Annotated in this window: 50 protein-coding genes and 1 pseudogene (1 of these 51 running past the window's edge); 16 read left to right on the top strand and 35 right to left on the bottom strand. The window is 30.0% G+C overall.

The window, feature by feature from the left end; genetic code table 11:
• The 3 genes from B5X81_RS24315 to B5X81_RS24305 all read right to left on the bottom strand — a co-directional run.
• On the bottom strand, positions 1-1,198 hold the 5' portion of the coding sequence (locus B5X81_RS24315) for a S41 family peptidase (protein ID WP_170917594.1). The gene continues 218 nt to the left of window position 1, outside the view; the window shows 1,198 of its 1,416 coding nt (coding positions 1-1,198); its start codon is at positions 1,196-1,198; the stop codon falls past the left edge of the window.
• Between the two features lie 65 nt (positions 1,199-1,263).
• Positions 1,264-1,818: a helix-turn-helix domain-containing protein gene (locus B5X81_RS24310; protein ID WP_170917593.1), complete on the bottom strand. Its 555-nt coding sequence runs from the start codon at positions 1,816-1,818 to the stop codon at positions 1,264-1,266.
• 221 nt (positions 1,819-2,039) lie between these two features.
• Positions 2,040-2,717: a hypothetical protein gene (locus B5X81_RS24305; RefSeq protein WP_079495624.1), complete on the bottom strand. Its 678-nt coding sequence runs from the start codon at positions 2,715-2,717 to the stop codon at positions 2,040-2,042.
• Between the two features lie 549 nt (positions 2,718-3,266).
• On the opposite strand from B5X81_RS24305, the gene B5X81_RS24300 reads away from it, so the two are divergent.
• Both B5X81_RS24300 and B5X81_RS24295 read left to right on the top strand, forming a co-directional pair.
• Complete coding sequence (locus B5X81_RS24300; RefSeq protein ID WP_330397448.1) at positions 3,267-4,010, top strand: ABC transporter ATP-binding protein; 744 nt, start codon at positions 3,267-3,269, stop codon at positions 4,008-4,010.
• Positions 4,003-5,649, top strand: a complete 1,647-nt coding sequence (locus B5X81_RS24295; RefSeq protein ID WP_079495622.1) for a putative ABC transporter permease subunit — start codon at positions 4,003-4,005, stop codon at positions 5,647-5,649. Before B5X81_RS24300 ends, B5X81_RS24295 begins: the two co-directional genes overlap by 8 nt.
• Positions 5,650-5,852: 203 nt before the next feature.
• On the opposite strand, the gene B5X81_RS24290 is transcribed toward B5X81_RS24295, so the two are convergent.
• The 19 genes from B5X81_RS24290 to B5X81_RS24200 form a co-directional block, all read right to left on the bottom strand.
• The gene (locus B5X81_RS24290; RefSeq protein ID WP_079495621.1) at positions 5,853-6,602 is read right to left on the bottom strand and encodes a sulfite exporter TauE/SafE family protein; all 750 of its coding nucleotides are present in this window, start codon (positions 6,600-6,602) and stop codon (positions 5,853-5,855) included.
• Between the two features lie 172 nt (positions 6,603-6,774).
• Positions 6,775-8,694, bottom strand: coding sequence for a BglG family transcription antiterminator (locus B5X81_RS24285; protein ID WP_170917592.1), 1,920 nt, complete (start codon positions 8,692-8,694; stop codon positions 6,775-6,777).
• A gap of 68 nt (positions 8,695-8,762) precedes the next feature.
• Positions 8,763-9,581: a PTS system mannose/fructose/sorbose family transporter subunit IID gene (locus B5X81_RS24280; RefSeq protein ID WP_170917591.1), complete on the bottom strand. Its 819-nt coding sequence runs from the start codon at positions 9,579-9,581 to the stop codon at positions 8,763-8,765.
• Complete coding sequence (locus B5X81_RS24275) at positions 9,574-10,359, bottom strand: PTS mannose/fructose/sorbose/N-acetylgalactosamine transporter subunit IIC (RefSeq protein WP_079495619.1); 786 nt, start codon at positions 10,357-10,359, stop codon at positions 9,574-9,576. The genes B5X81_RS24280 and B5X81_RS24275 overlap by 8 nt, the downstream gene beginning before the upstream one ends.
• Before the next feature lie 18 nt (positions 10,360-10,377).
• Positions 10,378-10,863: a PTS sugar transporter subunit IIB gene (locus tag B5X81_RS24270; protein WP_079495618.1), complete on the bottom strand. Its 486-nt coding sequence runs from the start codon at positions 10,861-10,863 to the stop codon at positions 10,378-10,380.
• Between the two features lie 14 nt (positions 10,864-10,877).
• Complete coding sequence (locus B5X81_RS24265; protein ID WP_079495617.1) at positions 10,878-11,297, bottom strand: PTS sugar transporter subunit IIA; 420 nt, start codon at positions 11,295-11,297, stop codon at positions 10,878-10,880.
• A gap of 222 nt (positions 11,298-11,519) precedes the next feature.
• The gene (locus tag B5X81_RS24260) at positions 11,520-12,587 is read right to left on the bottom strand and encodes an SIS domain-containing protein (RefSeq protein WP_170917590.1); all 1,068 of its coding nucleotides are present in this window, start codon (positions 12,585-12,587) and stop codon (positions 11,520-11,522) included.
• A 186-nt stretch (positions 12,588-12,773) separates the two neighbouring features.
• Positions 12,774-13,106 carry a DUF1292 domain-containing protein gene (locus B5X81_RS24255; RefSeq protein WP_208985131.1) on the bottom strand — a complete coding sequence of 111 codons (333 nt, stop codon included), beginning with the start codon at positions 13,104-13,106 and terminating at the stop codon, positions 12,774-12,776.
• Between the two features lie 347 nt (positions 13,107-13,453).
• Positions 13,454-13,765 carry a hypothetical protein gene (locus B5X81_RS24250; protein ID WP_079495614.1) on the bottom strand — a complete coding sequence of 104 codons (312 nt, stop codon included), beginning with the start codon at positions 13,763-13,765 and terminating at the stop codon, positions 13,454-13,456.
• Entirely contained in the window at positions 13,756-13,965 is a 210-nt protein-coding gene (locus B5X81_RS24245; protein ID WP_079495613.1) for a hypothetical protein, read from the bottom strand. The genes B5X81_RS24250 and B5X81_RS24245 overlap by 10 nt, the downstream gene beginning before the upstream one ends.
• Positions 13,966-14,122: 157 nt before the next feature.
• A complete protein-coding gene (locus B5X81_RS24240) occupies positions 14,123-15,577 on the bottom strand; it encodes a HAMP domain-containing sensor histidine kinase (RefSeq protein WP_079495612.1) in 1,455 nt (484 codons plus the stop codon).
• Positions 15,577-16,263 (bottom strand): response regulator transcription factor, encoded by a 687-nt coding sequence (locus B5X81_RS24235; protein ID WP_079495611.1) that lies wholly within the window; start codon positions 16,261-16,263, stop codon positions 15,577-15,579. Before B5X81_RS24235 ends, B5X81_RS24240 begins: the two co-directional genes overlap by 1 nt.
• Positions 16,264-16,304: 41 nt before the next feature.
• Entirely contained in the window at positions 16,305-17,483 is a 1,179-nt protein-coding gene (locus B5X81_RS24230; RefSeq protein ID WP_079495610.1) for a hypothetical protein, read from the bottom strand.
• Between the two features lie 229 nt (positions 17,484-17,712).
• Positions 17,713-18,969, bottom strand: coding sequence for a TRAP transporter large permease (locus tag B5X81_RS24225; protein WP_079495609.1), 1,257 nt, complete (start codon positions 18,967-18,969; stop codon positions 17,713-17,715).
• A 17-nt stretch (positions 18,970-18,986) separates the two neighbouring features.
• The gene (locus tag B5X81_RS24220) at positions 18,987-19,472 is read right to left on the bottom strand and encodes a TRAP transporter small permease (RefSeq protein ID WP_079495608.1); all 486 of its coding nucleotides are present in this window, start codon (positions 19,470-19,472) and stop codon (positions 18,987-18,989) included.
• Positions 19,473-19,675: 203 nt separating this feature from the next.
• Complete coding sequence (locus B5X81_RS24215) at positions 19,676-20,719, bottom strand: TRAP transporter substrate-binding protein (RefSeq protein ID WP_208985130.1); 1,044 nt, start codon at positions 20,717-20,719, stop codon at positions 19,676-19,678.
• Entirely contained in the window at positions 20,706-22,736 is a 2,031-nt protein-coding gene (locus B5X81_RS24210) for an FAD-dependent oxidoreductase (protein WP_079495607.1), read from the bottom strand. Before B5X81_RS24210 ends, B5X81_RS24215 begins: the two co-directional genes overlap by 14 nt.
• Positions 22,736-23,491: a 3-ketoacyl-ACP reductase gene (locus B5X81_RS24205; RefSeq protein ID WP_079495606.1), complete on the bottom strand. Its 756-nt coding sequence runs from the start codon at positions 23,489-23,491 to the stop codon at positions 22,736-22,738. Before B5X81_RS24205 ends, B5X81_RS24210 begins: the two co-directional genes overlap by 1 nt.
• Positions 23,469-24,854: an oxidoreductase gene (locus B5X81_RS24200; RefSeq protein WP_244282237.1), complete on the bottom strand. Its 1,386-nt coding sequence runs from the start codon at positions 24,852-24,854 to the stop codon at positions 23,469-23,471. The genes B5X81_RS24205 and B5X81_RS24200 overlap by 23 nt, the downstream gene beginning before the upstream one ends.
• 141 nt (positions 24,855-24,995) lie before the next feature.
• On the opposite strand from B5X81_RS24200, the gene B5X81_RS24195 reads away from it, so the two are divergent.
• Positions 24,996-25,829: an AraC family transcriptional regulator gene (locus B5X81_RS24195; RefSeq protein ID WP_079495605.1), complete on the top strand. Its 834-nt coding sequence runs from the start codon at positions 24,996-24,998 to the stop codon at positions 25,827-25,829.
• Between the two features lie 155 nt (positions 25,830-25,984).
• The gene (locus B5X81_RS24190; RefSeq protein ID WP_079495604.1) at positions 25,985-27,355 is read left to right on the top strand and encodes a DUF3298 and DUF4163 domain-containing protein; all 1,371 of its coding nucleotides are present in this window, start codon (positions 25,985-25,987) and stop codon (positions 27,353-27,355) included.
• A gap of 159 nt (positions 27,356-27,514) precedes the next feature.
• On the opposite strand, the gene B5X81_RS24185 is transcribed toward B5X81_RS24190, so the two are convergent.
• Positions 27,515-28,273, bottom strand: coding sequence for a methyltransferase domain-containing protein (locus B5X81_RS24185; RefSeq protein WP_079495603.1), 759 nt, complete (start codon positions 28,271-28,273; stop codon positions 27,515-27,517).
• Positions 28,274-28,527: 254 nt separating this feature from the next.
• Here B5X81_RS24185 and B5X81_RS24180 point away from each other — a divergent pair, with 254 nt between their 5' ends.
• The 3 genes from B5X81_RS24180 to B5X81_RS24170 all read left to right on the top strand — a co-directional run bounded on the left by B5X81_RS24180 (position 28,528) and on the right by B5X81_RS24170 (position 32,775).
• Positions 28,528-30,174 (top strand): vanadium-dependent haloperoxidase, encoded by a 1,647-nt coding sequence (locus tag B5X81_RS24180; RefSeq protein WP_244282236.1) that lies wholly within the window; start codon positions 28,528-28,530, stop codon positions 30,172-30,174.
• Between the two features lie 355 nt (positions 30,175-30,529).
• On the top strand, positions 30,530-30,892 hold the full coding sequence (locus B5X81_RS24175) for a BlaI/MecI/CopY family transcriptional regulator (RefSeq protein ID WP_170917589.1): 363 nt from the start codon (positions 30,530-30,532) through the stop codon (positions 30,890-30,892).
• The gene (locus B5X81_RS24170; RefSeq protein WP_170917588.1) at positions 30,892-32,775 is read left to right on the top strand and encodes a M56 family metallopeptidase; all 1,884 of its coding nucleotides are present in this window, start codon (positions 30,892-30,894) and stop codon (positions 32,773-32,775) included. Before B5X81_RS24175 ends, B5X81_RS24170 begins: the two co-directional genes overlap by 1 nt.
• Before the next feature lie 63 nt (positions 32,776-32,838).
• Here B5X81_RS24170 and B5X81_RS24165 read toward each other — a convergent pair whose 3' ends face one another.
• Entirely contained in the window at positions 32,839-33,585 is a 747-nt protein-coding gene (locus B5X81_RS24165; RefSeq protein ID WP_170917587.1) for an alpha/beta fold hydrolase, read from the bottom strand.
• Between the two features lie 176 nt (positions 33,586-33,761).
• On the bottom strand, positions 33,762-34,829 hold the full coding sequence (rsgA, locus tag B5X81_RS24160; protein WP_079495633.1) for a ribosome small subunit-dependent GTPase A: 1,068 nt from the start codon (positions 34,827-34,829) through the stop codon (positions 33,762-33,764).
• Between the two features lie 396 nt (positions 34,830-35,225).
• On the opposite strand from rsgA, the gene B5X81_RS24155 reads away from it, so the two are divergent.
• Positions 35,226-37,286 carry a transcriptional regulator gene (locus tag B5X81_RS24155; RefSeq protein ID WP_079495599.1) on the top strand — a complete coding sequence of 687 codons (2,061 nt, stop codon included), beginning with the start codon at positions 35,226-35,228 and terminating at the stop codon, positions 37,284-37,286.
• 280 nt (positions 37,287-37,566) lie between these two features.
• Here the strand turns inward: B5X81_RS24155 and B5X81_RS24150 are convergent, their stop codons facing one another.
• From B5X81_RS24150 to B5X81_RS24130, 5 genes are all read right to left on the bottom strand, one after another.
• The gene (locus B5X81_RS24150; protein WP_079495598.1) at positions 37,567-38,136 is read right to left on the bottom strand and encodes a DUF1062 domain-containing protein; all 570 of its coding nucleotides are present in this window, start codon (positions 38,134-38,136) and stop codon (positions 37,567-37,569) included.
• Between the two features lie 205 nt (positions 38,137-38,341).
• Positions 38,342-38,617, bottom strand: coding sequence for a CD3324 family protein (locus tag B5X81_RS24145; protein ID WP_079495597.1), 276 nt, complete (start codon positions 38,615-38,617; stop codon positions 38,342-38,344).
• Positions 38,618-39,249: 632 nt separating this feature from the next.
• On the bottom strand, positions 39,250-40,563 hold the full coding sequence (brnQ, locus tag B5X81_RS24140; RefSeq protein WP_079495596.1) for a branched-chain amino acid transport system II carrier protein: 1,314 nt from the start codon (positions 40,561-40,563) through the stop codon (positions 39,250-39,252).
• A 290-nt stretch (positions 40,564-40,853) separates the two neighbouring features.
• Positions 40,854-42,194, bottom strand: coding sequence for a sigma-54-dependent transcriptional regulator (locus B5X81_RS24135; RefSeq protein ID WP_079495595.1), 1,341 nt, complete (start codon positions 42,192-42,194; stop codon positions 40,854-40,856).
• Positions 42,194-44,215 carry a transporter substrate-binding domain-containing protein gene (locus B5X81_RS24130; RefSeq protein WP_079495594.1) on the bottom strand — a complete coding sequence of 674 codons (2,022 nt, stop codon included), beginning with the start codon at positions 44,213-44,215 and terminating at the stop codon, positions 42,194-42,196. The genes B5X81_RS24135 and B5X81_RS24130 overlap by 1 nt, the downstream gene beginning before the upstream one ends.
• 624 nt (positions 44,216-44,839) lie before the next feature.
• On the opposite strand from B5X81_RS24130, the gene B5X81_RS24125 reads away from it, so the two are divergent.
• Positions 44,840-45,379 carry an RNA polymerase sigma factor gene (locus B5X81_RS24125; RefSeq protein WP_079495593.1) on the top strand — a complete coding sequence of 180 codons (540 nt, stop codon included), beginning with the start codon at positions 44,840-44,842 and terminating at the stop codon, positions 45,377-45,379.
• Positions 45,366-46,565: a hypothetical protein gene (locus B5X81_RS24120; protein ID WP_079495592.1), complete on the top strand. Its 1,200-nt coding sequence runs from the start codon at positions 45,366-45,368 to the stop codon at positions 46,563-46,565. The genes B5X81_RS24125 and B5X81_RS24120 overlap by 14 nt, the downstream gene beginning before the upstream one ends.
• A 207-nt stretch (positions 46,566-46,772) precedes the next feature.
• Here B5X81_RS24120 and B5X81_RS24115 read toward each other — a convergent pair whose 3' ends face one another.
• On the bottom strand, positions 46,773-47,750 hold the full coding sequence (locus tag B5X81_RS24115; RefSeq protein WP_079495591.1) for a GNAT family N-acetyltransferase: 978 nt from the start codon (positions 47,748-47,750) through the stop codon (positions 46,773-46,775).
• A gap of 440 nt (positions 47,751-48,190) precedes the next feature.
• On the opposite strand from B5X81_RS24115, the pseudogene B5X81_RS28865 reads away from it, so the two are divergent.
• From B5X81_RS28865 to B5X81_RS24100, 5 genes and pseudogenes are all read left to right on the top strand, one after another.
• A pseudogene (locus B5X81_RS28865) lies at positions 48,191-48,442 on the top strand (DUF6431 domain-containing protein); the annotation flags it as partial.
• A 135-nt stretch (positions 48,443-48,577) separates the two neighbouring features.
• Positions 48,578-48,760 (top strand): hypothetical protein, encoded by a 183-nt coding sequence (locus B5X81_RS27960; protein WP_139380460.1) that lies wholly within the window; start codon positions 48,578-48,580, stop codon positions 48,758-48,760.
• Between the two features lie 211 nt (positions 48,761-48,971).
• Complete coding sequence (locus B5X81_RS24110; protein ID WP_079495590.1) at positions 48,972-50,231, top strand: DDE-type integrase/transposase/recombinase; 1,260 nt, start codon at positions 48,972-48,974, stop codon at positions 50,229-50,231.
• 18 nt (positions 50,232-50,249) lie between these two features.
• Positions 50,250-51,056, top strand: coding sequence for an ExeA family protein (locus B5X81_RS24105; protein ID WP_079495589.1), 807 nt, complete (start codon positions 50,250-50,252; stop codon positions 51,054-51,056).
• Between the two features lie 21 nt (positions 51,057-51,077).
• Positions 51,078-51,299: a DUF5348 domain-containing protein gene (locus B5X81_RS24100; protein WP_079495588.1), complete on the top strand. Its 222-nt coding sequence runs from the start codon at positions 51,078-51,080 to the stop codon at positions 51,297-51,299.
• Positions 51,300-51,460: 161 nt separating this feature from the next.
• Here B5X81_RS24100 and abc-f read toward each other — a convergent pair whose 3' ends face one another.
• Together abc-f and B5X81_RS24090 are read right to left on the bottom strand one after the other, a co-directional pair.
• Complete coding sequence (gene abc-f, locus B5X81_RS24095; RefSeq protein WP_079495587.1) at positions 51,461-53,188, bottom strand: ribosomal protection-like ABC-F family protein; 1,728 nt, start codon at positions 53,186-53,188, stop codon at positions 51,461-51,463.
• Between the two features lie 618 nt (positions 53,189-53,806).
• Positions 53,807-54,391 (bottom strand): TetR/AcrR family transcriptional regulator, encoded by a 585-nt coding sequence (locus tag B5X81_RS24090; protein ID WP_079495586.1) that lies wholly within the window; start codon positions 54,389-54,391, stop codon positions 53,807-53,809.
• A 225-nt stretch (positions 54,392-54,616) separates the two neighbouring features.
• On the opposite strand from B5X81_RS24090, the gene B5X81_RS24085 reads away from it, so the two are divergent.
• Complete coding sequence (locus tag B5X81_RS24085) at positions 54,617-56,002, top strand: NAD(P)H-dependent oxidoreductase (protein WP_079495585.1); 1,386 nt, start codon at positions 54,617-54,619, stop codon at positions 56,000-56,002.
• Positions 56,003-56,284: 282 nt separating this feature from the next.
• Here B5X81_RS24085 and B5X81_RS27955 read toward each other — a convergent pair whose 3' ends face one another.
• Positions 56,285-56,470: an MFS transporter gene (locus B5X81_RS27955; protein ID WP_139380459.1), complete on the bottom strand. Its 186-nt coding sequence runs from the start codon at positions 56,468-56,470 to the stop codon at positions 56,285-56,287.
• A gap of 174 nt (positions 56,471-56,644) precedes the next feature.
• Positions 56,645-57,352 (bottom strand): B3/B4 domain-containing protein, encoded by a 708-nt coding sequence (locus B5X81_RS24080; RefSeq protein ID WP_079495584.1) that lies wholly within the window; start codon positions 57,350-57,352, stop codon positions 56,645-56,647.
• Positions 57,353-57,671: the final 319 nt, after the last annotated feature.

The raw sequence follows: 57,671 nt of genomic DNA, 5'->3' as shown, positions 1-57,671 counted from the left end.
TCAAATATCCTATATTGTAATCTTTAACTATTGAAGAAAGCATAGTAGCAGCGGAAAAAGTATTATTTCCAATTAAGAAATATGTATCTCCATCAAAAACAGGTTTTTCTGTAAAACTTCTTGAAGCCTGAATTTTATATGCTTCATAATTTTGTCCAATATTCTTTCTTAATTCTTTTATTTGTTCTTCATTCATCCAATGATTTTTTTCGTAATGATCTACTATTTCTTCGGTTATCTTGAAAGCATATTTTCCTATTCTTTTATATTTACCATCATATATGTATTCTATAAATAAATCTCCTAAAGTAGCATCTCCACCACCATTTTTTCTTAAATCTACTACTAGTTCCTTTATATTTTTATTATTAATATCTTCAAAGGTACTATCTAAGAACCCTTTAAAACTGTCAAAATCAGTATTAAAAGAATTAATCTCTATTAAAGCAATATTTTCATCTATAACCTTATATTCATACATTTTACTTTGAGTATCATTTTTTTTGTTTTCTAGGAAGCTTATACACTCACTATTACTTATACCTTTTAAATTTAACTTAACTTTATTATTATTAAAATCCATTAGTTCTAAAGTATAGTTATCATTTAAGTCATTATTCAAATAGTATAATGCCTTAAAATTTTTAGAAATACATGTATTTCTATATGCCTCTTGTTTTCCAAAAACATAATTTTTTACTTCACTATATATTTCTTTTCCGGCCTTTGAATTTATTGATAGAACTTCACAACCTTTATATTTATCAAAATTTTCTTCAGTCAAAATATTATCAATAAATAGCTTTTCTTCACTCACATTAATTTGTATAGGAATTAAATTTGCACTCAACTGTAATTTCTCTATATATGAATCAGGTAAGGAAATTCTAGTATGACCATCATTAAGCATTGATATGATTGGAACAATTCTTTTATAAAATTCTAAGTCACTAACTGAATTATCCATATTATTCATCATACTTTCAAGCTTTTCTTTTATCTCTTCTTTATTAGAATCAAAATATAGATTAAAGTGTATTTTTTCTAGCTTATTAAATAAAAATTCAACATCTTCTTTTATTTCCTTTTTAGAAAATGAATTTTCCTCTATATCCACAGCATATGCACATATAGAGCTAGCTGCAAACATGCTTATAATTAAAGTAAATAAAACAGTTTTCAAAGAAAATTTTCTCATTTTAAATATCCTCCTTTTAAATATCCTCATAGCAGTGTCTTCTAGTTTGTTTTTTTAAAATTAATTTACTCTGGATAATATATAACCATACTAGCCCTTGTTAAACCACCTCCCGAATTATGATATGAATGGGGCCTATCCGCTCTAAATCTTATTGACTCTCCTTTTTTTACTGTATACTCTTCATTTTCTACTCTAATTGTAATCTCTCCATCAAAAACAATAATAAATTCGTGGGTTTCCTGTCCATGGGGCTCAGCGCTTAAATATCCACCTTTTTCTATCTCTATCCCATACACTTCAAATCTCCTTCCATCCTCATATGGAAAAAATGGATATGCTTTATACTTTCCATTATCCTCGGTCAAGGTTTCTATATCTTCTTTTGTTACTATAACTGTATCTGATTGGGGCTGATTTATAAGAGAAGCAAATGACACTTTAAGCCCGTTTGCTATTTTCCATAAGGTAGTAATTGTTGGATTCGACTCTCCTCTTTCAATTTGTCCTAGCATGCTTTTACTAACTCCCGTCATTTGTGCCACCTTATCAAGACTCACTTTTTTATCTTCACGAATACGTTTTAAATTCATTGATATAACCAAATTTAAATTTTTCAAAAAACCACATCCCCTTACTAATTGTTATATCGCCCATAATATATCATAAATTATACTGTGCTTTTAAATGTACTTTTCATATATTATAGCATACATTGAATTTAATATCCTTTCTCTTCATTAAATCAATATGACTTAAAAAATATCCACAAAAAAGAGCTATCTTAACAATCAAAAGATAGCTCTTTAGATAATACTATTTCATCAAAATCACTACATAATTATTTTTCACTTCTATTTTTCCTTAAAATCTTACGCATCTCATTTCCTTGCTTTTCTGATATTATATTGTCTTCAATCATCTTATTTATTACGCTTTTTTTGTTTTTCCTATTTTCCTTAAAGTATAACCGTTTTTCTTCCCTTGTCATATCTTCAAACTTATTAAATTTTTCAGCTTTATATTTATCTATATATTCTTGGATTTCTTTAGATTTTGTTTCTGTAATTATATTTTTGTTTACCAACTCTTCTAATGCTTGGTTAAATTTTTGCTTTCTAAAACCTTTTATCCTATCCTTCATAGCATTAGCTTCTTTGTCTGTAATTACTTTTTTTTCATTTAAAATATTTATTATACTGTATATCCTATGCCCTTTGTATTTCTTATTTGCTCCTTTACAGCAAGAACCCCTTTTTTCTTGGTTATACTCTTTATTAAATTGTTCATTTATTTCTCTTGATCTTTCCTTAGTTATCTCTTTTTCCTTTACTAAATCTTCAAGTATCCCTTCAAATTTCTTTTGAACAAAATTATCTTTATTACACTTGTTCAAAACTATTTTTTTATAATTATCCTTATCTACTTCATTTGCAAATGCTGTAATTCCCATAGATAATAAAATACTCACAACAACAAAAGCTACAACAGGCTTTTTACATATACTGTTTTTCATCATATTAAACTTTCATCTCCCTTTTAAGTTTTGTTGTTGCATATATAGTATGTGCAAAATTTATGATTATTTTGTGATGGAAATATGACTAAATATTTAATTTAAAGCCATGTTATAATATATAATTTTTAGTTAATTTTAACTTTTTAAAAAAGAAATCCTCCTTACCAAATTGGATATAGAGGATTTCTTTTTTTGATTGTTTCATTACAAACAATCAATCTTTATATATTTTAGGGGGGAATAATTCTATAATATAAATCTTTCCACTTTTTCATTATGTTTTTCTATAGTGAAACAAATTTGAAATAAAATAATGAAAGATTATGGATTTTTTATTTCAAATTTAGTAAATCCTAAAGTCGTTTATCTTTAACTTGCATTTAAAGTATACTGCTAATATATATACAAGCTATATATTAGTTGTAAAGAAGTTGTAAAACTTATAAAATTTAAGTTCAATATATTTTTTTTATAGAATGTTTTTGCTATAATTATAAAAGTATATGTATAGGTTATACTAAATTAAACAGTAAAAACTCCTAGTATATTATGAAAGGAATGTGCCCTATGATAGAAATTTCAAATGTTACAAAAAGCTACAATGGAAAAACCAATGCAGTAGACAATATAAATCTAACAATAAAAGATGGAGAAATATTTGGTTTTTTGGGACATAATGGGGCTGGTAAAACAACAACTATAAAAATGATAACGGGAATACTAAATCAGGATGAGGGAACTATACTTTTAAATGGAATAGATATAAAAAAGGAACCTTTAAAAGCAAAAAAACAATTTGGATTTGTTCCCGATAGTCCAGATATGTTTTTAAAACTAAAGGGAATTGAGTATTTAAATTTTATGGCTAATATATATGAAGTTCCAAAAGAAATAAGAAAAGAAAGAATAGAAACTTTAAGCAATAGATTCAATATAGCTGATGCACTTGGAGATAAAATTCAAACCTATTCCCATGGTATGCGACAAAAAATAGTTATAATTGGAGTACTTATACATGATCCATCTATATGGATATTAGACGAGCCTTTAAGTGGATTAGATCCTAAATCATCTTTTATATTAAAGGAAATGATGAGAGAGCATGCAAATGCTGGAAATACTGTATTCTTCTCTACCCATGTTCTAGAAGTAGCAGAAAAGCTTTGTGATAGAATTGCCATAATAAAAAAAGGAAAAATTTTATTCTGCGGAAGCTTAGATGAACTAAAAAATAAGATAAAAGAAAATGATTCCTTGGAAAAAATATTCTTGGAGATGACCGAAAATGAATAAAATCTATCTATTAGCAAAAACTTTCTTGAAAAATAGACGTAAAGAAAAGTATAAAAGGAATAATAAAATATCTTCCTGGTTATCAAAACTACTTTTATTTGGATTTCTTATATTTTTAGGTATTCCTTTAATCGGTTTTATTTCTGAAACATATGATTTTTTGGCCAGTATAAACCAGCAAGGGCTTTTAGTTAATATAGCATTTTCTATAGCAACAGTTGTAATCTTTGTCTTTGGTATATCATTTGTTTTAACGACCTTCTATTTCACAAAGGATATAGATATATTACTTCCTCTCCCCTTAAAACCCTATGAAATAGTAAGTGCAAAATTTATTACGGTTTTAATATATGAATATTTAACAGAGCTGTTAGTTTTAGGTCCTCTGCTGGTAGTCTATGGCTATAAAGGTTCTTTAGGCTTAGGCTATTGGACTATTAGCATTGTAATATTTTTAATATTACCAATAATCCCTTTAGTATTAGCATCGGTGCTAAATATGATAATAATGAGATTTACTAATCTAGGTAAGCATAAGGATACACTTAAAACTATTGCAGCAGTCTTTTCTCTCATAATAGGTATAGGAGTAAATATATTATATAGAAGTAATAAGGTAAGTAAAGAAAAAATGATAGAAATGCTTACCAGCGGGGATAATTCTTTAGTCGGAATTGTAAGTACAATATTTCCTACCACTAATTGGGCAACCTACTCTTTAATAGGAAAATCAATCAGTGAAATAGCCTTAAATTTAATTTTATTTGTTTTAGCAAGCGCATTATCTATAGCAATATTTATATTTGCAGCGCAAAAACTTTATTTTAAAGGTGTAATTGGAGGTTCTGAATCCTTTGCCAAAAGAAAAAAATTGGATAAAAGACAAATTGAAAAGAGTACAAAACAAAGTTCAAAATTTAAAGTTTATACATTAAAGGAAATGAAAATATTATTTAGAACTCCAGTTTTTTTAATCAGTTGTGTTATATCAAATCTTATTTATCCAATATTGTTAGCAATTGGAATATTCACAAATATTGACTCCTATTTTTCAATGGCAACCATAAGGGGATTTTTTGCAAACAAGGAATTTGTAGGTATAGTTATAGCCATGAGTTTTGCTATTGCATTTTTTATAGGAGGCAGTAATAGAGTAGCGAGTACAGCTATCTCAAGAGAAGGTCAAAATATGTATATAAATAAATATATTCCCATGAGCTATAAGGAACAAATTTTCAGTAAACTTTTTTCAGCTATTATCATAGACATGATTAATATTTTATTAATTATATTAATACTTATTTTCATGGTGAAAATTCCATTAGTCATGGCTGTATTTATACTTATAGCAAGTCTGCTAGCTAATACTATAAGCAGTAGTATTGGTATAATAATTGATATCAATAATCCCAATCTTAGCTGGGATAATGAGCAAAAAGCTGTAAAACAAAATCGTAACACTTTTGCAAGTGGAATAATTTCTTTAGTTATGAGTGGACTAATTACATTCTTCACCATAAGGTTTAAACCAGACTTAACCATAGCATCTATATCTATAGGTGCGATTTCGTTGTTTATTATCACATCATTATTCTATTATATATCTACAAAAGGACAAAAAGCATATTCTAAAATATGATAATTATAGAAAAAACAAAAGGTAATATCAGGGATTTTAATATTTCATTTGAGTAATTTTAATAAACTTGTTTTTTCCTTCGAGTTTATATAAAAAAACGAGTTTATTACATAAACAAAAAGGAAATATTAAAATCCCTTAAATTCCATCTACCATTTTTGTATTTGGATTTATATTTTTAAAAAACTGCACACAAATTCTCATTAAACAAACATGAATATCCCAGAAATCAATAAAGCACCGTATACAATTTTATTAAAGGAGCTTCCATCTATTCTCTTATGTGCCATATTGCCAAGAACCATACCTACTATTAAAAAAGGAATCATCCAAATAGTAAGATTTATAACTTCTTTAGTCATTATTCCTATCATAAAATTCTTTATTATCACAACGCTATTTAACGTAATCCATAATGCACTTAATGTTACCCTGAAATTACTTTTATTAGGCAGAGCTTTTGTGGCATAAATTATAATAAAAGGCCCTCCTGAACTAAAAGCCCCATGTATAACTCCTCCACAAAACAAGCAGAAATTCAATAGCCATTTTCCTACTTTACTCCCATGATTAGGAGAAACATTATCTTTTTCAGGCATAAAACTTATAATTAATCCTCTTATTGAAACAATTAGCATGAAAATACCTAATAATATTTTAAGGGGCGTTTCAGGCAAAACATCAAAAATCCTCATTCCTATTGGAAGTCCCAAAATAACAAAACCCAATATCTTCAGATATTCTTTAAATATGATTGACTTCCAATCAATTATTATTATATAAAGAGCCAAAAGCCACCCTATAACAGTCAGTACTGGAACAGTTATTTTGACCCCTGTAATTGCTATACAAAAGGGCAAAGCTAAAACAGTACATCCAAATCCAGTTATTGCTTCTAAAAAATGGGCTATAATAATAACTAAACCAAATAATAATATCTCTATTATACTCATATATTATAACTCCTTCATTATTGAAAATTTGTCTTTATACATTACAATATATAGTTCAGCATAGTCTTATGGAATTTATCTGCAGCTTATAATATATTTTTTACAAATTACAATTTATAGCAAATAGAAAATACTTTTACATTCATCGCCTCTAATATGAAAATATTAATTTTTAATACTCGAGAATGTCCTTCATAAATGATTCATAGTCTTTTTTATCTATTAAATCTTTAATTTTTTCCTTATCAGAAGCAAATTTAGAAAAAAGGTCGCACAATATAAAAAGATCCTTATCGCCGTCTTTCTTTGTTTTTATTAAGAAAAAAACCTCAACTATACTTTTTTCCCATAGTATAGGCTTTTCTAAAACAACAATAAGACATACTTCTTTATGGCATACTTTGTAAAGATCCTGAAGATTTACAACCCTGTTTCCTATTTCATGGGATACAAAGGGCATTTTACTAAGCTCCTTTCTTTTAGCTACTTTCAGTTCAATAAGCTTAGTATATATTTGCTTAAGTATTTCTTTTCTTGAATTTCCCTTTATACCGGTTATTAAATAATCTTTACAGAAATATTTATCAATATCTAAAGAATATAATTCTCTTCTCCTAAGGTACTCCTGAACCTTTTCAATATAAGCCCCTTCTTCTATAGATACTTTATGCTTAAATAGCTCTGATTGTATATTGCTGGTAGACACTAGAACATCTATTTCTGAACTTTTTTCTTCAGCTTCTTTTACCGTATTAAAAGTTATAATCGATGTTTCATTAAAATTAAAGTTCTCCCTCAGTTCATTCTGATACATTATAGATTCTGCCCTTCCCCTGGAGCTGATGAAACCTATTTTAAAGGGCTTCTTTTTCTTTAAATTAAAAAGTGCCATATTAAAATAAAATAATAAATACCCAAATTCATCTAGTGGAATGCTTACTTTATAATAGTTCTCTATAACATCAACGGCTGAAACAGTAACCTTGGTTGCATAAAGATATTTTCTTAGATTCTCATGTATTACTGGGTTTCTTACTATAAGATTATTTCTTATTCTTTTTATCATTTGAGGTATGTGAAGCTTTAAGTACTTTCTTAAGGTTTTATCCCTAGATATATCTATGTCAAAATTATTATAAATTTCTTTAAATACTTCATCCAATACAATTTCTACATCTATATAATTAGTAATCTCTTCTTCCTTGCTTACTATTCTCTTGCTGTCTATATTCATATAAATATATGCTATTTCTTTTCTACTGAATTTAGATTCTAGCAATTCTTCAAGTTCTTTTATATATATGGTTAATATTCTATACAAGGGTTTTTTAGATATTCTCTGCTCAACATCCTTTGAAACTTCTATCTCATGACCTTTTCTATTTCTAATTGATGCAATAAATATGTGTATTGAGATATTCTTTATTGAAAAATCTGAAATAAGTATATTACTTTTTAAGGATACTTCCCTTACAGTATTTTCTATTTTTTGAATTTTTTCTACGCTCAGTTCCAAATCTTCCATATCTCTATTCATATATTGGTTTATAAACATCATTTCATTATGGAATATATATTCAGATATACAAAGTCTCTTATTAAGCTCTGGTCCCATTACAGTTATACCATAATAAGGCTTCGATATTATCTTTAATTCATACTTATTAAGAAGCCTTTTCACTTCTTTTATATCTTGATCTAAAGTGGATATACTTACATACAGTTCTTTAGAAAGATCTTCAAGTTTTAAATAATCATCCTCTGTGAGTATCTTTCTAAGAATATAAAATACTCTTTCATAATTATTTTTATGTAATTTATCCATAAATTTAATTTTATTTGATGAATTTAATTCTTCTAAATAATTTAAAAAATCCTTATCTCTAATTATGATTCTATAGCCTTTTCTGCTACTGCTTACTATTTCTAAAAGTTCTTTTCTAAATTTTCCTCGTATTCCCTTTATTTCATATTTAATAGTTCTTACGGATACATTAAGTATTAATGAAAGCTCTAGTGATGTCAGTGTTCCTTTTTTATAAAGGCTGTTAATTATAATTATCTGACGTCTTGTAAGATCATATTTATCCATAAAATCCTCCTGTAAATAGTGCTGCATTCCAAGTTGAATACAGCACCATTATATCACAGAATTCTTTTTTACATTATACCTAAAAAAGCTCCAATAACCCCTACAGCAATAGTTATTAAAAGTAAAGCTGTTGATTTTCGTCCCTTCTTAAGAAGCCAAAACATAAATAATGTATAAAGCAGAGGAAGCATCAGAGGAAAAATTTGATCCAAATACTGTTGCAATTGAAAATTCGTTCCCCCTATATCAAAGGAAAGCCCCGTTTGAAACTTTACCATAGATGCACTCATTGCTCCTATTACCATAAGCCCTACAACCGTTGCTCCTTTAGATATCTTATTCATTATCCCTGAGTCACTGGCAGTGCTTAATAGGTTTGTCCCTAATTTATAGCCAAATACTCCACCATAATACCTAACAAGTAAATGTGGTATATTGAAAAGCAGCAAGAACAAAATTGGTCCTAAAAGATTTCCTTCATTTGCAAGTGAAAGTCCTATCCCTACTGCTATTACCCTTAAAGTTCCCCAAAAAAGTGAATCTCCAATTCCTGCCAATGGACCCATTAGTCCTACTTTAACACTATTTATAGTTCCAACGTCAAAATTTTTATCTTTACTTGCCTGTTCCTCCATGGCTGTTGCAACTCCTGTTATTGATGTAACTATATGAGGAGTTGTATTAAATATAGCAAGATGCCTTACAAGAGCTTCGGCTCGATCTTTCTTTGTCTTATAAAATCTTTTTATTGCAGGCCACATACCTATGGCAAAACCAAGACTTTGCTGACGTTCATAATTATATGAAGCTTCAAGTAAAAAAGAACTTAAGAAAATTTCCCTATAAAGCTTTTTCTCTTCTTTTGTAGCTTTAGCTTTTTTAATCATCAAACAATCCCTCCATATCATCATCTATTGCATTAGAAGCCTTTAATCCGCCTGGGCCTTTATCCATCTCATAAGTTATAATAAATGCTAGTACTAAACCCATAATAGTGATTGCAAGTATAGGAAGATTCATATATGAAACAAAAATAAATCCTAGTAAAAAGTATAATATATTTTTCATATCCATCATTGGTTGTAAAAGTAGTGCAAATCCTACTGCCGGCAATAAACCTCCTGCAGCCTTAAGGCCGCTCATGATTACAGCTGGTATACTATTAACAAATGCTTCCACAGCAGTAGAACCAAATAGTATAGCTGTAAAACCTACTACAAAATACATAAGAGATTGAAGAAGTAATCCTCCTATATTAAGGGTAACAAGTCCTTTTATATTTGCATTTTCTGCTAATTTTACTGCAAAATCCATAAACCAGCTTCTTACAATAAATACGATTACTTTAAGTGATTGGGCAAGTATTGCTATTGGCAGTGCCAATGCTAGAGCCACCTCTGACCCTTCACCTGTTGAAATTGCAAAGGCTGTACCTAATCCTGCACCAACTAATACATCCGGTGGAACGGCACCTCCTATTTGAATTGCCCCCATAAATATAAGTTCTAATGATGCACCTATCATTACTCCAGTTTTAACATCCCCTAGCACTATTCCTATTACCGAAGATACTACTATAGGTCTTATTACCATAGGTGTTCCAAGGATTTTTTCTAAAAACCAGAGCATACCTAGTACTAATCCAACTAAAAATGCTATCTGCATATATATTTCCTCCTTTCCCTAAAATTTTACTTTGTTTCTTAATGGTTCGTAGGCTTTTTTGTTTTCTGAAGGCACCTGCCTTACTTCTATCTCTATTCCCATTTCTTTTATCTTATCTAAATACTCTATATCTTCTTCTGATACAAATACTGCCGGTGAAAAAGAAACCTTATCATCCTTTTTCTGCATGCCACCTACATTTAAAGAAGGTCTTTCATCTATTAAGTTTAAAACATTATAGGCGTCCTTTGGTTTTGAAACTATTACAAATACCTTCATCCTATTTAATTTCGGATTTTTTAAAAGCTTTGCAGCATCTTCAATAGACCTTACAGCAAGGCGAACTCCTTCTGGAGTTGAAATCTTCATAGCTGTTCTTCTCACATTATCCTTTGATGCGCCATCATTAGCTATAACTATAGCATCATAGGAAAGAGCAGATTTCCAGCTATATGCCACTTGTCCATGGAGCAGTCTGTCATCTATTCTCATTTTTACAATCACTTTTTATACCTCCTCTAAAAATCAAAATCGTCTTCTACATCTTCCTTTAATGTATCATTCACAAAGATTATTTGTTTCCTTGTTTCCTCAACTATACTTCTAAGTTTTTCATCTGTTACATCTTCTTCCTGAAGCATTAGCACCTCAAGGAGAATTGAAAGGTTTAAACCTGTTATCAGCTTTACCTTTTTCATATCTACATTAGATAAAGTCTTTTGGTTTACACTACCACCAAACATATCTGAAACTATTATAAGCTTGTCCTTATCTAAATCCACAGTTCGAATAAATGAATTCAGTTCTTCTTCAAATGGTGTATCTTTTGTATATGCATTTATAGTATATAAATTGTCCTGTTTACCCATTATTATTTCCACTGAATTTTTTATTCCTTCAGGAAACCTGCCATGGCCTACTAATAATACCTTTAGCATCTCTTATTTCACCTCCCAGCACAATATACTTATAAAATGAATTTTATTAAGATTGATTTCTATAGATATGTGACTTAGAAACTAAAAAAAGGATTCTCAGCGGTTACTGGAGTTAGTTAAATTTCTTAATCACATATCTATAGTTATGCTATATTAAACTCAAAATAAATTTTGCTGAAATATCTACAATTTGATAACTCTAATTATTTGTTAATAAGATCATTATAGGGACTTTGTTATATAGTTGTTTATCTCTGAATGAAGTCTTACGCTTAAATCTCTTCCTTTATCTACTGCCAGCTTATAAGCTAACACTTGAAATACTGTTATAACCTCTAATGGATAAAAGTTTTTACTCTTAACCTCTATATTTATATCTGTATCTCTGGCAATATTATTTCCAACAATTATGGAATTATTTCCTATTTCATTATGAATAAAGTCTGCTATTTTAATAGCCTTATCACTATCTGCACCAGCTTTAGATATAAGGAAATATCCAGTTTCATCATCAAAGGCATTTTGTGGTCCATGTATAAGTTCTTCTATTTCGAAGCTGTTTGTAAATACCGGAACCATCTCCATAAACTTTATATCTGCCTCCATAGCCACAGGATAAAGATCAGATGTTCCAGAGAATATAAATTTCTTAAAGGTTCTTAGTGGTAATGGACTCCCAGAATACCACTTAATAACTTCATCCATTATATTCTCCAAATTATTTACAGCCAATAGGAAATCTGAACCATAAGCAGTGTAGTCATCACAACTAATATTTCCTTTGATTCTTAAGATATTTAAATATAACATATAGAGTATTCCACAGGTAGCAGAGTATCCTATAGTTCTATAGATATACTTTTCACCTCCTGTTTTCATATCAATAACTAATGAAGCCTCCTTTGCAATAGGAGAATCAAGATCTTCTGTTATCGATATATTCATCAGGCCCTTATCTTTTACAAGCTTTAATGAGTTATACACAAGTCTAGTTGTCCCAGTTTGAGATATAAACAAATACAAAATATCCTCAGATAGAAGATTTTTATTGAAATAATTTAAAAATAAATTTGGATATATTATATCCACTGGAATATTTAATATCTTCTCTCCAAATAACTTTGTAGTAAATGCTCCATTAAATGAAGTACCCGACGCCACCACTACTATTTTATTAATTTTTTTATTTCCAACATATCCTTTAAGTAGTTCAAATAAGTTCTCTCTGCCCTCATAAATATCTGTAAGCCTTTCTGGAATTTCTTCTATACAATTTAATAACGTTTTCATCATTTACCTCCTTACTTATAATTATAATTTTTTACTAAAAACCCTCAACTTTCATTTTTGCATCAATATTAGTGCAAAATAAAAGTTGAGGGTTTTTAGAAATCATTATCATAATCATTTTAAAATATTACCAAAATACAAAAAGATTCAATCTTCTTGTTATATTTCAATAATGAACAGTTTATATTATTCACATAAACTCAAAAAAGCCTCTGATGCTAAAGCATATTCTTCGTCTTTTTCTATTTGTGATATCATTGGGCCTTCTTCGCTTTCTTTATATCCATATAAATAAACATCTTCCCCACCTTCAGGAAGTAGTGCAATATACTCTTTATCCTTTATTTCAAATATGGCCAATACTTTGCACGCTAATTCTGTCCCATCACCCAGTGTTAAATATATCATCTCTACCTCATGGTGGGAATGCCCTCCACAGCCACATCCACATTCATGCTTTTCTTCAGCATGATGATCATTACATCCACATTTACAATCATGATTTTTCTCATTATTCATCATAAATCCTCCTATAATTTATTTTAGTATTTACATAAACATCCCATATCCTTATATTTCTCTAAATCTATAGATTCAGAAATCCTCAAAAACACTGGATATTTTGACACCCATAAATTAAGTTTTACTATGGAAAATATATACTTTAAATTTAATTATTCATATATACCCAAAATTTAATGTAATAAGTCATTAGTTCAATAACAAAGTTAGTTAAAGTTTAATAAATTTTATTTGTAAGTATAACATGAAAAAAGAACTATCTCAATAATTTAAAGATAGCCTTCATTCATAAAAACATATGTAAAAAATTGTAAAACTTAATATTGTTTTAAACAAAATCGGATTTAATCATCCAATATAAATCTTTCTACTTTTTCATTTTCTTTATCTACTACAATTACAGCTCTTTTATTTTCATCATACTGAAAAGTAAAGAAAAAAGAAAGTGACCCATTTTGTTCATTTATTGATTTCATTTCTTCATCTCTATTTCCTAAAAAAGTATAATCTTTTCCCAGTAAATTTGTTTCTTTCACAAAATTCATGGCCACTGTTTTAGCTTCATTATAGGTATAATTTTGATAATCTTCACCTTCTGCCATTCCAGTATTAGATTGTAAATCCAATAATTCATAATCAGCAGTTATTAAAGCCATACTAAAAAATCTAAAAGAAAATCTAATAAAGATTTTAAAATTCCGTCACGCCAACTCTTATAAATCCCCAAACCAAAAGATAATGCACCAACTATTGTAAGTGGTATCCCTAATGCTGCATTTGTTCCTTCTTGAAATGCAAAGTAAAAACAAACTACTCCTGCAGCTATAAATAATAAGCAAGATATCATTTTTCTCATAAAATATGAGCCTCCTATTAGTGAACAATTATTTGCAAGTGAAATTATTATATTATCAAATATACTAAGATTGAACTATATATTAAAATAAATAACATTCTAATTCCTCTCTATATAGGCAAGTTTGTACTAATCCTGTTATGAAACCAATTATTTCCTATGATTTCTTAAATTCGATTGTAAAAATGCTTCCTACTTTCTTTGAAGAATTAAAGGAAATATTTCCTCCATGCCTTTTAACGAATTTATTGACTAAAGCTAATCCTAGTCCTGTTCCCCCTCTACCTTCAATATTCTCCCTATCAACTCTATAAAAAGGCTCAAATATCTTTTCTTGATCCTCCTTTGAAATACCAATCCCAGTATCCTTTATTTCAACAAAAACAGAATTTTCATTCTCCCAATTTTTTATGAAAATTTTCCCAAAATCATAATTATATTTAATCCCATTATCTATTAAATTGATAAAAATATGCCTCATCATATTTTCATCGCCCTTTATTTTTATTGCACAAAGTTGTTTATTGATAGATATATTATGTTTCTCAGCTTTAGGTTCCATCATAAAACATATTTCTTCTAAAATGTTTTTGATATCCAAAGTTTCAAATTCCATCTCAAAATCATATTTTTCCCTATAGGATAAATTCAAGATTTTATCTACCATCTCCACTAATCTGTTAGATTGCTGTACAATATTCTCCCCTGCTTCCTTTGATAAATCCTTATCTTCATATAATGTAAGTAAATCCCCATAGGCTCTTATGGAAGTTAGTGGAGTTTTAAATTCATGGGTTACTGTACCTAAAAACTCTCTTTGTTCCTTTGTCATTTGCTCTAATTTTGTTACTGCTAACTTTAAATTGGATTTCTCCTTATGAAGCTCATCCATACTATTTTGAATAGCACTACTCATTTCAATAATTCCCTTACTTAATTCTCCTATTTCATCCTTTCTCTTTAGAGGTGCTAATATTTCCTTTTTTCCAGATTTTATTCCTTTAACCCATCCATTTAAGTTTGAAATATCTTTTACCAGTTTTGAAAAATATAAATAGGCTATTCCAATTCCTAAAATAAGAGATATTAAACCAAATCCTATAAATAATTGCTGAGTATTTTTCCTTAAAGAACCTAAAGCCCTATTCCTATATAAAAATTCAACAAAGCCTTTCACATCTCCCTCTTTTTTTAGTGGGAAATAATAGTAAATTTTATCTCTCCTTATGGTATATAAAATTTTATCATTTTTAATCGTATCGATAATTTTTTTGCTATTTCTATTTACAATCTGCTCTTCTGTATAGTTTGTATCCACTAAAGGATTACCTTTAAGATCATATACAATTGCTTTAGGATTTTTAAAATAATATTTATGGTAAATATAGTCTCCAAAAGAATCCATATCTTCCTCTATTTCATCATATCTATTTTTAAAATTTAAATGAAATTCCTTTTCTATATTGTTTTTCTCATACCCTAAAAATTCCTCTATCCTAGTAGCTTCATATTCTATTTCTCCTTTGATTACAAAAAAACCTAAAAAGAACATAGTAAAAAGCAATAAGAGAAAAATAAACCCCATGATTTTAAGTTTTATTCCAGCCTTCATCAAATATCAGCCCTACCCTTATAACCTACTCCATGGACTGTGTAAATAAGTTTTTCATATTTTTTTCCTAGTTTTCTCCTTAGCCTTTGAATATGGGTATCCACTGTACGAGTTCCTCCAACATATTCCATTCCCCATACTTTATCTAATAGTTCATCCCTCGAATATACTTTGTTTGGATTGGCTAAAAGTTCATATAAAAGTAAAAATTCCTTTGGTGTCAGCTCCATATCCTCATTTCTTAATATGGCTTGCCGATTTTCATAAATGAGTTCTAATTCTCCCCTTCTTATGGAAGTATTCCTTTGGCCCTCTTTCATACTCTTATCCATTCTACGGATACCGGATTTAACTCTAGCTAATAACTCCCTTATATCAAAGGGCTTTGTTATATAATCATCGGCTCCTAATTCAAGTCCTAAAACTTTATCTATTACATCAGTTTTAGCTGTAACCATTAATATCCAAACTTTTTCCCCCATAATTTTTTTGCAAAAATCATAGCCATTGAACCTAGGCATCATAATATCTAATATAATCATATCCGGCTTAAATACTTCATACACCTTTAGGGCTTCTATCCCATCAAAAGCTTTTCCTACCTCATATCCCTCTTTTTTAAGGGCATAGCAAAGGGCTTTTACTATACTTTTTTCATCATCTACAACTAAAATTTTTCTTGCCATCCAAACCCCTCCTCAAACCCATTTTTAGAAAATAACATCTATTATATTATATCTTCTATTTTAATAATGCAATACTCCAATTCTTGAGCAATATTATTTAATAAATTAACTCCTAAATTTTTACCATTTTTACTCCAAATTATATTATGAAACGTCCCTTCTCCTTCTTCAAAAGCCATAAATTTAAATTTTTTATGATTTTTCATATCAATCAAATACAATTCTTCAATGCTTTTGTTATTCTTATCAAAGGTTCTTATAAAATGCATTACTCCATATTCTCCATTAGGAGATATTTCTACTTTCTTTCGCAAATATCCCTTTTTCCTATTGTATAAAAACTCCTCATTTAAAGTTTTTCCATTTTCGTCCTTTTGGGTAAGATAAACATTATCTCCTCTTTTTTCTTCAATAAAAATATTTCCATTTCTTTCATTCATATTAAGGATTGTTTCTTTAAATGGCAGGATTTTTTCAGCACCTAGAGCTGCGTCATAAACATATGCTTCTTTTGAAAGTATTTCATCTAGTCCCATATAACCATCCTTTTTCATCTTTTCCCTTATAAAATATACCTTTGTTATCTTTGCATCTTCTTTCTTAATAGATACTATATTATTATCATAATAAATATCATTTTCACCTTTTTTCACGGGCAGTTGAAAATTTTGGATTTCTTTTAAATCTTTACTAAGATTTTTTATTCTTCCTTCATTTTTATTTGCTAAAATAAGACTTTTTTGATTATCACTGTGGTAAATAGATTCATTTTCTTTAATATAATTAGATATGTCCTTTATTTCTTTACTATCTATATTAATTTCATAGGCCACATCTTCTTTAGCTTTATTATTCTTCCTTGCGGTAAAATATAAGTACCCATTGGACTCTTGCACATTCCATATAGACCTAGCCCTTATATTTAAATTAGACAAATCTATGGATTGCTTATCATTATTTTTAACATCTCTTATTAGAATTTCCTTTATAGGCCCCTCATTATTTGAAAATGATTTTTGCTTCACTACAAAGTCTTCGTTTCCAAAACTCCCTATTATATCGTACCCACTTATTTTTTCCATCTTCAATTCTTGATGACTTTCTATGGCATTGGCATTTTCCATTATCTTAAATTTATCCTCTTGCCCCCAATTATTTGATAATCCCAATAGTAAAATGATCCCAATTATTGTTAATATACTTAAAACCTTTCCTTTCATGCTTTTCCCTCCAATATTTTTAGTTCTCCAAAAGATAAGCAAAATATCTTTTCTATGTCCATTATAAAGGAGATTTTTTTCAGGAAAATAAACAAATGTCACAGATTTGTAAACTTATTAAAAAAACAAAGAGGTTAACAGACAAATAACATCTGTTAACCTCTATTACATAATTCCATTTTTAAAGAAAATTTACTGCTATTTTGATATAACATCTTGAAAATACATTTTACTTGATTAACATAAGGGATAATTCAGGAACAAAGGTAATGATTAATAAATCAATAATTAAAAGAAGCACAAAGGGCATAGAGCCTTTAACAACATCAGGAATAGACATATTGCTTATGCCCGATGCAACAAAAAGATTTAATCCAAAGGGCGGTGTGAGCATTCCCAATGCCAAGTTTACAACCATAACTATTCCAAAATGAATTGGATTCATTCCCAGATTAGTAACTATCGGTAGAAATAATGGTGTTAAAATCAATACTGCCGCACTTGAATCCATAATCATACCTACAAATAGTAAGATTAAATTAATAGCCAATAGAATTACAATGAGAGAACTTCCTAGTCCCAAAACGCTCTCGGCTACCTTTGTAGGAACCTGCTGGAATGTTAGGTACCAGCTAAAAATTTTTGAATTTGCAATAACAAACATAATCATAGCTGATGTAACAACTGATTTTCGTGCAATGACCAATATGTCTTTAACATTAATCTCCTTATAAATAAAAACAGAAATAATCATACTGTATATAATAGCCACAGCTGCAGCCTCTGTAGGTGTAGTGAATCCTAAATATATCCCCCCTAATATAATTACAGGCATTAAAATACTAAAAAAGGCATCTTTAAAGGATATAATTACTTCTTTAAATGTTGGAAAATCTGTTTTCTCTTGTTTTCTTATTTTTGCATAAACATAGCTAAATATAATAAGTGTTATCCCAATAAAAATTCCAGGCACAATTGCTGCAATAAAAAGATCACTTATTGACAGCTCAGAAACAACACCATAGGACATCATTGTAATACTTGGAGGAATTATAATACCAAGTGAACCCGCAGCACATAATAATCCAACTGTAAACTTCTTAGGATATTTATTTTCGATTAAGTTTGGAATCATCACGCCTCCAACACCTGCTACAGTAGCAGGACTTGAACCAGATAACGCAGCAAAAAACATTGATGATATAATTGCAGTAATAGGTAATCCTCCAGTTATCCAGCCAAATAACTTATTGGCAAAGCCAATTAATCGCTTAGATGCCCCACCTTTTAGCATAATATCCCCTGCAAAAACAAAAAATGGTATGGCCATTAAACTAAAAGAATCTACACCTGAAAACATTTTTTGAACAGCCGTATGTAAATTAATATCACTTGCAGCCATGGCTATTATCGTTGATAATCCAGTAGTTATACTAATAGGAACGCCAAGTAGAAGTAGTATTATAAAACTTACTAATAATATCATTTCATCACCTCTTTGTCTTATATATTGCCATTAATTAAATCTAATATTTTATTTTTTATGCTAAATATATATCTTATCATCATTAGAAATACTCCAACCGGTACTGATGCATATGGAACATATAAAGGTATATTAATAGAGGTAGCTTTAGATCCTATATCTATAGCACTTTGAATCATTTCTACTCCAGCAATAACAATTAATATGCAAAATATAATATTAATAAAATCTATTAATATACTAAGTATTTGTTTGAATTTTCCAGAGGTCAAAATGAATAATGCATCCATATTAACATGAGCATTATCTTTAACTGCCATACTACTTCCTAAGAATATAAACCATGCAATCATAATTCTAGATAATTCTTCTGACCATGATATTGAATAGTTAAATTGATACCTAAGTACTACTTGTACAAAAACAAGCAATGAAGTTAAAATTAACAAGCTTGAAGCAAGTATCTCTTCTCCTTTGTTTAAATAATTAATAAGCTTTTTCATAAAACACACCCTAACGTTGTAATATTAAATTACGTGAAGAAAGTGCATAACTCTGCCTTGACTGGGTTACATAATACATATGATATAAGGTTAGAGATTTTAAAATCATACGTAGTAAATGATTTTTTGGGAAGGTAATTATGCAATTCCATCACATAAATGTATCAAGAGTTGTTCAACCCTTGATACATTTATATATTCTTTTATTTCGTGTATTTCTTAACTAAATTAAGTAATTCTTCTCCATTAGGTTTATTTAAAAACTCATCATAAGTAGCTTTAGTAGCTTCTTTAAATTCTGTTTTTTCCTTTTCTCCAAACTCATCAATAATCATACCTGCATCTTTAATTTCTTGTAAGTACTCTGCATCTTTTTGGGCTGTTTTATCCCATTCCCACTTCATTACTTCCCTAGCCACTTCCTTCGTTAACTCTTGTAAATCTTCAGGCATAGAATCAAATTTTTTCTTGCTCATAATGAAAGCATAGCCCATAAAACCATGATTACTAATTGTCATATAATCTTGTACTTCATAGAATTTTTTACTTGCAATATTTGCAAATGGATTTTCTTGACCATCTACAGTTTTAGTTTGTAAAGCCGAATACAAATCACTAAAGGGTACTGAAATTCCTCCAGCGTTAATAGCTCTAAATTGTGAAACTAAAAGAGGACTTTGGCTAACACGAATTTTTAATCCATCAAGATCAGCAACTGATTTTATTGGTCTACTGGAATTAGTAAGTTGTTTAAATCCACCTGTCCAATATCCAAGAGAAACTAATCCTTTCTCTTCTAAATAGCTATTCAGTTTTTGCCCAACTTCTCCCTCTAAAGCAGCATATGCTTCTTCACTGGAATTGAATAAGTAAGGCAAATCAAACAGCTCGAACTCTTCTACAAAAGAGGTAAGTGTTGAGAAAAAGGGTGCATTCATATCTAGTGTTCCAGATAATATTTGCTCATTAATTTCTTGATCTGCTCCCATTTGTGAGTCTGGATATATTGTGACTTTAATTCTTCCTTCGCTTCTTTCTTCAATAATTTTTTTAAATTCTTCTGCGGCCGCTCCTTTAGGAGTTGTTGGTCTAACAACATGTGCAAACTTCAGTTCATAAATTTCATCTTTCTGCGTTCCACTATTTTCCGAAGATGCATCCTTATTTCCACATGCTGCTAAAGGTAGAATCATAACTATCATTAAAACAATTGCTAAAATACTTTTTTTCATTTTAGTTAGTTTCATTATTTATTCCTCCATTATATATATTATTTTTTCTATACTCTCGCCAAATATTTTCAAACCAAGTATCATACTCCGGTATAGCTCTAACTGTAGTCCACATTTGTGTAACTTCTATTGACGAATTTTCTTCTTTTATTTGTGTTTCACAGACTTTATCTTCAATAGTGTTATCTAAAGAATATTTTAAATTTACTCCTTGATAGTCTATCTCATAATCACCATGTTCATTGTGAACAAGATATGAGCCCCTGCTGTCTCCGCCATACTCAATATACTCTTCTATAGAGCTTAATATTGAAATTTGAGTAATAAGCATATCATAAATGCGAAATACAACAGGTAATTCTTTCAATTCCTTAATATGTATCAAATCTGCTAATGAATGAAAGGTTTTATTGAAATAATCCATTGATTTTCTAATTCCTGAAATTTCTCTAATAAAAGACGCATTTTTTGACATCTCTTTCTGGAGTTTTGTTTGAAATTCCATTAAATTAGATTTTTGATTTTTATCAATCTTTATCATTTTTATAAAATCAATCTTCTTTTCTACCTGTGTCTTGACTTTTTCAGTAAATTGATTTATATCTATGGGGTTTTGAGTATAAACCTTTGAAACAAATTCTGCTGCTCTATAGCTACCTACTTGAGTAGAATTTAACGCTGTTCCTCCTGGACGATAAACTCCTAAAGTTCCATTAACCTCTCCTACAGGAAAGAAATGCTTCAAGTTACTTTGCCACCAGACATCTCCAACTAATCCTCCATTTTGATGTTGGGCACATACATCAATTTCTAAAAATTCTTTTTCTAAATCAATATTATGATCCTTATATAATTTAATAGCTAATGGATTCATTTTCTTTAATCTTTCAATAGGAGTTCTAAGTAAAGCATTAGAGTTAAACAAGTAATCATATGCCTCTTTTCCTAATAAATCAAATTGAAAAGCTCCATTTAAATCAGCACAAGTGGGATTATTTCTAAAATCCAGGAAAACTCGTCTCCCTTTTATCTGAGTTTCTATGTATATAAGAAGATCAATCATAGAAGACCCATTATTTGCAAGTTTTCGTGCATCAAAAGGCCATTGATAACCTTTTAAAAACACAGCATTCAATAAATCCGATGGATTATCAAAATAATCTTCCAAAAACTCTCTTTCATCATTCATATCATTGTCCGTTGATACATATCGTGGAATTACTTGTTGATATGTTCCTGATAAGTTCCATCTAAATTTTGTCGATGCAATTCCATATTGCCATTCAGTTAAGTTATGGGCTTTAACGCCAGCTTCCAGTGCTATTCCTGTGGCACCTGATTGGCTTTTGGGATATACAGACCTATAATAAGTAGATGCTGGTCCCCCTGTGCCATAAATAATATTTCTACAGCTGAAAAGTGTCAGTCCATAATCTGAATCATTTATATTTTTTATATCTATTGTTAAAACTCCAACTGATTCATTTTTGGTGAAATCCTTCAATATCCCTATTACTAAAAATTTATCAAATATATCCGTGCCATTTTTTTTAACTTGTTCTTCAAGCTTTTCAGTCATATATTTTGAAGTCAACGGTCCTACTGAACTAGCACGACTATTTTCATCATGATCTGTTTTATAACCTACATACTGACCATATTCGTCATGGGGAAAAGGCACCCCTATATGAATTAAATTATAAAAACTTTTCAAAGATAATACAGCTTCAACAAGTGCAATATCGCCATGCATAGCCCCACCATTATATAGGGTTTTTGCCATTTTAATTGGGCTGTCTTCGTCTTTTATCGTGGTAGACTGTTTATAATAAGTTTGTTTATCAGATCCTGTATTTCTAGATGTTCCCTTATTCATACCTTCAGTTATTAAAGATATATCCCTTTGCCCCAATTTATGCAAAGTGTCAGCAGCATTCAAGCTAGCTGCACCAGAGCCAATAATTATTGTATTATATTCATAAATATTAATTTTTGCATCCTTTATTTGGATTTCTCCACTGATTGCTTTCATTATAGCCTCCTGATATGATACCCTCCATCAACATTAATAACTTCCCCTGTTGAATAACTTATTTTAGGAGAGCTTAATAAACTTACTATCCCTGCTATATCTTCAGGAAAACCCCATCTTTTTATGGGGAACAGCCCTTCCTCTATCATTTTATCGTATTTTTCACTCACTTTTGCCGTCATATCTGTTTTAATAACACCTGGTCGAATTTCATATACGAAAATGCCATGCTCTGCTAATCTGTCTGCAAATAATGTAGTTACCATACTTATTCCTGCTTTTGATATACAGTACTCTCCTCTATTTGTAGAAGAAGTATACGCAGACATGGAAGAAATATTAATTATTTTAGGAATGTAATCTTTATTATTTTGTTTCATCATAACATTAGCAACTTTTTGTGTCATAAAATATGTTCCTTTAAGATTGATGTTTAATACATAATCAAAGCTTTCAGGTGTCGTATCTAGAATATCATTTCTTTCTTTTGGTGCAACACCAGCATTATTTACTAATAAATCAATTCTTTCAAATTCTTCTATAACTTTTTTAATAGCAGACTCAATTTTATCAATTGAGCTGATATCAGCTTCAATAAATTTAATCTTATTATTTGAGCTTTTTATGAGCTCAGCTATATTTTCATTCATACTTCTTCCAAGGCAAGCTACAGAAAAACCTTCAGCATACAGTTCTTTCACAATAGCAAGTCCTATCCCTCTTGTTCCTCCACTAACTACAGCAACCTTGTTCACTTTTATTCACCTCCCTATTTTTCATATCTTGATATATTGGTACATAAACCTTTGAATCTCTTACCACACAGCCACATGTCCCTATTTTGGCTTTCATTTCACTGCATTTACTGCAAGAAACGCAAACCTTATTTGATTTCATTTCTCCATTTTCTAAAATATCTCTTGCAAATTCAGGATAGGCAATGCTCTCTCTTCCAAATCCAACTATCCTGCATAATCCTTTTTCTAAACTTCCTGCCCCAACATAAGAGGCAAATTCTCTAAACCAACTATATCCTACCCCAACAATATTAACCTGGGGAATGCTTTTTTGGATTTCTCCTATTCCTTTAATTAATCTATTACAGCTAAGGATAACTTCTTCCTCTGGAATATATCCTCCTATATCGTAAGGTTTATTTATATGGGGAATAAAGTATGGATTTCCCATTGTTATACTGATTAAACGAACACCTTTCTGAGCAAGTAATTTAATGAGCTTTTTAGGTTCCTCTAAGTCAATGTCTAGTCCACCTGTTTTTGAAACCCCCCATCCATCAGGATAAGGTACAGCATCATAAATATTTAATCTTGAGGATAACAGTAAATCTTCACAATCTTTATCTTCTTTTATCTTTTCGATTATATCCAGCATTAATTTTGTTCTATTTTCAAAGCTCCCACCATATTTACCGTCCCTATTGTAAGCAGATAGCAGTTCAGACAATAAATAACCATGACATGCTTTTATATCTATACCATCAAATCCTGCTTTTTTGCTTAATCTTGCTGCCTCTACAAATTTTAATATAATACTATCCAAATATTCATCTGTTACTATAGGATGTTCTTGTGAAATCCCTATCTTATCATCTAGTATTTTTTTATGGGTTGCTATAATAGGATTTCTTTCTCCATTCGCTTTACAATATCGTCCAGAATGATTGAGCTGAATAATTGTTTTTGGCTGAAAAGCCTCTCCAAATTCTTCTTTTGCCGACTTTTTTATAAGATCATTTAATTTTCTAAAGGCTTTCCAATTATCTTCTGTTATCCACAGCTGTCTATCATTGGATCTACCTTCTTTTGTTACACTGACCGCTTCCAACCATATAAGCCCTGCACCGCCTCTAGCAATTTTTTCATATTTCCTATATGTTAATTCAGTTGGGCTACCGTATTCATCAGAATCTCCTCCCTCCATTGGATGGGTTGCTAATGCATTGGGAATAATATGATTATCTATAACAAGTTTCTTCTTAAATAATTCAAAGTTACTGGAAATTTTAATATCTAGATTTAATTTCTTAATATCGTTTTCCAAGTCTTCAATATTTTTATAAGTAAAATTACCCTTACTTCTGCATATATTACTTGACAATTGTATACCTCCCTGATTTCATTCAATGTCCCTTATATTTAATTTGTTTGATCATTGCTATTATAATATAATAGTGGATATACTTATATCGAATACTTGCTCCAAAATTGATAAAACTTGTCTTTTGAAAGGAGGGATTTAATGAACTATCAAAATATAGATATGAATCATGTGACTCTATCCTTTGAAGAAAGTGGTTTAGATGAACATTATCATAACGGTTATGAATTGATATTCATTACAGAGGGAAGTTCAAAATTTGTGATTAATGGCTCTAGCTATAATTTTGATAAAAATAGTTTAGTTTTCATAAATAGCCTTGAAAAACATAAAATGTTCCCAATTAAAACTCCTTATTCTAGATATATGATTATTATCGACTCAGATTATTTGGACAATACAATAAGAGAACCCGCTTTACTTTCTATCTTTAAAATTAGGCCTAAAAATTTTAAACATGGTTTCAAAATTAAAGATGAACATGTTGAGCTAGTGAAAAGTTTATTTGATCAGCTTCACTGCATTTATTTAGAAAAGAAAGTATTTTGGCATATCAAATTTATTTCAGTATTATCAATTTTTACAATTTTAATTTATAGGGAGTATACCGATTATTTTCCTATAGTGAATATTGGAAAAAATGAACAACGTGTACTTAAAGTGCAGCAATATATTGATGAAAATTTTAAAAGTAACATAACATTAGATTCAATCGCTTCAAAATTTTTTATAAATAAATATTATCTCTCTCATTCTTTTAAAAATATAACTGGATTTACTGTCAAACAATATATATTATTAAAAAGAATTGCTGATGCAAAAAATCAGCTTTATTATACAGATAATAATATTACTAATATTGCATTGGACTGTGGTTTTAACAGCCAAAGTAATTTTATCCGACTCTTTAAAAAGAAAGAAGCTCTAACACCACTTCAGTTTAGAAAGCATTACAGGCAAAATGATAATTTTTGATACGACTATTATGTAAAATCCTCCCATAAAAAATCGAAGGCTATTGATTAATATTTGATTTAAAATTGTAACTATTTTGCAACTCTTCTTTTTAATAAAAAATTTATAATAATATCAATGACAACAAAACAATAAAAATTTAGAGGAGGATTTCGATGAATAAAAAGATATTACATACAATGGTGGTAGGTGCACTTGTTGGAAGTATATGTATAAGTGGTTTTGAAGCTATGGATATGAAAATTTATGCAAATGATATAAAAAATGAAAAAGCGTATCACAAGGATTTTGAAGTGGATAAGAAGGAAATAAAGATTGACGAGGCTTATATTAATGGTAATATAAAAATTCCTGTTGTAAAAAACATTGAAAATGAAGAAATACAGAAGAGTATAAATGATTTATTAGAAAAAAATATCAATCAGTTTATGGATGAGGAAATAAGGGTTGCAAAAACATGGTATGAATCAGATCATCCAGCCTATTCAAAAGTTTCCATCTCCTCTGATTTTAATATAACAATGAAGGATGAAAATATTCTAAGCTTAGTTTTAATGGCCAATTCAACAAAATTTGATGAAAAGAAGATATTTTCCTATACAATTGATATAAACACGGGAAAGGAAATTCCCCTTTATAAATTATTTGATAAGGATGAAGATTATAAGGAAGTAATAAAAAAATATATAATGGATAATTACAAAGAAGAGGAAAATTTTACTTATGTAACTAAATCAAATATAAAGGACGATCAGTATTACTTAAAAAATGATACTCTTATGATTGTAATTGATAATCCTATGAAGGATAGTGAATTTTCCATTCCTATAGAAACCTTCGAAAAAGGATTTAATACAGATATAAAATTAAACCCCAATGCAGCAATAGTTAATACAAAGAAGATTGAAGAAGATGAAAAGCTCTATAAAGCAAATATCTATATTCCTGTTATATCTGGTAATGTGGATCAAAAAGTAGCAGACAAAATTAATGAGCTATTTGAAAAAGATGCATTAGCTTTTAATGAAGGAACAAAGGAAGGTTCAGAAGAATATGCCAAAGAAGTAAGTCCTTTTGTAGGAAAAATAACTTTTGAGGAAACAAAAAATGAAAATGATTTATTAAGTATTTATATGAATTATTATAAGTACACTGGTGGAGCCCATGGACAAAGTAGTAGTCGCTCCTACAATATTGATCTAAAAACAGGAAATATAATTGAGCTAAAGGATTTATTTAAAGAGGAATATGATTATAAAAAAACAATAAATGGAAAAATCAAAGAACAAATTGCTCAAATAAATGAAGAATGGAAAGAAGAAAAAATATCTCAAGGACAAAATCCTGAATATATAGGTGAATTATTTCATCAATTTACATCAATTAATGAAAATCAAGATTATTATTTAAAAGATGATAAGATTGTAATATATTTTCAACCAGAAGAAATAGAATCTGCTGCCATAGGTATACCTGCCTTTGAAATTTCTATGGAGGATTTAGAAGATGGTCTAAAGGTAAAATAGGCAGCAAAAAAGCAGGTGATAACGCCTGCTTTTTTCACTATAATCTCTTTTCAGCTAAATTTTTTTCTATTATCTTGACTTATATCCTGTCTTAGACTAAATAATATTTTAGTACATTTAAGAATTTATGTGATGTTAAGCACAGAAACCTTAATAGATCTACTTATTATTTTTTGCAGCTATTATAAATCGATGCTCTATACTTTCTACATATCCATTGGTTTTTATTTTACTCTCTAATTCACAGAGCTTATCAAAACATTTTTCTACTGAAAAATTTGGAAACTCCCATTCGATAATATTGGCAAAATATACAATTGCACCAACATCAAAGAATTTTAAGTAAGGGAAATATTCATTTTCATAGAGAATACTAAAATCAAGGTTCTTAAATCTATTTACTTCTTTATTAAGTTCAAAATCATGACATTCTGATTTGAAATCATGTATCAGAAACCTTGACAACTTTTCATTGTTTTTCCCACCTACTTGTTGAGTAATAAATATACCATTATTCTTTAGAATACGTCTTACCTCTTTGGCATCATAATCTTCATGTCTATTAATAACCATATTAAATGTATTGTCATCAAAGGGTAATTTTTTATCATCAAAAACTTGTTTAACAGTTATACCCAATGGCTCAAGTGTTTCTTTGCAAAGCTTCAAATTAGGCTGCCATCCTTCTGTAACTGAAGTATTGGTATAAATATGTTTTAATGAAAGTAAAATTTCTCCTCCTCCAGTCCCCATATCTAGTAACATGTCATCTTTATTTAAGTACTTACTAATAAGACTTTTGTAATCCCAGGGTAGTTTCTCCTCTTCCAATCGACCATCTAAATATGAAAAATCCCATCCTTTAAACTTCTTGTTCTCTTCCAATAACCATTTTTGTTTCAAAATATTACAATCCATAATAGCCACTCCTTTAATATTTTTTATAGCTAGAAAAATATAACGGTGCAGCTATCTGATAGCATTTTTTACTTTTACCTCGATGCAATCTGCTACCAGATTTTAAACTGCACCGAGTAATTATCTCGAATAAGCCTCATAATGGGTTCACCGCCTTTCATACTACAAAATAATGCTTTGGACAAATTATATGTATTTGTAACTTTTTAAATCTGAATACATATATAGATAGTGAAAAAGTATAAAATAAATATATGAATGAGGTAGATAAAGATATGGGACAAAATAGTAATCAAAAAGGAAAAAATGGAAGAATAATAAATTGTAAAAATGAGATACATGAAAAAGAAGCTGCAAATATAAACTCAAATTTAGGAAAACATTCTGGAATTGGACCATTAACTCCTCTACAGCGTCGTGAAGAGGCATTTCAAATTCGACAAAACGCAGCCCAATTTCAGAGAGACCTTCCTCTACCAGGTCATCCATGTAATGGTGATGAAAATTTATATGCAAATAAGATTGGTAACTTCTCTAAGACCTTGCCACATAATAAACTAGGAGAAGTTGACATTGATGCATATAACATTTTTATTCAAGCGTTAACCACCGGTAATCCCGATATTTTTGAAGCCATTCCTTTAGGTGGCATTATGAAACTCGCCAATCCTCAAGGTTCTTATGCATATGATTTGATGGGACCTGATTCTCATCATTTGACCATGTTGGTGCCCCCAACCTTTAGCAGTGTTTGGCGTGCCAGTGAAATGGCTGAAGACTATTGGGGGGCTCTAACCCGAGATGTGGCTTTCATAAATTATGATACTAACCCACTTACTATTGAAGCCGCTGCTGATCTATCAAAGTTTTCTGATTTTCGAGGACCTAAACAAGATGGAGTTGTTACTACAAAGACATTATTTAGGGGGAATTTACCTGGTGACTTAGTAGGACCCTATATTTCACAATTTTTTTATAAAGATATTCCATTTGGCAATAAAACCGTCATCCAACGATATAACAGTCCAGTGTGTGGAAATAATTTTATGGTTAGCTACGATAAATGGCTAGATATCCAAAATGGAGAATTGCCAAATAGTTCAATAACCTTTGATTCACCTCTACGTTATATTCGAAATGGCCGTGATTTGGGGCAATGGGTTCATGTAGATTTTACTTACCAAAGTACGCTAACTGCTTGCTTGGTTCTACTAAGTTTTGGATCTAGAGCATTAGACCCACAAAACCCTTATCTAAATTCTAGAACTCAAGATGGCTTTGTAACCTTTGGTACAGCCCAATTTTTAGACTTTGTTACTAAGGCAGCACGATTGGCACTAGAAGCTGCCTGGTTCCAGAAATTCTTAGTCCAGCGAGTCCTTCGTCCCGAGGCCTTTGGTGGATGTGTTCAAAATAATTTAACAGGAGCAACCACCTATCCTATTAATAAGGAATTATTTAAATCTAATGCTCTTACTAAGATATTCTCTAAATATGGTACTTATTTGTTACCCATGGCCTATCCGGAAGGTTCTCCTAATCATCCAGCCTATCCAGCTGGTCATGCTTGTATTGCTGGAGCTTGCGTTACTATTCTAAAAGCATTTTTTAACGAATCATTTATAATTCCTGACCCGGTTGTGGCTAGTGCTGATGGTATTTCCCTATTACCTTATTCAGGAGAGGCCTTGACAGTAGGAGGAGAATTAAACAAGCTTGCTTCTAATATCTCTATTGGTCGAAACCTAGCAGGTGTCCATTGGCGTTCTGATTCCAACTCTGGTTTAAAATTAGGTGAATCAGTAGCTATCCAAATTCTACAAGACTACAAAAACACCTACAATGAAAACTTTAATGGATTTACCCTAACTAAATTTGATGGAACTACTATAATAATCTAAAATATAAATAAAACCTATTTGGTATTTTTCAAAAGAATAGATAAGTGAGGAAATTGCATAATACTAACTTGGCAAAACTGCATAATATATGTGGTATATCTTTGCAGATTATAAAACTATATATAATAGATAGTTTTTGCTAAAGGTAATTATGCAATTTGCTCAGTTAAATATATGTGATACATTACTATTCGTACTAAATACTTTTATATACATTATATTATTTTATCAAATAAAACCTTATTTGTCTTATTTTTAAAAAAATTATAGAGTTTTTACAATTCTTATATTGACAACATCTTACTACAGATGTAGAATGATATATATTACTACATTTGTAGAAAGGATGGTAGCCTTGAAAACTAAACTTACAGATTCAGAAATTATTATCATGAACATACTTTGGGAATCAGGCCCTCTTAAAGCTGGGGAAATTGCAGAAATCACTTTAAAAAAGAAGGGATGGAAAAGAAACACTACATATACTCTCATACAGCGACTTATAAAAAAGGATGCTATTCTGCGCACAGATCCAAATTTTATTTGTACGCCAATTCTAAAGCAAGATGAAATAAGAATAGAAGAAACTAAAACTCTTCTTGATAAAATGTATAATGGATCTTTCAATCTTCTTGTGAAAAATTTTATAAAAAAAGAGAGTTTATCACAAAAAGAAATTGATGAGCTTAGAAACATAATTGATGAGGTGGATAAATGATGGATAATATTTTTAATACCATATTGCAGATGAGTATTATGGGAGGAATACTTGCCTTTATAGTAATAATACTCAGAAGCTTAACTAAAAACCACATACCTAAAATAGTTTTATACTTGATGTGGGTTCTGGTATTTATTAAGTTCATCGTGCCAATAGATCTTTCATCACCCATTAGTATTTGGAATGATATTGATCTGGAAAAAAACACTACAAATATTGTCAGAAGTGAATTTTTAATCCCCCATAACAATAGTCCCATTGATCAACCCATAGAAGCCACACAATCAATTACATCCATTGAAAAAAATCAGGATAATATTACTAAAGAGATAGATTATAAAAATTCCACTGAAAAAAACATAAATATTTTTTCATTAATATGGTTTACAGGCGTAATCGTTTTTGTCACAACTCTTATTATTATGTGTTTTCTTATAAACAAAAGATTTAGATATGCACAGCCTATTGAACTGGATTTTATGAAGAATATTTTTGATGAAAGAAATAATAGAATAAAAGTATATAAAGATAAAAATGCCTCTTCACCAATGGTTTTAGGCATAATACGTCCTAAAATTATTTTACCAGAGGATTTTGATATGAAGGAAGAAAAAATGTTAACCCATATCATATTACACGAAGTACAACATATAAAGTGGAAAGATAGCTTAATAAATATCTTATCTCTAGTTATTCTATCTATTCATTGGTTTAATCCAATCCTATGGATTAGCTATATTTTATTTAGTAGAGATATTGAAAGCTTCTGTGATGAAAGGGTTTTAAGACAAATAGGAGAGGAAAAAAAATCTGAATATGCAAACTCACTATTATCTTGTGCAATAAACAAACATAAATTTACACTAGTATGTACTTGCTCATTCAGAAAAAACAACGTTAAGGAAAGGATTAAAGGAGTTATGAAATATAAAAAAATTGGGATAATAAAAAGAATCCTATCTATAGTTTTCACAGCTGTAGTACTATTGATATTTACCACTAATTGTACAAATAAAATGCCACAAGATGAGATAATAGATGACCTAAATTCAAATCAACTATATCAGTCTATAGAGAATGAAAAAACTGAATTTACAAAATTAATAAAAAAGAGCAATAGGGTGAATATATTGTTAATGGGTTTAAATGGAGTTAGAACAGATACCATGATTTTAGCTAGTTTTAACCCAAATAGTAAATCTCTAGATTTAATTTCTATCCCTAAAGACACATATTATTATACAAAGGGATATGATTCTCCATCTTTAAAAAAGATAAATGCAGTATATGGACACAAAGAGGTTAATTTTGGGGGTCCAGAGGGAGTTATGAAAGCAGTCTCTAATCTTCTCAATTTACCGGTAGACCACTATGTAACATTCTCATATGAAGATGTGGAATCAATAGTTGATTCTCTTGGAGGCATAAAGGTTAATATTCCTTTTGATATGGATTATGACGATCCTTGGAGCGAGCCACCATTACATATTCACCTCAAAAAGGGAAATCGGGTATTAAGTGGAAAAGAGGCAGTACAGTTTTTAAGATACAGACAAAACAACGGCAATAGCCACTCAGATGGAGATATTGGTAGAATAAATCGTCAACAGCAGTTTATTAAAGCAGCTGCAAAACAAGCCTTTAGTTTGAAATTACCTACAGTTGCCAATACTGTTTTCAATAATGTTGAAACTAGTATGAAAATTGAGGATATAGGAAATTATTCCAAAAAGGCTATGGGGATATCAATAGAAGATATAGAAACTTATAATCTCCCAGGAAAATCTGAAGCCATAAATGGAATATCTTATTATGTTCATGATGAAAAGGAAACTAAAAAATTGATATTGCAAATATATAAAAAAGAATTAGAAAATTAATTAAGATGGCTGATATGGAGCCAATAAAAGCCGGGAGTAATACTACTCTCGGCTTTTATAATTCTATATTTTTTTAAAAAAATCCATAACACTTTCTCTAAAATCTTCTGGCCTACTCCACATTAATGGATGAAAACCTGTAGGGAAAAGCATTATTTTTGAATTAGTTATTTGGCGCGAAACATTACAAATATTTATTTCTATATTTGTAATGGCATCATCGGATAAACTGCCTGTAAGCAAAACTGGACATGTTATTTCATTTAGTCTCTTTTTATAAAAACTTTCATTTTCTTTAGATACATGTTTTAGGAGCTGAGAATCTAATTCAACAACCTCTTGCCAATCTTCACCATGGCATATCTGCCAAAACAATTTCATTTCATCGGTTGCCATTTTACGGGCCTCTACTTGTTTATCAAAATCATTTTTATTTGGATATTCTCCTGTAATACTATCAGCAACAACACATTTAACTAATTCTGGTGATATAATTGCTATATTAATGGCAATTATACCTCCTCCACTTGTTCCAACTAAAATACAGTCTTTTATATCTAAAGATTTTAAAAGTTCTTTACACATCTCTGCATTTGACCACCAAAAATCTAATTGTACTCTTTTTAATCTTTCTGTTTTCCCATAGCCTAAATAGTCTGGACAAATAACTCTATAATATTTCGAAAAAAACTCAATATCATATCTATGGGCCGATGAAGAGGAAGTATTACCAGGTAATAATATTAGCGGATCCCCCTGCCCCTTATTAATAAAATAAACTTTTCTCCCATTATAATTAAAATATGGCACTGTCATCACTCCTTAGATTGTAATGATTTTAAACAATGCCTAATTAAAAATCCCCATTAAAATACCTCCTTATTAGAGAATAAAGATTGTCACTCATTAAATTTTATCATATTTTAGGATTTTAGTAATTGTTTGTTCTAATTTTAAGTCTCTATATGTTTTAGATATTCTATATTCTATTTTCTATTTTTTATCTTCTTTATTCCATCTAAACTTCCTAGCATATTTACTATTTTTTTCTTCTCTAATTGTTTTGAATTGAGTAATTTTTTATCCTCCATGTACTCTAACTCTTTTTGTAACTTTTTATAGCTTTTTAATCTTTCTTCAGTAATTTTTCCCTCTTCAATTGCTTTTTTTACTGCACATTTTGGTTCACTTTCATGTTTACAATCTCTAAAATAACAATTTTTTGAGATTTCATTAATATCTGAAAAGGAAGTCTCCAAGTCCCCGTTATATATTTGAAGTTCTCTCATACCAGGAGTGTCAATAACAATTCCACCACAAGGTAATTTGATAAGTTCTCTATAGGTCGTAGTATGTCTGCCCTTATCATCTTTTCTTATATCATTTACTTTTTGTCTCTCTTCCCCAAGTAAAATATTTATTATTGTAGATTTTCCTACACCAGATGAACCTATAAAAGCTACCGTATCTTTAGGCTTTATTTGAGCCTTTATCCTATCTATACCTTCTAAATTTATTGAGCTTACTACTAAAATATTTATACCAAAAGCAACTTCCTCTGCTTTACTTATTTTTTCACTGATATTTTTACATAAATCAGCCTTAGTCAAAATAACTATTGGTTGTGCTCCACTATCCCAAGCTAAACTTATATATCTCTCTAATCTTCTAATATTAAAATCATTATTTAGTGCCATACATATAAATACTTTATCGATGTTTGATGCTATTATCTGTTCTTCATTCTTTTTTCCAGGAATATTTCTTGAGAACACACTTTTTCTTGGTAATATTCCTTGAATAATACCTATACCATCCTTCTCATTATCCTTGTTTAGTATAACCCAATCGCCTACAGCTGGATAGTCGGATTTAAGAATAGCTTTATAGTTTAATTTTCCCGATATTTTACTTAATATTTCTCCCTTTTCAGTTATAACTCTATACATATTTTTATGCTCTACAGATACTCTACCTAAAAAATAGCCTTTATAGTTTTCTTCAAATTTCCTTTTAGTTTCTTCTTTTAATCCAAAATCTATTAAATTTATCATTTTATCCAATTTATTATCCTCCAATATTCTTAAGTCATTTATAATCTTACAATCAAAATAACAACTTAATGAATAAGAAAGCATTTATTTAATTATATCCTACAATTTAGGAGTTCAAATTAGTTAAACCCACTTATTTATTAAGTCGTTTAACTACAATCTCTAATGCACCCAAATTATTATTAATTAACATAAAACAAAACTCCTTTTTAATTTTATATTTCTATATAATTATCTCATAATTTCTAATATTCTTCAATATATCCCTACTTTAGCTGTGCAGTAGGCTTTGCTAAAAATATGCTTCTAAATTATATTCTATAGAAAATATTATAATTCTAATATGATATAATTACCAATGTGAAGATTAACAACTTAATATTTGGAGGAGATATAATGAAAAAAATATGCTACATACTTACAATCATTATTTTAATTAATTTAGCACCTTATAACGCTTTTGCTAATGATGATGAAATATGTGATGAGGTTTTTGAAAAAGGACAATTTATTGAATTATATACAAGTATATGTGATAGTGCAATAAATATATTAAATTCTTCTATAGATGATTCTAAGAAAGAAGAAAAACTTCAAAATCTATTTGATAATTATAAATTAGATACAAGGGAAATGGAATCCCCAAAGTCTTTCATAAATATTGATAGTTATAATAAAGAAAAAAAATGGGTAAATATGATTACTAGAGGATTAATAAATACTATAGAAGTAAAAATAGAAGATTCATATTTTCAATATAAAGACCCAATAAATAGAATAGATAAAATAGATGCTTTATTAAAATTTTATAAGCTTGATAAGGAAATTAGTAAATATGAACTAATGAAATTAGATGATAAATTTTCTTCTATAGATATTTATGGGGATATATCAGATATAATAGAAAATTATAATACTAAAAAACAGTTAGCCTTGTCTCTTAGTAATGTGGTAGAAAGAATAGAGAATGAAAAAAAATATAGCCATATAAAAACAATACTTGAGGAATATCTTATGGCTCACCAGTTAGGTGATTCTATAGATTCTAGTGAACTAGTAAAATTGGTAGAAAAAACAAAGGATAATGATAAAAGAGTAAAATTACTATTTGATGAAATAATTATAAAAAAAAATGAAAAGAAATTTCAAGAAAAAATAGAAAATATTGCTGAGGAAATTATTGAATCTATAAATTATAATAAATATTATGATTGTGCAGAAAGAATCAGTGGAATTTTAAAGGATAATGATATAGCCCATGGCTGGAATTTAGATGATGCTGTAGCTAATGTTGCTCAATATACTGATATGGGATATAAGACAAAACAAGAGGCAATACAGTCAGAAGTCTTTAGTCAAATAAAGTTTTCATACTCTAAAGAAGAAATAGACACTATATTAGATGAGATAGTTTCTATACTCGAAGCCGAATCTGAAGCTAAAATGAGCTATAAAGAAATAAGCACAGAGCATTCTGATGAAATATATGAAGAATTTTTAGATCTCGTTTATGATTATAGAATAAGTGATATTAAACAATATATAATCCCTGAAGATATAGCCTATGCTTATTATAATTATGAGGATTTAGGATATGAAACTGCCTTTGAGTCTACTGTAGAACATTTGAGGAAAATATTAAAGAAAAGTGAGTTAAATGATAATATTTTAAAGGTTATTAAAGAAAGTAAGTATAATTTACCAGTTATAATTGAAGGTGTAACAGTGGTTTTAGATGATGAAGATGAATATAAGGAATATTTGAATACAGCAGAGATTAATAAAATAATAGATTCTAAGCCAAAAAATATAGATGCTGCTATATTGGAGCTAATCCTTGACAGTATAATTGAGTCTAGAAAAGAATATATTATTTATTTTACTTATGAAATGGATGAATTAAATAACCGAGGAAATAAAGATAAAGAAATAAAAATAGCAAATATTTTAAATGATAAAAGACTATATTCCCTTGTTGATGAAGATAAAATTATGGATTTATATATAGGCCATAACGATAAAGATATTCCTTTAAAACAAGAACTGTATAATGAATTATTTAAAAAATTAATTTCATCTAAATCTAATATAGAAAATACAATTAAGGAAAGTATCATAAAAATTATTGATGAAATGGATTCAATAAATAATCAAGATTTAGAATACATAATAGATAAAACTCTTATGCTTTCAGGTTTAGACACCTATGTAATTCAAAATGATATTAAAAATGCCTACTGCTTTCCTTTGAAATATGGATATAGTGATAGAAAATCTGGTATTGTAAAGATAATTGAGAAGGGGATGAATGAAAAAATATCCTCTGAAATACATGACATATTTAATAAAAACCTAAATAAAAGGGATACTGAAAAAGAAATTAGGATTGTTTTAAAAAGAAATTATCTGGATTCTAATATGAGTTTTACTGAAATAAAAGAAAAATATAAAAAATAAATTTATAGGACTTACTTTACAAAAAGCAAGTCCTATTTTATCTATTCTCCATAAATATTACTAATTAAGGAAGTTGCATGACTCTAATTTGGCAAAATTGCATAATATATATGGTATAGCTTTGGAGATTTGAAAACTATATGTAGTAGATAGTTTTTGCAGAAGGTAATTATGCAATTTGCTCAATTATAAAGATAACCAACATTAGAATTTATAATACTTTAGAGTTATTTATCTTTATATTAAACATAAATTTTTACAATACTTATGTAAAGGCGCCTTAACCTTCAATTGGCCACTTATCAATAATCAATATAGCATCTGCTTGCAATCTGCATTTTTTTAAATTAAGTCCGCTAACGCTTCGAATTGATCCACTATTTATCATCTGCTTAAAAGTATTTTGAGATAAATTCATTTTTTCCCGCAGCAAAGAAGATACTTTAAGTCGAGATGGATAAGAGCTTTTTATATGCAATTCTATAGGCGTACCAAAGTTGATATTGGCCCCTAGTATTTTATACTTTGGAAGTCCAATTTCTGCCCCATTCCTGCGTATTAACTCTATATCCATAGCATATCTTTTGGCGAGCTCTCCATTGTTGCTATAAAACCCATCTAATATTTTAGGGGCGACATTTTTAGGGTTGATACGGGAATAAATAGTCATATTCCAAGTAGAATCACAATCTAAACATTTATAGATTAACCATATATCTAAATACTTGCGTTGTGCATTTATCCGGAACAACCCGGAGCAAAGGTATTCTGTCTTTTTACCACATTTCTTACAATACTTAATTGCAGGTGGTGGGGATAAATACTGTATATCCCAGGTTATCTTTTGCATGAAAATTACTCCTTCCTATTAGAATCTAATAGGAAAAATAACAGGTGGATTCTTACTAATCCTTTTCATTATACTCACTCCTAATTCAGTATTTTTTCTACTTAAAAATTGTACCATCTGAATATACAAAGCTAAACCTTAAAGATAATTAGTAAAAGAAAATGAGCCAATACAGTAAAGAAACTGAATTGGCTCATTGGAAAAGTTAATCACTATTTTTTTGTTCCCTTATTATCCTTTGTATACTTTTCAAGGATAAAAAGTATTTTCTAGATAAACCTTGTGAACTATAACCCGCCAAATAGTCTTCATAAATCTGTTTATTTCGTTTGTATAATTCTTGGCGGGTAGAGGTCCTAGATCCCCATTCCCTTTTGTTCCCTGATTTTCTTGGAATATAGATAAACTCCCCATCTACATATTCCTGCACCTTTTCAAGCAAATCATTAGGGAGTATATAAATTGCTTTCTTATAGCTCATTTTGCCCTCCTAAAAGTATTATTTCGATTAGGAATAGCAAAGGCTATATTCAAATCTTATTTTTGTATTTTAACTGATCGTTGCAATAGCCTTTGCTATGCAACAATAACGATTGGATTAAGCATAAGCTTTCAAGCCTCCTTTTACATGATCTTATAAATTATAATATCATACTTATATTACCATAAATTATCCATAGCTACCATATCAGGCTATTTCCTAAATAATTTTCCCATACTCAGAAGTTAAATTTAAATTAAGAACGTTAATATCTCGTATTTGGACATCGCCTGTTTTTCTATGAGCTGTAATCCTCCCCTAGTTTTCTTTGATTCATTTATTATAAATATTATTATATACTATTTCAGTATACTAATTGAGGAAATCGCATAATTACCTTCAGCAAAAACTATCTACTATTAATCTACTGTCTTTAATATTATATTCAATATAAGTCTTCACACTATTCATTAGGCCTTTATTATTATCAAAAAATTCTCTAGTATTAGTATCTTTATAAAATGATTTAAGCCCTTTTATAAAAGATTCTATTTCTTCATTATTCTTAAAAATATAATTTCTATACTTTTCATCAGCCCCATATAAAATAAGTGCTTCAAATTGTGACTGTACTAATAGTTTTCCAATACTTTTCCTTGTCCTTTCATATCTTTCTTATCTGGGATAAGGCTTGCTAAAGCTGCCATAGTAACTGTTGGAATCACCCACCCAAAGCCCATTGCTGCAAAAGGAAGTCTTGCCATACAATCATTCAAAAATCCTACTTGCACATTCATGGCAGAAAGTGCATCGAAAGAACTTATAATAAGTGCACCAGTTACAGCACCTTTGTAGATGTTCTTGTTCTTAATAAGTGAATCGCATAAGCCAAGCAAGATTAAAATAATGGCAACTGGATAAACCAGTACAAGCAATGGTACAGCTAACTTAACAATTTGTTCAACACCAATTACTGCCATAATAGTACTGAATAATACCGTTCCTGTAACAATGAGTCTATAACTAATACGTCCACCTGATAAATCTGAAAAATAGTTTCCTACAACAGCTGTCAAACCGATGGATGTCGTTAAACATGCAGCTGAAACAACAACACACATGCCAATTTTACCCATGCTTCCAAGAACATTATTAGTGATCTTTACAATTAGTTCTGATTTTGATATATTAGCTGCAAAAACACCACTTGATGTTGCACCTAGATACAGGAGCCCTCCGTAGATAAACAGTAAACCTGCTCCCGCAATAAGTCCTGCTTTAATCGTCATGTTGATTTGTTCTTTCTTATCGGTATACCCCTTTTCAAGAAGTGAAACCAGTACAATTCCAGCCATTACAATTGATCCTAAGGCATCCATAGTTTGATATCCATTTGTGAATCCCTTTGAAAAGGGCATGGAAATAACTGTTTTAGTGGGTATACCGATAGGAATTAAAATTCCTTTAACAATAATCGTAGTCGTTACAATCAAGAGAATAGGTGTTAAAATCTTACCAATTTTATCTATAATTCCTGATGGATTAATAACAAAAAATAAGGTAATTGAAAAATAAGTGACAGAAACCAATAAAGGATGTACAGAACCGAACAATGGTTTAATACCGATCTCATAAACTGTTGCTCCAGTACGTGGAATTGCAAGCAATGGTCCAATTGCCAGTATTATGATAGAGCCCAATATTTTTGAAAATATCGGTCCTACGTGATCGGATAAATTGTTGATTGTACCGCCTACCTTTGAAACAGCAATGACCCCCAGCACTGGTAATCCAATACCAGTTAAAATAAAACCAAACAAGCTGAATAACCATTCGTCACCAGCCATCATACCGATAGATGGTGGGAAAATAAGGTTGCCTGCACCAAAAAACATTGCAAATAATGCCGCACCAATAATAATGATATCTCTTGTTTTTGTATTCATTGTAAAACCTCCCATTAATTTCATACATAACTTATCATGAATATATAATATCGCAAGAAAAGTGCCAAATTTTAGAATATTAATGGAATTTTAACACAAACAAAGAATCATGAGGATTTAGGCAACTCAAATCTAATTGAATGATAAGAACTGGCATCAACTCCCACGAAAAAAGAGGAAATCTATTTCCCATGTTTGGAAAATGTTTTCCTCTTTTGGTATATCCTCATTATTCACGATAGCCACTAGATATCTTCCCAATCCAATCCTTTCTATGAATTATTCAAGATTTATTCTTTGTTTTTAAGATTATATTCCTTTACCTTATTGGTAAGTTGTCGTCTAGTAATACCAAGGATGCCTGCTGAAATTCCCATTCTATTATTGTTTTCATTCAATACTTTTTGAATATATTCTTTTTCACTCATCTGCCTAATCTCTTTAAGGGTTTTAGGTGCTGCTTTAGCATCAAAAAATCGAGCTGGTAAATCCTCTGGCTTAATTATGTCACCATCACTAAAGACAACAAGTCTGTCCACTATATTTTTAAGTTCTCGAATGTTCCCAGGAAAATCATAATTTTTCAATATTTCAATGACATCTTCAGAAACTTTACAAGTAGGAACTCCCATTTCCTTTGACGAACGCTCTATAAAATCCATAACCAAGTCTTGTATATCTTCAGGTCTTTTTCTAAGAGGTGGTATTTCTAAAACAATACTACTTATCCGATAGTAAAAATCCTCACGAAATTCACCAGAGTCAATAAGGGGCTGTAGATTCTTATTGGTTGCTGTAATCAACCGAAAATCAACATCGATGCTTGCATTGGATCCCATACGTTCAATTTTTTTAAGATCCAATACCCTTAAGAGCTTAATCTGCGCAGATAGGGGAGTATCTGCAATTTCATCAAGAAACAGAGTACCTTCATGTGCTAATTCAAAGCGTCCGATTCGATTCGTATCAGCCCCAGTAAAAGCTCCTTTACAATGACCAAAAAGTTCGGACTCAAGGATGTTTTCTTGCAGAGCATGGCAATTGACTGCAACGAAGCTTTTATCATAGCGTTTACTTTCGTGGTGAATATACCTAGCAAAAACTTCTTTTCCAACACCAGACTCTCCAAGTAGCAGAATATTCACATTGCTTCGAGCAGCTTTCTTGGCCATTTCTAATGCCTTGATAAAGGCTTTGTTTTTGGAAAATGGAATGAGAATCTGTTGTTCACTTTCACCAGATTGTGTCGATTTACGTTTTTTAGACTGGTAAAGACTTAAAACCTCCGATACCAGTTCCTCTGGGTCGTTACCTTTGACAAAATAAGAATCTGCCCCTTTTTTCATGGCTTCAACGGCATTGTCAATGGTTGCGTAGGCAGTCATTAAAATAACACAAGTTTCAGGTATTTTTATATTAATTTTTTCTAAAAGCTCAATGCCATTCATACCATCCATCATCAGATCAGTTAAAACTAGATCATATTGTTTTAATTTAAGCTTAAAGAGAGCTTCTTCGGCACTAGATGCGGTTTGAATACTAAAGCCTTCCAATCCAAGAATCTTTTTTAAAATAACGGTGTATTCAATTTCGTCATCGACAATCAAAATCTTATAATCTTGAGGTTTCATTATTCAACCTCCTTCAAAGGTAATTTGTCATGTCTTGGAATAATAAGGGCAAAAGTAGTCCCTACTCCCAAAATACTATCTACATCAATAACGCCCTTCATTTTTTGCACTTCATTATATGTTATATATAAGCCGAGACCTGTTCCTGATCCTGGCTCTTTAGTTGTAAAAAATGGATTAAATATGTTTTTTAGGATATCTTCATCAATTCCCTTCCCGGTATCCGAAACCTGGATAATCATCTCCTTGGAATCAGCCATTACGTGAATATCTAAATCGCCACCTTCGCCCATGGCATCAATAGCGTTATTAATCAAATTGATCATGACATGCTTTAAGGACTCGGAGTTAATAGTAAAAACCAAATCTTTAGGACATTGCAGTCCAAAGGATATTTTATGGTTTTCAAATAATTTTTTACTTAAGTCATAAATATTGCTGATTAGATTATAAATATTGGTTTGGGAAACTTTGTTATCTGTCATCCTGGAGAAATTCAATAAATTATCAATAATTCGATTTGCTCTGTCAACAGAGGATTCAATAACTGCCATGGATTCATCTTTATCGTCCTGTGATTTACTACGTTTCATAAAGTAGCAATTATTTCGAATAATACCAAGCGGCGTCCGCATCTCGTGAGCAATACCGGCTGCCAGTTGACCGACTGCTGCCATCTTGGTTGATTGTAACATACTCTGTTCAGTAAGCTTAAAATCTGTAATATCCTCCATCACAACCAAAATCCGTTTTTTCATTTGAGGGAGCTGATCCAAAATGTAGGTACTGACCTTATAAATCCGATTCTTATGTTTAATTTCTTTAATTACTGTGCGGTTTTCATTGAAAGTCTCTTTTATAGGGCATGTTTCACATATCGAACCGAGAATTCCATTAATATCCTTACAATGGGCATTTTTAAGCATATCGGCTGTAAGATTGTATTTCTCACAAAAGGTTTTGTTGGCATCTTTTACATAGCATTCATCATCAATTACAGTCATCAAATGGGTTAAACCATTAAACACTGTTTCAAGCTCATTATTAGACAGTCTAAGTTCGTTTGTTTGTCGTTTAACTTCTTTCTTTAACTGAATGTTCCAAGAGTATAGGGCAGTACCAAGTACAAAAATTAAGGAGAAAATATACTTTGTAATTAATGTAATTTTTCTACTTCTATTGTTTTTAGTAATTAAGGGCGAAATACCAAACCACTTCTGATAAATCAGTTCCATGGTTTTCTTCTTTTTTAAATTCCTAATAGCTTTATTTAAAATCTTTAAAAGTTTGGAATTATCTTTATGTACACCAAGTACAGCTTCTCGTTCGTATAAATAGTCATCAAGAATGGAATATTCGTTTTTTAACTGTGCCTTGGTTATAAAATAGTTCATAACTGACTCGTCACCAAGGACTGCATCAATACGTTCATCAGTCAAGAGTTTAATAGCTTCCTGTAAATCTGACGTTTCAATACCTGTAACATTATCAAACTCCTTATCAATATGTTCAAAGATATAGTCAACTTTGCTACCTGCAATGGTTTTACCTTCTAAATCTTCAACCGTTGTAATAAGGTTATCTGATTTTCGCACCAATATAGCTCCCCGCTGGTAATAGATAGGATTCGAAAATAGAAACTTCTTAGAACGCTCCTCAGATTTGTACATGTCACACAAATCGGTTTCACCATTGCTCAATAAATCAAGGGCATCATTCCAAATCAAAGGTTTAAATTCAATGGCTATTCCTAATTCGATGGATAGGGCCCGTAGATAATCGATAACCAAGCCCTCATATTGTTGGGATCCTTCATTTACGTACCGCAATGGGGGAGAGTTATAATCGGCACCATAAATTAAGGTATTGTGGTCATTTAAATAAGTAATTTCATCCTTTGATAAGGTCGTATCAGAAGACAAATAATCAATCAAGTTCATATCATATTCAAGTTTTGTAAAACTGTTGGCAAATAAAATAACCAGCACAATTGAAATCAAAAACAAAAGCTTTTTTATCATGAAATCACCTTTCGCAACTTTATAAAGCCATTATACATTAAACTAAAAGGTACAGAAGTGTTATTTTTACGGCCTATCCCATGATAAAGTACTCCTTAATAATGTACTCTTGGTTTTTTTGCCATTTTCTCTCACCTCTACATTATTATATCATAAAGTTTAATAATTAGACTGACTCCTCTTATCACACTTTATTTTGTATTAATTAAACATTATTTCTTTCAAGCTCCTAATGTCCTATATTACTCATATTAATTTTACTATTAAAAGAATTAATATAGATATTCCAGTAAAATAGTTAATTTATACACATCAAAAATCCTTAGAAACGCTGTGTATTTTGATATGCATAAATTAAGTTTTTCAGGCTGTTTATATACATTGCATTCTGGAAAGAAAACATATTTTGCATTTTGTTTTTTACTTTTAGAAAAGATTTTTTGGTAGTTTGCAAAACCTGACCCAGATCTTCATTATAGGTCTAAAGAGCTTAGATATATAACCTTGATTATAAAGATTTTTTTATGGGACAAAAAAATGAACCTTTTATTATACAATGACAATATATAAGTGAAGAGCTATTTAAAAAGGAGGCTTTAGCTATGCTGAAAGGAGAGAGGTTACTTGGACATTGCAGATTTAAGCAATCTTGTTGAGTTGCATGGTAAAGCTATTTACGGATTTTGCCATAAGCTTGTAAAAAACAAGAACGATACAGATGACTTATATCAAGAAACATTTCTCAAAGCAATGGAAATATGTCATAAAATTGATAGAGATAATAATCCTAAAGGATTTCTTATTTCCATTGCAATAGGTATATGGAAAAACAAGCGTCGTAAATATGCTAGACGGCAAAGAATAGCGCCAATACAGGAATTTAACGAGGATGTGAATTATGAATACATATTCAAGGATAAATCAACTTTAGAGGATATGGTTATATCCAATGAACTCCGTGTTATGATACAAACTGCAGCAGATAAGTTGAGCAATAAATTAAGAATACCTTTGTATATGTACTATACTGCAGAAATGTCCATTCAAGAGATAGCATCGGCATTAAAGATTCCACAAGGGACTGTGAAAAGTAGGCTTTACAAGGCTCGAAAAGCCTTGAAAAATATTTTGGAGGTGGAGGTTAGTAAATATGAAAAATTCTAATCAGTTTGAACGATTGTTAAAGCAAGCCTTTTCTCCAACAGTTGAGCCCAATGAAGATTTAAATCAAAAAATTATAAGCCAATTAAAGGAGAATGATATTATGAAACCAGCCTATAGAAAAAGAATATCAGGTGTATTAGTTGCTGCTACACTTATCTTTACAATGTCAATAGGGGCATTTGCAACCTGGCATTTTCTTAGCCCAAAACAAGTTGCCGATAACTTTGAAGATAAAACACTTGCCCATGCATTTGATGACGAAAATGCAATTGAAATAAACGAATCAGTTGTTTCCGGGGGATATAGTTTTACTTTGCTTGGAATCGTATCAGGCGAAGGGTTAAGCGACTTTAGACACTCAGCAGAGGATATACATCCAAATAGAACATACGCCGTAGTCTCAATAGCAAAGGAAGATGGTAGTAAAATGCCGGATACTCAGGATGAAGAGTATGGTCAAGTTCCGTTTTTTATCTCTCCTTTAATAAAGGGACAAAAGCCATGGCAAGTGAACATAGCATCTATGAATGGTGCATACAGTGAGTGTGTAATTGATGGGATTATGTACAGATTGATTGAATGCGACGGGGTTGAAATATTTGCCGACAGAGGACTTTACCTTTGCATAAGTACAAGCAATTTCTATGATATAAATGCTTTTAATTATAATGAAGAAACTGGTGAAATTACCCTTAATACTGATTACAATGGTGCCAATGCTCTTTTCAACTTACCTTTAGACATAACAAAAGCTAACCAGGACAAAGCCGAAAAATATCTGCAAGAATTATTAAAAGAAGATGAAGCAGATTTTGCAGATAGTGAAGAACTGGATATCTTTTGGGCTAAATTAGAAGATGAAATTAAAAATGGTAAGGGCATTGTAATACCTGAATCCGTAAAAGAAGTTACTTACGATGAATATGGCATGGCATGTTATGAATATAAAGATGAAGATGGAAGTTGTTATGAAATTTCATTTGACGTAGACGGTCTATTTGAAGAAGGAGAGACAGGCGTATCTGAAATTCAAAGTATAAATGAATCAAGAGATGGCGAAGGAAATAAAGAAGTGACCGTTGTTCAATTCACAAGAGATGCACAGGGTGTAATTACTGGTATGGTTATAGAATTGAAGGTAGACCAGATTGACCCGTTAATCTTAGACAAAATATTAGAAAATTAGCTATAGATAAACAAAACTAACATTTGAAAAAATTTTCAAAGAAGATAATGAACGCTTCTACATTTTTATATGATATTACTTCACATAGAAGATGAAAGCCCTGAATAATAGTTTTCTCTAAAATCATAGGACAGGTACATTGATTAGATATAAATTGATATACTTGACCCTATGATTTTTTTAAACAGGATTGGGAGTATTTAAGTATTATTGACTCGTAATTTCATAATAATCCACTGTAGATATCTCCTTAAAACCACAAGAACTGTAAAGATTAAGGGCATTAGAGTTTTCAGTAGCTACTTGAAGCATAATTTCCATCGCATTTTCTTCTTTTAACTTTTCTATAGCCATTATTAGAATTTCTCTTCCAAACCCTTTCCCACGATGCTCAGGTAATACTCCTAGACCATAAATACCACCAATTCTAGAAATCAATTGAATATGTACTTTTCCAATTATTTTTTCATCTTTTTGTGCAAGATAGATGGTCATCCCTCTCTTTTCTTCCTCTTCCGGTAATATCATGTCTTTATTTGGTATGTTTACTTCTGTTTCTGTTGATATGATATCTGAATCACCATCTTTCAAATTACTTTTAGAATCCTTATTATTAAAGTAAATTATATTTTGTCTAGCAATCTCGTAAGCATCTTCATTAGTAGCTTTTCTCAAAGTGATTCCACATTCTTGTCTTTGAAAGGATTCTAAATTGTTTTCTTTGAGATACATCTCATATTCTGAATATTTGTACTGTGCTCCAGATTCTTTAATAAATGCTTGTCCAGAGCTTGACTTTCTATCACATAATAGAAGCATACTTTTTAAATTTCTTCTCTTCCACTCTGAAATTACAAGTTCGCTTAACATCCTAAAAACCCCTTGTCCTCTGTATGCAGGATGAACCATTCCATTTACTTCTATGGGTGATCCTAATACTCCGAAGCCACAAATTCCAATATATCCAATAATCTCTTGTCCATCATAATACATAAATTCATTTAACTTCTGAATACAAGAGATTTTATCATTTTTAGAAATAGCTCCAAGTTTATAATCAAGCTCAAGTTTTAAAGTAGTTTGATCGTTACGTATGCATTGCTCTTGAAGCTTATTAATTAAATTATAGTCCTCTTGTTCGATAGTCTCCTTAATTTTAATCCAAGGCTTTTGTATTTTTTTCATGAAAGTCCTCCTCACATTAATAACCAAAATTCACATTATTATTTTGGTTACTAAATTCGATTTTCTTTTAAAAAAGCATTTATTTATAATACTGTTCACCATAATTAACTAAATACATTATTTTTTTGTTTCACCTATATTAATTAAATATATAACGATCAGAGAAATAGAAGAGATTATAAACCTATCTTCTCTATTCCTCTCTTTGCCTTAGAATTTAATTGTTAGACGGCACATTATTCTACTCTAAATCTTATCAAAAACTTCAAATTAAATAATCTTAGAAGATTAAATCAGATTAAACAATCTGATTTAGAGTTATTCAGATTATTTAATCTAATATAAGATATATTATCAGATGAAATGGTAATAATGAAAATAGGGAAAAGCCCCTAACAAAAGACTTTTCCCTAATAAAACTTGAAACAAGAAATTTAACTATGATTATAGCCAAATTTATAAAAAATATAACTGAATATAATAAATTAGGGAAAGCCAATATATTTCCATGTAAGTATGGTTGTACTAAATGTGGATACATGGGAAGATTACATCGTCATGGGTTTTATACTCGTAATGTGATTACAAGATCTAGTAGCTATCGCATTTATATCCTTCGGATAAAGTGTCCTTCCTGCGGTAAAACACACTCTCTTCTGCCTAGTTTTCTAATTCCATATTATCAATACTCCTTTGATGCAATATTCTTATGTCTATACTATAGCTATGTATTAGAATACTCATATAACAAGATTGTAAGTAGATTTAAAGAGCTGAATACACAAAGCTATTTTAGCATTTCAAATATTTATTCCTTTAGAAAGCGTATGAGTAAAGTGACTCCCGTAACAAACTCCTTTTTCGCTCATTTTGATGAATACTATTATGATATGCATAATCCTGAAGCTAAAAGGATTATAGAAAAAATTAAAACTTTCATTGATTCCAATGAAGATTTTAACAAAAGCTATTTTATCAAAATGCCTAAGCCATTCTTTTCTAAACCTTAAGAAACAAATTCTTAGGTGAGCCACGCCCTTTTTTTGTTTTTCAGCGTAGTTTCACAGTTTTTTAGGGTATTAAGTCACTTTTCAAAATCAGGTTTCAAGGTCTAAATTCAAAAAAATCATCCATATTTAAATCCCACATAACTTTTGAGGGATATGTCTTGGTCTCCATGTCTAAAATCCATACTAAATCTAGAACAAGGAGGTTTTTTCGATGGAGAAAAATTTAGGACAGGCTATTGCTCTTTTCAGATATTCCTTGATAGCTCCCCTGCTAACAAATACCTATACTCAAAAATCCCAGATAGAATATTTGAAAGAAATCAGCGCAAAGAAATATGATACCCCGCAGGGAATGAAAAGAGAGTATGCTCCTGAAACTATAAAGGAATGGCTTCGCCTTTATAGGAAACATGGTATAGATGGACTATATCCAAAAACCAGAAGCGACAAAGGAGTACTTAGAAAACTATCTCCTGCAGCTAAAGAGTTTATAGTATTAAGTAAACAAAATTCTCCAAAACGTAGTGCAAAATCAATCCATAGTGAACTAATTGCAAAGGGATATATATCCTTCGGTGAGATATCCCTTTCGACAATTCAAAGGTTTTTATCAAAAGCAGATTTAACACCCAAAAAGCTTATCCCAGTGGAAAGAAAAGCCTTTGAATTTGAATATCCTAATGACTGCTGGCAATCTGATATTTCAGTAGGCCCCTATCTGTATATTGAAGGTAAAAAGCATAAAACCTATATAGTAGCTATATTAGATGATGCCAGTAGATTAATAGTTCACGCTGAAGCTTTTTACCATGAAAAACTCATAGCTCTACACACAGTATTAAAAAAGGCGGTAGCCAAAAGGGGTATACCGAAGAAGCTATTTGTTGATAACGGTAAAGTATATAAAAGTGGCCAAATGCAGTTAATATGCGCAGGCATAGGAACAATCCTTTGCTACGCAAGACCCTATTCTCCTGAGTCCAAGGGGAAAATTGAGAGATGGTTTAGAACCCTCCACGATCAGTGGATGAACATTATTGATTGGACTAAACTAAAATCCCTCCGGGAACTTAATGAATCCCTATATAACTACGTAGAGAAATACAATAATGAAGTTCATTCATCTATAAAAGAAAGCCCTATAGGTAAATTTATGAGTAATGTAGATAAGGTAAGATTTATTCCTGATAAACAGGAACTTGACTATTTATTTTACTATAGAGTATCCCGTAAAGTTAAGAATGATTCTACCATATCCATAGACAAAATTATATTTGAGGTTCCCATGAAGTTTATAGGAGATAAAATAAATATTCGCTATCTGCCAGGCAACTTAGATAAAGCCTTTATATTCTCTGATGAAGGTAAGCTTCTAGAAACCATCTATCCTGTAAACAAAATAGATAATTCTAAGATGAGAAGAAATCAAAATATTAAAGCCCTTGATTTTTCCTCATTTTCTGCAAATTAAAAATTGGAGGTGCTTATTTTGTATAAAGCTTTTTATGGTCTAACCAAAGATCCTTTTCCAAAGGATATTGATACTAAATATTTCTATAAATCTAAAGAATTTTCAGCTGCTTTAGATCGCCTTGAATTTCTAAAAAATTCAAAGGGCTTTGGTCTTATTGCAGGTGAACCTGGTGTAGGGAAATCTTCCCTTATTAGATACTTCATAGATTCTCTCAACCCTAACCTTTACAAAGTAGTTTATATACCTATATCTACACTAACAGTTATGGATTTTTACAGGGCTTTGGCTGAAGGCCTTGGGGTAACTCCTTCACACAAGAAAGTCAATATGTTCAGGCAAATTCAAGAAGCTATTTTTACATATCACAAGAGCAAAAACATTACGCCAGTTATTATCATAGATGAGGCACAGTTTCTGAAAAATTCAGTTCTCGATGATCTTAGACTAATATTCAATTTTGAGGTAGATTCTAGAGACTACTCTATCCTCATCTTAACAGCTCAGATTCCATTCATAACTCAAATTAGTAGACAGCCCCATGAAGCTCTAAGACAACGTATTGTGATAAATTATTGCATGAAGGGGCTTACAAAGGATGAAGTCAAAGAATATATCATCTTTGCTTTAAAGAATGCAGGATGCAGTGAACCTTTATTTACTGATAGTGCATATGAATTAATGTTTTCAAGCACCAACGGCTTTTTAAGGCCCCTAGGCAGACTTGCTAGAATGTGTCTAATTTCTGGTGCTAATCAGAAGCTAAAATCTATTGATAGTGAAATAGTTTATGAAGCACAAACTGAGATAAATATTACTGCTTAAAACATTTTTGGAGGTGAATATGTGTCAAAGGGAATTCTTGCTTACTGCCCCTTTACAGATATTTGGGTATTCCATAGTCAAAATGATACATCATATGAACTGCGCTGTGGATATCAATTATCTATAAAGTTTTTAAACAATTATCAGCCTTGTAGAATAGAAAAATCATATGATTGGTTCATTGTAATGAACAACTTTAGATTTATTCTTGATAAAGATTATATTTACGATGCTAAGTTCTAATTAAGCACTTAGCGTCTTTTTTTAAGATATAATAATTTGCTTTTTTTGACTATTCCTTTAGCATAAGATTATTTAATCTGACCTTTTTTAATCATTTTATTTGAAAATTAGGCTAAAATAATTTGACTTTTTGGGGGTGGAATAATTTGCTGTGTAACAATTTAATATTTTTTATTTCTAATCTCTTTTTTTGCAGCAATCAATGCTCTAAACTCTTCATCTAATTCCTTATATTTATCCATATCTGGAGTTAAACAACTAAGTTTTCCAACAACGCCTGCTATTTTATTTTCTAAAATCATTAATTGTTCGTCTATTGATTTTTTGACACTATTCTTTTTATTTCTTTCTTCCCTATTAATATATTCTTTAAATGAATACTCATATCTCTTAATTTTCTTGTTCTTAAATATCAAAACTTTATTACATATTCTCTCTAAAATATATCTATCATGGGATACCAAAATGATTGTTCCCATATAATTTTCTAAAGCTTCTTCTAACATTTCCCTGCTATGAACATCAAGATGGTTGGTAGGCTCATCAAGTATCAGAACATTATTTTCCATCATAATCATATAGGCCACCTTTAACCTTGTTCTTTCTCCAAGACTAAGGGTATTTACCTTTTTATGAATCATATCTTTTGAAAAACCCATATTAGCTAACAAAGTTTGTAGTATTCCTCTTATTTTATAATTTTCTATTCCAAAAGTTTCAAATACTGTCTTATTTCCATCAAGATTCATAACATCCTGACTTAAGTAAGCTACTTTTGCTGAAGAACTTAGATATAATTCTCCCTCATCCATATATATTTCCTTAAAAATAGCGTTTATCAAAGTAGTTTTACCACATCCATTTTTACCAAACAAGGCAATCTTTTCTCCTCTTTGAATATAGAATGAACTATCTTCAAATAACTTTTTATTTCCAAAGCTCTTTCCTATACTTTTCGCCTCAAGTATCCTATCTCCACATTTATCATCATCGTTATTAAAATTAAACTTAATCTGCTGCTCTTCTTTAGGCTTTTTAACACCTTCAACTTCTATTTTCCCAAGTCTTTTAATTTTTGACTTTACTTGCTTATCTTTCTTTTTGGCTTTAACTCTGTGGAATTCTTTAAAACCTTCTTTTTTAGTTGATTGTCTATGCCCTTTTTCAGACCATCCCTTCAGTCTCTTTATATCATTTTGTATCTTATCTTTATATTTCTCTTGCTCTTTATAGTGTTGTAGCTGACTCTCATATATTCTCTTCTTTTCATCACGATAAAAGGTATAGTTTCCTCTATAACAATGTGCTTCACCATCTTCAACTTCAATAATTCTATCAACACTTTGGTCCATAAAATAACGATCATGGGATATGACTAGTATGGTTCCTTTATATTTCTCAATCTCACTAATCAGCCATTGAACACCTTCATAATCCATATGATTTGTTGGTTCATCAAGAATAAGTAATTGTGGTTTTTCAGCCCATATTTTGGCGATGGCAAGTTTTGTTTTTTCTCCCCCACTAAGGTTACTTAATCGTCTATTATCCCAACCCTCTATTTTATTAACTCCTAACTCCTTTGTTGTCTGAAAAAACTCTCTTATTTCCTCTTGATCACCTTTAATCATATTTTGAAATTCCCTTTGAGTATAATAGGTAGATTGATGAAGATAGCCGATTTTTATATCCTTATTATGCCATAATATATTCCCTTTATCAGCTTTTATTGTATTCGTAATTATATGTGCTAAAGTCGTCTTTCCAGCTCCATTGTTCCCTACAATTCCTATTCTATCTCCTACCTCTACATCAAAACTTATATCTTTTAAAACAGTTTTATCTCCAAATTCTTTCTTTATATTCAAACATTGTAATAACAAACCCATAGTATCTCCTCCAATTATATTTAAGTTTTAAAAATTTGATTTAAACCTTTAGAGGTACACTATTATAGCTAAACGTTGAAATAAAAAGGACTGTAAGTTGAACTAGCTCAACCTACAGCCTACAATATTTTCATTCCAAAACCACATATTTTTCATTAATAAAACTAAGAGCCCTTAATGAGCCTTTATCTATTGAAATATAAGTAAATTTTGAGAAATTTAATGTAGTATATAATTTAAAATAAAAAGCATTTCAAAAATACTTTCAAAATAAGTTAAACACCGTTCTTAGCTATAATGTGTACTTATATATATTCACTTAAGGATAACTCTAACATTCTTATTATCCTCACTAGTAAATACATATCTTTCACACAATATTCAGTTAGAATTTTATCTAGCTAAAAACGTATTAATCATCTTACTCTCCTTATTATTAATTTCATTTTAATCTTATCAATGTACTAAAAATTTGTCAAGGATTACATATTAAAAACCTCCATTACTTATGGTACGGTTCTTCGCACTGTATTTATCAGCGTTTTTTATAGTTTTGCGATATATAAGTTATTGTTAACTACTCTTTGTCAAAGTAACTTATCACAGAATTTTACAATACTAAATGCTAGTTTTAATCATTCTCTCTACTAATGCTAAGTAATCTCCATTATACTCAATACTCTTTTTAACTATTAATATTGCTATTCCATGAATCATGCTCCACATTGTTAATGTCTTTTGCATATATAAGTCCTTATTCAAGTTTATTCCCATAAAATATCTTTCTGAACTATCTTTAAAAACTCCAAAAGCACCAGCTTTAGCATTTAAAAATTTATCATCTTCTATTTTTATTGGATATGGATTATCTGACAAAAACATAAACTTAAAATACTCTGGATTTTCCACCATAAACTTCACATATGCTTTTCCCATTTCAACAATTTGTAATTTAGGTTCATTAGAATATAGCTCAGTTACCTCTAGTAATACTATATAGAATTTTTTCCAAACCTCTCTAATTATTTCATCGATAAGTCCATCCTTATCTTTAAAATGTTTATAGGGCGCATTATGGCTTACCCCACACATACTTGCAACTTTTCTTAAGGAGAATCCTTCAATCCCCTCTTTATTTATCAGTAATAATCCATTATGTATAAGTTCTTGTTTTAGATCCCCATGATGATATTTTCTACCCACTGCTGCACGCCTCCCAAAACTTAGAATATATTTTAAATATCACTTGATGAAAATTATAACACAAAATGTTGACACTGTAAACTTAGTGTTGTATAATTAATTTAATGTTTACAGCGTCAACATAATTTGCAATATATGTCCTATAAGAAACCAACTATCTAATAAACGTCTTACTGGACCAAAAAAATGTCTTAAATAAAATAATAAATAATGGAGATGTTTTAAATGAAAATCATAGTTTTAAATGGAAGTCCTAAAGGTGATATCAGCGTTACTATGCAGTATATAAACTATATTCAAAAAAAATTTAAGCAGCATGAATTAAAAATAATTAACATTTCTCAAAGGATTAATCAAATAGAAAAGGATAAAGAAGCTTTTGAAAGTATAATTAGCGACGTTAAATCTGGTGATGGAGTTATATGGGCATTCCCTCTTTATGTATTTACTGTTCATTCAAATTATCAAAGGTTTATAGAATTAATTTTTGAAAGAGATGTTGAAGATGCTTTTCAAGGAAAATATACTTCAGTTCTTGCTACATCAATTCACTTTTTTGACCATACTGCAATAAATTACATAAATTCTATTTGTAATGATTTGAATATGAATTATGTAGATTATTTTTCACTACATATGTATGATTTAGAAAAAGAAGATATAAGAAAAAACCTACTGAAATTTGTTCAAAACTATTTTGATGCAATAGAAAATGAAGTAATTACTTTAAAAAACTATAGCCCAGTAAAATATTCTACAATATCATATATTCCTGAATTTACACATGATAAAATAGATGTTTTAAATAAAAAAATAGTCATTGTAGCTGATTCTTTAGAAAATATTAATTTAAAAAACATGATAGATAAATTTAGAAGTTCATTTTCCCAAAGCATAGAATTAGTCAATCTTCAAGATATAAATACGAAAGGAAGCTGCGTAGGCTGCTTAAAATGTGGTTATAACTATGAGTGTGTTTACACTAATAAAGATGATTTTATTAACTTTTATAATAGTAAATTAAAAACTGCGGATATAATAGTTTTTGCTGGCACTATTAAATACAGACATTTATCTTCTATATGGAAAAGATTTTTTGACAGAGGATTTTTTAATACTCACACTCCATCTCTTTCAGGTAAACAAATAGGATTTATAATATCTGGCCCTTTAAATCAAATGCCTAATTCAAGACAGATATTAGAATCCTATACTCAATGGCAAGGGTCCAATTTAGTTGGTTTTATAACTGACGAATATGATACCAGTATAGAAATCGATAAACAGTTACATGCTTTCGCATACAATCTTATTAAATTATCAACTGTAAATTACAGTAAGCCCACCACTTTTCTTGGCGTAGCAGGTATGAAGATATTTAGAGATGAAATATGGGGGAAGATAAGATTTCCGTTTATAGCTGATCACAAGGCTTATAAAGCACTTAATGTATATGATTTCCCACAAAAAAATTATAAATCTAGAATAATTAATTCTATATTAATACTAATGAGTAAATTTCCTCCTATTAGAAAAGAAATTTACTCAAATAAAATGAAATCTTCAATGATTGAACCCTTGAAGAAAATTGTAGAAGATGAAACTGTTTAGTTGTAATGTTAACCTATACTACATCTTCGTAGTTATTTATGTTTTCAAAAAAATATTTTCATGTATATTTATATTGTTTTGCGTTCTTGTGTTTTCCTCAAAGATATACTCTCCTTTGAGGATTTCTTTCAATTTTAGATACGGATAAATGTTGGCAATAATAATCCTGATCCTATACCTATACCAATAATAGCAATTCCAATAAAAATAATATTAACTGTAAACAACAGGATAGCAAACCCAATAAACATAGATATTACAGAGATAACAACCTTTAAATTCTTAAGTAGATTTGTTATATTCCTTAGTATTGATTGCTTTCTTCTCATATTTTTCTTGTTCTACTTTTGGTAATTCCTTTAAGAAAAGTACAACTAAAACAATCACTATTCCAGCTATCAAATAAACTGCAAAAGCATATCTCCAACTAATAGCTATGGAATTATTGATCTGAATGTCAAAAAACATTTATGAAGTTGTTCAAAATTCAAGATAAAATAGTTAAAAAAGCAAAAGATAATATTTGAAAACCGCAGTTACTGCGGTTTTTATTTAGCTGCGTATATTAAAAAACTTGACAAAAGCCAAGTCTTATTTATTAATGTATTTTTGACATGCAGTAAATACTCTATCTAACTCATTTTATTCAATTATTATTTCTTTATTATTAATATCTAGTATTTCAATTCTACTTCTTCCTCCAATATTTTCTGTTATCATATCCCTAAGTTCATATAAGGCTTTTTCAAATTCACTGTACCTACTATCATCAATTAACTCGATACATAAGAATGCATTTTTAGTATTTTCTGTAAGCATAGTCCTTGATGCTTCACGCCAGTTCCAGCACCTACATATGGCACCTGCATCATCCTTGTAAACTATCTCTCCTTCGTATGGAGGAGAATTTTCACTAGTTCCTAAGGGAACAAACTGTTCATCACCCTTAGCTTTAGTCAACCTCACAGTTCCAACAAAAGCATCTATGTCCTCACCTCCACAAGGCAAACCATATCTTAAAGAAATAGAATTATATATATCTACTAATGGATTTATCGTTCCTATTCCCTTTTTATTGTGGACTCTTTTTAATAAGGCTTCAATTGATGATCTAACACCTTTCTTAGTTTTGAATTCTTTAAAGGCTTCTCTCCACGCCTTAATTACTTTATTATTACTGAATTCTTCATCTTGTAAATGCTTTAGAGCATCTTCTTCTGCCTTCGATATCATTTCTTTATATTTTTCAACATCTTTTATAGAATTATCTATTTTTCGACTAATGGCAATACCTATTTTTGCTTTGGGAAACAACTCCCAAAATTGATCTTCGATTACAAATTTTTTCATAAAAATACCTCCTCGTATAATATGTTTAGAAACACTTTTATAAGTGTTCTAAGCATATTTTTTTATTTATTTCTATTACAATTTTTAATTGAGATATCCTAGTGCTAAAATAAGATTAAGAATAATTAGCGAAGGATAATTCTTTCCCTCCTTGCAAAACCATAAGGTTATTGCTTAAATAGCATGCTTCCTGACTTAGTTGTCATATTCTGCCTACTACAGATGCTGCATCTCTTTGATTAGACCAACAGCAAGGTTAGTTTTCAAAGATGAATGCTAATAGTGCGAGGTTGCAGTTAATAGCTAAGATTAGGATATC

The sequence above is a fragment of the Maledivibacter halophilus genome, from assembly GCF_900167445.1.
Taxonomy (GTDB): Bacteria; Bacillota; Clostridia; order Peptostreptococcales; family Caminicellaceae; genus Maledivibacter; species Maledivibacter halophilus.
Note: the sequence above shows the minus strand (reverse complement) of the source record. Positions and strands in the feature narration are given on the sequence as shown.

Coding starts and splice junctions, on each gene's coding strand:
- B5X81_RS24225 (WP_079495609.1), bottom strand. CDS start 18,969: ATGATATTATTAGTAAGTTTTATAATACTACTTCTACTTGGCGTTCCT.
- B5X81_RS24290 (WP_079495621.1), bottom strand. CDS start 6,602: ATGAGTATAATAGAGATATTATTATTTGGTTTAGTTATTATTATAGCC.
- rsgA (WP_079495633.1), bottom strand. CDS start 34,829: ATGATAAATTTAATAGATTTTGGATTAAAAGAAGAAACTAAAAGGAAA.
- B5X81_RS24120 (WP_079495592.1), top strand. CDS start 45,366: ATGAAAAATTCTAATCAGTTTGAACGATTGTTAAAGCAAGCCTTTTCT.
- B5X81_RS24285 (WP_170917592.1), bottom strand. CDS start 8,694: ATGGATAAATATGATCTTACAAGACGTCAGATAATTATAATTAACAGC.
- B5X81_RS24245 (WP_079495613.1), bottom strand. CDS start 13,965: ATGAGAAAAATGATATCTTGCTTATTATTTATAGCTGCAGGAGTAGTT.
- B5X81_RS24280 (WP_170917591.1), bottom strand. CDS start 9,581: ATGATTAAAAAAGCTAAAGCTACAAAAGAAGAGAAAAAGCTTTATAGG.
- B5X81_RS24190 (WP_079495604.1), top strand. CDS start 25,985: ATGAATAAAAAGATATTACATACAATGGTGGTAGGTGCACTTGTTGGA.
- B5X81_RS24115 (WP_079495591.1), bottom strand. CDS start 47,750: ATGAAAAAAATACAAAAGCCTTGGATTAAAATTAAGGAGACTATCGAA.
- B5X81_RS24260 (WP_170917590.1), bottom strand. CDS start 12,587: ATGAAAACGTTATTAAATTGTATAGAAGAAATTCCAGAAAGGCTTACA.
- B5X81_RS24255 (WP_208985131.1), bottom strand. CDS start 13,106: ATGAATAATGAGAAAAATCATGATTGTAAATGTGGATGTAATGATCAT.
- B5X81_RS24155 (WP_079495599.1), top strand. CDS start 35,226: ATGAAAAAAATATGCTACATACTTACAATCATTATTTTAATTAATTTA.
- B5X81_RS24195 (WP_079495605.1), top strand. CDS start 24,996: ATGAACTATCAAAATATAGATATGAATCATGTGACTCTATCCTTTGAA.
- B5X81_RS24135 (WP_079495595.1), bottom strand. CDS start 42,194: ATGAAACCTCAAGATTATAAGATTTTGATTGTCGATGACGAAATTGAA.
- B5X81_RS24235 (WP_079495611.1), bottom strand. CDS start 16,263: ATGGCAAGAAAAATTTTAGTTGTAGATGATGAAAAAAGTATAGTAAAA.
- B5X81_RS27960 (WP_139380460.1), top strand. CDS start 48,578: ATGAGTAAAGTGACTCCCGTAACAAACTCCTTTTTCGCTCATTTTGAT.
- brnQ (WP_079495596.1), bottom strand. CDS start 40,563: ATGAATACAAAAACAAGAGATATCATTATTATTGGTGCGGCATTATTT.
- B5X81_RS24250 (WP_079495614.1), bottom strand. CDS start 13,765: ATGGCTTTAATAACTGCTGATTATGAATTATTGGATTTACAATCTAAT.
- B5X81_RS24215 (WP_208985130.1), bottom strand. CDS start 20,719: ATGAAACTAACTAAAATGAAAAAAAGTATTTTAGCAATTGTTTTAATG.
- B5X81_RS24220 (WP_079495608.1), bottom strand. CDS start 19,472: ATGAAAAAGCTTATTAATTATTTAAACAAAGGAGAAGAGATACTTGCT.
- B5X81_RS24145 (WP_079495597.1), bottom strand. CDS start 38,617: ATGAGCTATAAGAAAGCAATTTATATACTCCCTAATGATTTGCTTGAA.
- B5X81_RS24080 (WP_079495584.1), bottom strand. CDS start 57,352: ATGAAAAAATTTGTAATCGAAGATCAATTTTGGGAGTTGTTTCCCAAA.
- B5X81_RS24130 (WP_079495594.1), bottom strand. CDS start 44,215: ATGATAAAAAAGCTTTTGTTTTTGATTTCAATTGTGCTGGTTATTTTA.
- B5X81_RS24210 (WP_079495607.1), bottom strand. CDS start 22,736: ATGAAAGCAATCAGTGGAGAAATCCAAATAAAGGATGCAAAAATTAAT.
- B5X81_RS24085 (WP_079495585.1), top strand. CDS start 54,617: ATGAAAATCATAGTTTTAAATGGAAGTCCTAAAGGTGATATCAGCGTT.
- B5X81_RS24305 (WP_079495624.1), bottom strand. CDS start 2,717: ATGATGAAAAACAGTATATGTAAAAAGCCTGTTGTAGCTTTTGTTGTT.
- B5X81_RS24230 (WP_079495610.1), bottom strand. CDS start 17,483: ATGAAAGGAAAGGTTTTAAGTATATTAACAATAATTGGGATCATTTTA.
- B5X81_RS24265 (WP_079495617.1), bottom strand. CDS start 11,297: ATGCTAAAGGTATTATTAGTAGGCCATGGCAGGTTTCCTGAAGGAATA.
- B5X81_RS24240 (WP_079495612.1), bottom strand. CDS start 15,577: ATGAAGGCTGGAATAAAACTTAAAATCATGGGGTTTATTTTTCTCTTA.
- B5X81_RS24170 (WP_170917588.1), top strand. CDS start 30,892: ATGGATAATATTTTTAATACCATATTGCAGATGAGTATTATGGGAGGA.
- B5X81_RS24300 (WP_330397448.1), top strand. CDS start 3,267: ATGAAAGGAATGTGCCCTATGATAGAAATTTCAAATGTTACAAAAAGC.
- B5X81_RS24110 (WP_079495590.1), top strand. CDS start 48,972: ATGGAGAAAAATTTAGGACAGGCTATTGCTCTTTTCAGATATTCCTTG.
- B5X81_RS24180 (WP_244282236.1), top strand. CDS start 28,528: ATGAATGAGGTAGATAAAGATATGGGACAAAATAGTAATCAAAAAGGA.
- B5X81_RS24295 (WP_079495622.1), top strand. CDS start 4,003: ATGAATAAAATCTATCTATTAGCAAAAACTTTCTTGAAAAATAGACGT.
- B5X81_RS27955 (WP_139380459.1), bottom strand. CDS start 56,470: ATGTTTTTTGACATTCAGATCAATAATTCCATAGCTATTAGTTGGAGA.
- B5X81_RS24185 (WP_079495603.1), bottom strand. CDS start 28,273: ATGGATTGTAATATTTTGAAACAAAAATGGTTATTGGAAGAGAACAAG.
- B5X81_RS24150 (WP_079495598.1), bottom strand. CDS start 38,136: ATGCAAAAGATAACCTGGGATATACAGTATTTATCCCCACCACCTGCA.
- abc-f (WP_079495587.1), bottom strand. CDS start 53,188: ATGGGTTTGTTATTACAATGTTTGAATATAAAGAAAGAATTTGGAGAT.
- B5X81_RS24275 (WP_079495619.1), bottom strand. CDS start 10,359: ATGCAGATAGCATTTTTAGTTGGATTAGTACTAGGTATGCTCTGGTTT.